Raw genomic sequence first — 57,671 nt, 5'->3', positions numbered from 1 at the left:
TACAGCACAGAAACTCATGCCGACAACGGGGATGCCACGCAAACCGACTTGTTCGTGGTGAGAACCGAAGTCGATGTGGTTGTTACCGAAACCTTCGGTGGTGATAATAACACCGTCGGGGTTGATAGCTTCAACGGTCATACCGAGACGTTTGGATACATAGAATTTTTCGGTGTTTGCTTGGGGAGAACCAACGAGCAATACGCCTACTACGTCGATTTCGTCATCAGCCAATGCTTCGAGTACCAAGGGTTCTCTGAAGTAGTGTCTGGACATTTCTTTAGATGCCGGTCCGATGCAGGTCAATGCGTGAACGCCGCCGTCGAGAATTTCGAGGGGAGAAAGCATGATCGGAAGGTTACCTAAGTCGACGTTGGGGTGTCCGCCTAACCAGCCGCAGGGTTCGACGGGGAGCAATAAGTTGTCGTGCATTGCGCCTTGACCCATGATTTCCTTAATAAGGAGAACTTTTTTACGGCCTTCTTTGCGAACGTGAGAGAATTCTTCGGAGCGAACGGGAGTTGCTTCGAGTTCTTTCAATGCATCGCGGATTTCTTGGTTTAAGTGGTCTGCAGCGTGGTGAGCAGACATGGGTCCACGACGTTCCATGTTGGTCTTTGCTTGAATGGTTACTTCGCATTTAATGAAGGTTTCACCCATGTCCGGGCTACCGGGACGGTTGAATAAAATGTTTCTATCCATTTCACCTTCGGAAGAACCGAATTCACCGATTTGAACGCCACCTTCGTCGGTACCGGTCAGCATCATAATAACGCCGTCGAGTACACGAGTAACGCCGGAACCTAATTCGCCTTCTTCTTTGGTAGCGATCGGTTGAACGTCCATGATGGTTTCGGAGTATTCATCGTAACGATCCGGGGTGATGATGTCGATCTTGAAGTCTTTAACGAGTTCTTGAGAATCGATAACTTCTTGTTCGATACCTTCGCGAATGTAGAGTGTGGTGCCTTCGATTTTGGTTTCGGGACCGCGTTCTACTTTTTCGATGGTGTAGTAGTCTTTTCTTAAGTGACGGATTTCGTGAGTTTCACCTTCAACGAATTCATCTTTTCCAAGTGCTGCGGGAGCTTGAGCGCCTGCTGCTACAGCTGCTGCTTGAGCGCCTGCACCTACGCCGGCACCGCCAACAACGGGGAAGCTGATTTCGATGTTTTCGCCCTTAGCGATTTTTATGTTAGCATAGCCTGCTACGGAAGGTGCTGCTACGGCTGCGGGAGCTTCTGCTACTGCAGGAGCTGCTTGGGGAGCTGCTTCAGCTACTTCTTCTGCGGGTTCTTCGCCGAGGGGTACTTCGGGAAGGTCTTCTACTAAATCTTTCGTTAAGGGGGTTAAAGAATCAACCGTTTCCTTAAGTTTCGCACCAATAACTTGGCCGATAGTGAGGGTTTCGTCGGTGATTTCCAACAAACCTGTGTCTTGAAGGTCGCCGAAAATCGCGGGATCTTCTAAGATAGAAGGTTCTACGAGTTCACCGGCTTCGAATCGGCAACAGGTTACAGCAGGATCATTTAAGTGCTGCATTGCCGTTTCTTTGGTAATAGACATATTCTTCCTCCTTTTTTGCTAATCGAGATACGACGCATCATATCTCTATCGGATCGAACAATTTCCATCCTTTTTTAACGACTGAGTATGATCGGAGCCGACTGACTCATCGTTGTGACATAATTATATCAACAGATGAAAATGAGGTCAAATTTGTCCGCTAATCCCAAAAATTTTTGGAGCATTCGTTTTTCGAAATGAAAAAACGGGAAATGAGGTCGCTTCCTTTTCCCGAGTTTTCCTTTTGTCCCATTTATAACGTTTGTTTCTCAACGTTTGATAGATAATATTTTTTCCCAAAAAAAGCATTTTCTATCTAAGGAGTTTTTATATTGATAACGTCGATAGCCTGGCATTTTTCTCTATATCTTATTAAAATGATCTATAGATAAATAAATAGGCTCTTCGAATCGATCTATTGTATTAAATACTATTCATAAAAAACGCCGAGGGCACAATCGATTTAACCGTAAACCGGGAAAGAGATTTCGATGTTTTCGCCTTTTGCAATTTTAAGGGTTGCATAGCCTGTTACCACAGGTGCCGCTCCTTGAGCTACGGGCACGGTTTCGAATTGGGCTTCGCCTGCAGCTGCCTCTGCTTCTTCCTCTTCTTCTCCTTCTTCGCCGAGAGGTGTTTCGGGAATGTCTTCCAAAAGATCTTTGGTTAAGGGAGTTAAGGAGTCGACGGTTTCTTTAAGTTTTGCGCCGAGTACTTGGCCGATGGTTAAGGTGTCGTCGGTGATTTCGAGGAGACCGGAATCTTCCAAGTCAGCGAAAATGGCCGGGTCTTCCAAAATGGAAGCTTCGACGAGTTCGCCGGCTTCAAAACGACAGCATGTTACGGCCGGATCGTCTTTATGTTGTAATGCGGTTTCTTTTGTAATGGACATAATAACCTCCTAATGATTGTGGAATCGTTCATTCGATTTGAAACAAAGGGCGCGGCAGTTTCCATAACGCCATTTATTCTTACATTAGAATTATATCAACTTTAAATTTTTTGGTCAAATCCATTTCTTAGGATAAATATTTTCTATTCGTAAAGGAGTCGTATTCGAAAACCCTATACTCCCTATTTTTTCACTTTTTTATTCTCTCCCTTGTCGCCGTCTGTATTTAGTCATTATAATGGTCTCTGTCCATTGGCTCTTATTGATTTCGCCTATATGATTTCTTTTCTTATATTATGTATCTATTCGTCAATTTGCTTAGCTTTCTATGTTAAAATATAGATACATTATCTTTACATAGTACGTCAGGATTTTTCACATTGTTTTTTCGCTATTGCTAACCAGGAGGACTTATGGATTTCAAACAAATCAATGCTTTTGTAAATGTGGTGAAGTATAAAAGCTTTTCCCGCGCCGCGGACGCCGCTTTTTTAACACAGCCCACTATTTCCGCCCACGTGATCAGTCTCGAAAAGGAGTTGGGCGTGATTTTGCTTAATCGCAACCGTGGCGAGGCTGTGCTCACTGAAGACGGCAAGAAATTATACAGTTATGCCGTGGAGCTTATGAATATTCGCGACGAAGCCCTCCGGGAAGTTAAGAAAGACATGCGGGAAGATATTGCCGGCGTGCTTTCCATGCAAGTGTCTTCCGTAATCGGAGAATCTTGGCTTCCGAGCCATTTGTTGGAGTTTCGGGAAGAAAATCCCTTCGTCCGCTTTTTTATCGACCAATCGGACAGCGATATTGTTGAAAACAATTTGCTCGCAGGCCAAGGCGACATCGGCTTTTTAGGAAAGAAACCCAACGCCGCTTTGGGGTCGGAAAAAGTCCTCACCGATCCCCTGGTTTTAATCTGTCCGAAAAATGAAAAATACCTGGCCATGTATCATAAAGATAAAACGATCAGCATTAAGGAAATTATCGGCGAGAATTTTATTTGGCGGGAAGAAGGTTCCGCCACCCGTCGTCAATTTGAAAAAGAAGTGGAAAAGCTGGGCTATTCCAGTTATCAATGGGGAATGAGCGCCCTTTTAACCCATATCGAATCCATTAAAAAGTGTGTGGAATACGGCTTGGGCATTTCCGTTATTTCAAAAATATCCGCCTACGAAAATTATGAAGCTCGCAATTATTTAATTTTTAAAATTAAAGAGTTGAATATGAGCCGAGATTTTTATATGGTATGGAATAAGAATACGGTCTTGTCCTTACCGGCACAGGCCTTTAGAAAATACATTCACGACAAGGTGGAATCGAAATGACTATATCAATGAAGGAAAAATCACATTACCTGCGCAGACTCCCCCAGGTTAACGACGTACTGGAGAGTCTGAAGGCGGAAAATATGGACGCCGTGGCGCTGAAAGATGCCGTGCGCGACGCCATCGATTCGGTGCGCCGCGATATTTTGGCGGCGGAGGATGAGGCGCCTTTAGAAGCCCTCGCTTCTTTAGAAGAAATTCAAAATCGCATTTACAGCAACATAAACGATCAAATGACGCCGAATTTGCGCCCGGTGATTAACGCAACCGGCGTCATTTTGCATACGAATTTGGGCCGTTCCCTCTTGAGCCGCAAGGCGTTAGAGCGCGTGGAAAAACTCACCCCCTCTTACGCCAATTTGGAATATGCCATCGACGAAGGCCGCCGGGGAAGTCGCCACGATATTTTAAACGGTCTCGTCCGCGATATTACAGGTGCGGAAGACGCCATGGTGGTGAACAACAATGCATCGGCCGTGCTCCTCGCCATTAGCGCACTTACAAACGGTGGCGACGTAGTCGTGAGCCGCGGAGAACTTGTGGAAATCGGAGGCTCTTTCCGCATCCCCGAAATTATCGAGCTTTCCGGCGCCCGTTTAAAAGAAATCGGCACCACCAATAAAGTACACCCGAGAGATTACGAAAAGGCAGCTTCATCGGAAGAGGCCGACGTGCTGTTAAAAGTCCACACCAGCAATTTTAAAGTGGTGGGCTTCACTCAAGAGGTGGAACTGGAAGAATTAAAAAAAATCGCCGACGCACACGATCTTCCCTTAGTTTACGATTTGGGAAGCGGCCTAATGGATTCCCTTTCCGACGTGGGCATCTACGAACCTACCGTACGGGAAGCCTTGGCATCCGGCGCCGACCTCGTCCTCTTTAGCGGCGACAAACTTTTAGGCGGCCCCCAAGCGGGCATCGCCATCGGCAAAAAGGAATACATCGATCGCATGAAGCGCCATCCTCTGGCGCGGGTAGTGCGCATGGATAAAATGAGTTTTGCCGCCCTCGAAGCCACTTTGGAATCCTATCGCAATCCCAAGGCGGCGCGTAAGGAAATTCCCACCCTCGCCATGATTACCAAACCTCTGGAAGATATTAAAAAAGAAGCGGAGGCTTTGAAATACGAATTGATTCGATTGGGCTATGCTGCAGAGGTCGTAGAAGATAAGAGCCAAATCGGCGGCGGCTCCTGCCCCGGCGAAACCCTGGATACTTACGTCGTAAGCGTGGAGGATAAAAACTGCTCCGCCTCCCAATTGGAACACGCCCTCAGAATGCACGAACCCGCCATTATCGGGCGCATCGCCAAGGATCATTTGCTCTTGGATCCCCGGACGCTGCAAGAAGGCGACGCAAACATCATCGTCGATGCCTTCGATTATATGAGGTGATACTATGAAAAATGTCATCGTCGGCACGGCGGGCCACGTGGATCACGGAAAGACCACCCTCCTAAAAGCCCTTACCGGCGTCGATTTAGATACGCTGAAGGAAGAACAAAAGCGGGGCATTACCATTAACCCCGGCTACAGCACACTGGAAAACGACCGCAATATCGACATCGGCATTATCGACGTGCCCGGCCACGAAAAATTCGTCCACAACATGCTCACAGGCATCGGCGGCGTGGACTTGGTACTCCTTCTCGTCTCTGCGGAAGAAGGCATTATGCCCCAAACGCGGGAACACTTTGAAATCGTCAAAGCCCTCGGTTCCGATAAGGGCATTGTCGTCATTACGAAAACCGACCTCGTGGATCCCGAATTCGTCCCCATGGTGGAAGAAGAAGTAAAGGCAATGGTAAAGGGCAGCTTTTTAGAAGACGCCCCCATGATTCCCGTGTCCGCTTACACCGGCGACAACATCGAAAAATTGCGCACGACCATTTTAGATATGGCGGAAACCATCGACGGGCCTCCGCGTGATAAATCCTTGGCGCGCCTTCCCGTGGACCGGGTCTTTACCATTGCAGGCCACGGCACGGTGGTAACGGGTACGTTGGTAGAAGGCTCCATCGAAAAAGGCGACGTCCTATCCCTCTATCCTTCGTTAAAAGAAACGACGGTAAGAAGCATTCAGGTGCACTCCAAAGAAGCGGACGCCGCCTATGGCGGTCAGCGGGTCGCCCTCAATGTGACCCTGAAAAAAGAAGACATCGCCATCGGCGACGTTCTCGCGCCGCCAAACGCCCTTCCCCTTACGGAGCAGGTGGACGTTTCCATTACCATGTTCCAGTCCACGGAAAAAATCCTGCTGAATTCTTCCCGCGTCCACGTAAATTACGGAAGCGGCGAAGTGATCGCGCGGGTGATCCTCTTCGGAAACGACGAACTCCACCCCGAAGAAAAAGGCTACGGCCAGCTTCGCTTTGAAGAGGCCATTCCACTTCGAAAAGACGATCCCTTCGTCTTGCGCTTTTTCTCCCCGGTGGAATCCATGGCCGGCGGCAAAGTGCTGGAAGTGAAACCGAAACGCCACAAGCGTCGGGATCCCGCCGTCGTCGAAGAGCTCGCCAAAAAAGAAACCGGCGACGATACAACGATCCTCGCCATGGCCCTCGCCGAAAACCGCTACCGCTACGATTCCGACGAAGCCCTCGCCCATCGCTTGGGCTTTACGCCGACTCGCTTCGCCGACGCTTTAGGCGCGCTTCAAAAAGAAGGCGTGGCCATTCCCCTGATCGAAGGCGTCACCGTACACAAGGACACGGTGGACGGCGCATTTTTAAGCGTGCAAAATATTCTCGCCCGCTACCACGAGGATTTTCCCTTGGAAACGGGCATGCCCAAGCAATCCCTGCGCCATCAATTAGCACAGGTGGAACACTTGGACGACGATCGCCTTACCGACGGCTTCATTCAACTTTTCTTCGCCATGCGTAAATTAGTAGACCACGGTCTGCGCGTGGAAGAAACGGGCTTTACCGCCACCTTGACGCCGGAGCAGGAAAAACAATGGGATGCGGCGGAAAAAATCGCTTTAAACGCCGGCTTTGAATTTGCAAACGATGACGATTTCAAACGCGTAGGCAAAAAATACGATCAGATCCTGAAATTTATGACCGAATCGGGCACTCTGGTGACCCTGGCCAACGGCCGCATTCACAAAGATTACTTCGACAAGGCCGTGGCCCTTGCTATGGATATGATCGAAAAAGACGGCGCATTAAAACTCGCCGATTTTAGAAATGCCATCGACACGTCGAGAAAATACGCCGTGGATATTCTGGATAAAATGGACGAAATGGGCTACACCCTCTTTAAAGACGGAGTTCGAGTGAAGGCGTAAACCTTTTACTTGACAAGTACCCCCTCATTTTTATAATGAAAGTAAGATAACTGTTCTTTTATCGGAGGTGCTTTATGGAAATGTGCGCTACAGCTCCTATCGTCGGCTTTCTTGCCCTTATCGTCTTTGCCATTTTGGCTGTCCTCATTCTTCGGAAACTATTCTCTAAAAAATAAAAATGAAAAAATCAAGACGCCCCCGGAGGGCGTTTTTTGTTGCCGTCAACACCTTCGTTTTATAAAAGTTTCCACAAAAAAAGAACCTGACCATAAGATCAGGTTCTTCATTTTTATTTTCTGCCTTCTTTTCGAACTTTCAGTTTCAAAAGGGCAATAGCTTTTCTCGCGTCCATAAGGTCTACATTGTTTTCACCGACGACTTCCGTCTCGATGCCCTGTTCCGATTTATTAATATCGACGAGGGTTGTCATGTATTTATTCTTTACGACGAAGGAAGCTTGTTTTCCTTGGAACGTAACGCCGACAGTGGGGATGCCACGTTTGCCGAGTTCTTCCCAGGTGTTGGCAAAGTCGACGTGGGAGTTGCCCCAGCCGTCTGCCGAAAGGATCACGCCGTCGGTGCGCATGCCTTCAATCCAGGATGCGGCGCGGGTGCCTACAAAGTATTTGTCCGAATTATCTTGGGGTGTGCCGACGAGGACGACACCTTGAAAATCGATGTCCGTGTCTTCACCTAAGAGTTCCACAATGGGATCTCTGAAATGGTGTAAGCTGGTTTCTTTTGTCGATGGACCGATGCCCATAATTTACCCCCAATCTTTGGTTTATAGGGCGTTTTCGTCGAATTTACGGATAAGCGGCATACCCATGGTACGAAGTGCCGTATCCGTAGCGTGGTTTACTTCCAGACCTGCCTTGGGAGCCGATGCCATGACAGTGTTGGAGCAGTCGGTGCAGTGGCCGATAAGAACAGATTCGCAACCTTGTTTTTTGAATGCGAGAACGTGTTCAGCTTGGCCGGGGCAGTTTCCGGGATCTTTACATTTGTAAGTGCCGTTCTTTTGTTCGACGGCATTTTTACATACGCGGTAATCGATAGGTTCTTGACCTAAGGATTGAGCGATTTCATAAAGTCTTTCCTTAGCCGGACCGCAAGCACATTGGATAATGCCCATGGGGCCTTTTGCAGCTTGGAAAGGTTCAGTAGCGGTTACGCCGCCGTATAATTTGTAAATCGAGCTGCCTTCTTTGTTGCGGCGACCGGTGTAGGGTCCGCCGATTAAGATTTCGCCAACGGGTTCGTCGAGACCGCCGAAGTCTTCGATAAGGTCGTCGATCATCATGCCGTAGGGAATGTGAATAACTTCTTTTTGTCCCTTTTCGGTGAATTTCTTAAATTTACCTGCGACGGTAACGTATTTATCGATACAGGGTTTTAAATCCTTAACGGCATGGTGGATGCAGCAAAGGGTTTCGATATTAAATACGACACAGTTTGCTTCAGCAGGAAGCGCGCCCGGGGGAAGCAGTTTGTTGACGGTGTCGCGAACGAGTGCACGTTCTTCACCAACGGGATAAATGTTTCTCAAGGGAAGGATGCGAATATCTTTGATTCCTTTTTCCTTTAAAATGCCGTTGATGTGTTTGATTTCGTCTTTATGTTTAAGCTTAATGCCGATAATACCTTTGGTAGCACCGGTGGATTTCATAGCGATTTGCATACCGCTAATGAGCGCATCGGTTTCTTCCATGATTTGGGTCATGTTGTGATCGAGGATGGGCTCGCATTCTGCGGCGTTACAAAGGATATATCCATCATTGCCTTCGAGCTTGGTGTTCATTTTGACATAAGCGGGGAAGCCTGCGCCGCCCATGCCGAGGATGCCTGCCTTGCGGACGGTTTCAGCATCATCTTTGCCCGGCTCGAGTTTTACGTAATCGTCGTTAACGCTGGGATTGCCTTCCGCTTCGACGATGATGTAATCTTCTTGAACGTCGGTTACAGTACCGGAAACGGAGGTGTGCAAGGGCACACTCAATTTTTCAGGTTCGTAATCGGCAATAACTTGACCGCGTTTAACTTTGTCACCTTTTTTAACACATGTTACCGGCGGTGCGCCGACACCTTGCTTTAGAAAAAACTTGAACTGTCTTCCCATATCTACACTCCTTCATAGATCTTGTATCCCCCGAAACCACAAAAATCTCGGAGAAAATCGTTTTCTGTTGGATTATGGCTATTCAACCTCATTTGAATTATAGCAATCCCCTTTATTTCAGTCAAGGACGCCAAAATTCCCATTTCATAAACTTTTAGTACAATTTCAAGGCTTCCATGCGTTTTCCTACAATGTATTATTTATAAAATAAGTCTATTGTGTTTTTCTATAATTCATAAAAAAATAAACCCATCTTTCGATGAGTTTATTCGTCGTCTAAAGAGAGCATAGGTTTGATCTTGCTGTCGTCAATTTTCTTCATAAAGAAAATGGCGATGATCATGGCCACCAATTCCGCTATGGGATAGGCGAACCACACATAGGCGAGGACGCCGGTTTTTGAAAAGAGGTAGGCCAGAGGGATGATTAAAATCAGTTGACGCACTAAATTGACGATCATACTGAGGGTTCCGTTGCCGAAGGATTGGAAAATCCCGGAGCTGATAACGCTCACTGCCGCGAAAATAAAGGAAATAGACGTGATTCTAAAGGCCGTAACGCCGATGGCTAAAAGTTCCGGCGAGGGATCGAAGAAGCCCATAATTTGCGCCGGGAAGAGTTGGAAAAGTAAAAAGCCTCCCGTCATAAAAATCAGAGCCGCTTTATAGGCGAGCTTAATGACCTCGTAAATTCTGTCGCGATGCCCCGCCCCGTAATTAAAGGCGATAATGGGCACGAGTCCGTTGTTCATACCGAAGATGGGCATAAACACGAAGCTGTTGACCTTGAAGTAAATCCCCAAGGCCACCACGGCGGTGGCGCCGAAGACGGCGAGGATGGCGTTAATGGCAAAGACGGACACGGAGTTGACAGATATCATAATGGCCGAGGGAATTCCGACGGCGAGAATGCCTTTAATGATCTCTCCGTTCACATGGAAATGATCTTGCAGAAGATTCAGCTCTTTGTTCTTCGCAAAATTTAAATAAAGGCCGAAGATAAACGCTAATATTTGGCTCGTTACCGTGGCCACCGCCGCCCCTGCTACGCCCATTTCCGGGAAAAAGCCGATGCCGAAAATAAAGAAGGGATCCAGCACGATGTTCAGCCCCGCGCCGAAAAGTTGCGTATACATACTGTAGACGGCGCGACCGGTGGATTGCAGCAGCCGTTCCATACAAATCTGGCCGCACAGTCCGATGCTGAAAATAAAGCAGATGTTTAAGTAGCGCACGCCGTCTGCAATAATGCCGGGATCGCTCGTCTGCATGGCGATAAGTTTCGGCGCCGACAGCGTACCGAAAACGGCAAATAAAATGCCGACGATCATATTGAGCAGGAGACCGTGTTGGGCACAAAGATTAGCGGCACGATGGTTTTTTTCGCCCAAGTGACGACTTAAAAGAGCATTCATCCCCACCCCGATGCCGATAGAAAACGCATTAATGAGCATTTGCATGGGAAATGCCACGCTCACCGCCGCCAGGGCGCTTTCGCCCACGCGGGAAACCCAAATGCTGTCGACGATATTATAGAGGGCCTGCACGAGCATAGATAAAGCGATGGGGAGCGAAATGCTCGTCAAAAGCTTGGGAATCGGCTCGTAGCCCATTCTATTTTCTTTCATTGGTCACCTCCTGTAAATTTTTGACAAATGAAAAAGGGCACACGCGGCCCTTTTTCTATCTAATCTATGTTATCACTTTTTTATCCTTCGGTCAAATTATTCCACACTCTTCAACGCTTCCACCATGTCGATTTTTTGCAATCTTCCGTGGAACCAAACCATGAGCAACGTGGAAATGACCACGGTAATCACGGCGGGAAGAAGATAATTCATGATTCCGAGAGAGGGATCCAACATGGCGAAATCGGGAACGACGACGCGAATCACCAGGCCATGGAGCCCTTTCCCTACAAAGAAGCCGAGGATAATCCCCACGACGGTAAGGGCGGCCGTCTCTCTGTAAATATAACGGGTCACCTCTTTCGGGTAAAAGCCCAAGACACGGATGGTGGAAATTTCCCGTCGCCTTTCTTCTATATTAATCGTCGTCAACGTGGAGAGCACGACGACGGCGAGAGTGGACGATGCCGCCAATATCACCATGACGATAAAATTAATATGCGATGCCACGTGATCGACCCGCTCCGTCATCGTGTTGGTGTCGATCAGGGCGACGACGGAATCGAAATCTTTGTAGCGGGAGACATCTTTGCCGCCGGTGGCCAGGTAGTCCATATTATCTTCGTACTTTTTGTGGAAGATCTCTTCGTAATCTTTCTTATCCATGTAAAGATAATGGCCTGCATAACCTTCGGCGATGCTCGCCACGGGAATCTTGTATTCTCTGTCGTCTTCATCGTTTACGACGAGGCTATCGCCGGGCTTAATGCCTTTGATTTCGGCGAGCTTTTCCGTAATGACGGCGCCCTTTGTAAGGTCGATAGGTTTGCCGCTCTTGCGATCCCTTAAATTGACGACTTTCCTGAGGGCTGCGCTTTCCTTCGGCACGATCATCATCACACGTTGATCCAGCCCTTTATCGAAAGCCACGTGGAGCGTTTCCATATGACCGGCCACGGCGGTGCGAATATTTTTGTCGTTTTTCAGGGTTTTTAAATATTCTTCGTGATCTTTCCGGTCGATGGCAGGCTCGAAGCGCACCATGTAATCGTAGCGATCGATTTCTTTAAATTGCTTGTTGACCAGCCCGTCGACGGAGGTGCGAATGCCGAATCCCAAAACCAAGAGCGCCACACACCCCATGACGCCGACGACGGTCATGGCCATGCGCTTTTTGTCTCGGAAGAGATTGCGCGCCGTCACTTTTTGGAAGAAACTCAGCCGCTTCCACAGAGGCGTGATCCGCTCCAACAAAATCCGCGTGCCCTTGGCGGGAGGCTTGGGCAAAAGGAGTGTCGCCGTTTTTTGGCGCAGACTTTTCCGCACGCTGATCCAGGCGATGAAGCCTGTCGCCAACATGCCGAGGACCACGGAAAATAAAATGTGCCAGGGGTACCACGCCATGGCGAGGCCCGAAATGGCGGCGCCGCTTAAATAGGCTTCGGCGATGACGCCGCTCAATATAAAGTTCCCCAGTATGCCGCCGGGGATGCCGCCCAATAGCGCGGCCAGAGTGCCGAACATAACATATTTCCACGCGATGGCGCCGTCGGAATAGCCCAAGGCTTTGTACGTGCCGATGAGGATACGTTCTTCATCCACCATGCGGTTCATGACCGTAGATGCCAACAGAAGGGCGATGGCAAAGAGGAACACGGGAAATACCATGGACAGCTGATCGATTCGGTAGCCGTAATCGATAAACGTATAGGTAATGTCTTCCTGATCGATGGGAGTCAGTTCGTAAACGGGCTTTTCAATAATGGTGAGAATATCCTTTGCTCTCGCCACGTCTTCTTCCCCGTCTTTTAAATCCTTTAAGGCGTCGGGTTTTTCCGCGGCGTATTCGGCGCGGGCTTCATCTAAATTCGCTCGGCCTTCGTAAAGTTCCGCCGCCGCGCGATCCAGCTTGGCTTCCCCTTCCGCTCGTTTGCCGTCCAGGGTGTCCTTTCCCTTTCGGTACTCCCTTTCCCCTTCGGTTAATTTAACTTTTGCCGCCGCAATCTCGGCGCTGCCCGCTGCGAGCTCGCGCTTTTTGTTTTTGAGATCCGCTTCCGCCAATGCCAAATCCCGCTTACTCGCGTCCAGTTTTTGAAGGGCCTCTTCACCCTTCGCCTTGACCGCGAGGGCCTTTTTCTTTTGCTCCGCCACTTCCTTTTCCCGAGCGGCCAGTTCCGCCTTGGCGCGGGCGAGTTTTTCCTCTTCCCGTGCTGCCCCGTTTTGTTGTTCCCGCTCCTTTTGATCCAAGGCTTTTTTACGGGCCTCTTTGGCGGCATTTTGCACAGCGATCATGGACGCCAGTTCTCGTCTGCGCTTATTGTCGGCGAGGAGGGTGCTTTGTTTTTTGGCGAGGGCTTCTTTCGCCCTGTCCCCTTCATTTTTCAGGCGATCCGCTTCCTTTTTCGCCTTCAGGTAGCTCGGCGAGCTTAGGGTATTTTCCAACTCGGCCTTTTCCTTTTCTAAAGCCGAGCGTTCACTCCCCTCCCCTAAAGAGGCGAGACGATCGTCTATGGATTTTATTTTTTCGCGAATCGATTCTTCGTCATCGCCTGTCTTTTTCACATTTGCCAAGGCGTCGTCGTAGCGATCCCTTATGGTCGCCACCTCTTTTTGTTCATCCACGGCGCTCTTTCGCAGAGCGGCCTTGCGATTGTCGATGGCGGAAAGTTCGCTTTTAGCATCGGCAATTTCCCGATCCGAATAAGGAAGCTCGGGAATGTTTCGAAGGGCGGGAGCTTCTCCCCGTTCCAAACGAGCCTTCGCCTCTCCGATAGCCTTCTCCTCGTCGAGAATCTTTTTCATGGCCTCGTCCGCCGTTTGAATACCGGCGAGGGCTTCGTCTTTTCCCGCCATGCCGTCGATAATGCCGGCGGCAATGGCATTTTCTCCGTCGAGCAACGCCTTTTCACCGGCGCTTAAACGATTTTCCTGAAACAAAATACTGTTTCGCGCCATGTCCAGCTTCCGCTTGGATTCGCTAAGGGTCGCCTCTCCCCGGGCCATGCCTTTCTTAAAATCGGCCTTACCCTTTAAAAACTCGCGTTCGCCGCGAGCCCAGTTCGCTTCCCCGTCTAAAATGGCATTCCAGCCGTCGTCCAGTTTGCGGTAGCCGTCGCGAATGTCCTCTTCGCCGTCGCGAATGTCGCCGCGAATATCGGTGATTCGCTTTTCCAGTCGCTCTTCCGGGCGATCGCTGAAAATAGCCTTAAAGCCCTCTTTGTGTCGCTCATTTAATCGGGCATAGTCGTCGCTGTAAACGGGCAGGCCCTTTAAATCCTCAAACTGGAACTGAGCCTGTGTAATCGTAGGATCGCGAAAAGCCAAAGGCAATACAAATCCGAAGCCGTCGATGGTGTCGCCTCTCGGTGTCGTACCTTTTTGCTCGTCGTCTAAAAATAAAATACTTCTTGCAAAACCCGTTACCCGATAAGAGTAGCGATTGAACACGGGTTTGGCATCCTTATCGAAGGGATTTTCTTCCCGCTCAAAGTCGATGGTGTCGCCGATGGCATACTTGCCCTTCATTCGGCAATCCAATAAAATTTCATCCACCGCTTTCGGCCCACGACCCTCGGTAATATCAGGAAAACTCATGTGTTTCGGCATAGAGGAAATATAAATCGTCTCGTGATGCCGGCTCGTTAAATAGGCGGTATGGAAATATTCCTTTGCCGCCACCCCGTCTAAAGCGTTAAGCCGCTCCAAATCCTCATCTTCCAAACCTTCCGCCACATCAAGCTTTAGATCGTAATGATTTGCCTCCGCCAGGGTCTTTTGAATGGTGCGGCGCATAATGGGCCCCGTCACCGTCAGCCCCACGAGGACAAACACGCCGATGGCGATCAGCGCCAAAAGCGAGGCGAAGCGCATTTTGTGCCCCGTCATTTCCCGTATAAAATCTTTTTGTCTCGGCGTCATATTACCACTCGATTTCATCTATGGTCTTGGGATGTTCGTTGACGTAAATATCCCGCACCTTGGCGTCGTTAATTTCGATGACCCGATCCGCCGCTTCGGCAATGGCGCGATTGTGGGTAATGACGATCAGCGTCTGATCGTGCTTTCGCGCGCTCGTTTCCAACAGCTTGAGCACGCGCTTGCCGGTTTTAAAATCCAAGGCGCCGGTGGGCTCGTCGCAAAGCAAAAGCTTGGGATTCTTCCCGAGGGCGCGGGCGATGGCCACCCGTTGTTGCTCGCCTCCCGAAAGTTGAGAGGGAAAGTGATTCTTCCGCTCGCCGAGGCCCACCTGATCCAAAACCTCCTCCGCATCCATGGCGTCGTCCACGATGGCATTGGCGAGCTCCACATTTTCCAGCGCCGTTAAATTGGGAATCAAATTATAAAATTGAAACACAAAGCCCACATCGTTGCGGCGATAGGTGGTAAGTTCCTTCTCCGTCATGGCGGCGATATCCTTTCCGTCTACCATCACCTTTCCGGAATCATTCGTGTCCATACCACCTAAAATATTTAAAATCGTCGACTTCCCCGCGCCGGAAGGGCCTACAATGGCGACAAATTCTCCCTCTTCAATGGTAAAAGAGATCCGATCATTGGCCACGGTTTTCGCCGCGCCGCTGCCGTAGGTCTTTGTCGATTCGATAAATTCTACAAAAGCCAAAACATTCCCCTCATTTCCTTCATTCTGTTAAGTCCGTACCCTATTTCCCAGGGAATCATATAACTTAAAAACAGTCTATCACCGCGGAAGATACTTGTCTATTTTTGACTTTTATTTTTCTTGTTTAACGCCTCTAAGTTCAGTACAATCAAGGAAGGAGGCACTATGAAGAAAAAATTTACCATTACAGAAGAAGATTACTTTCACTACCAATGGCATATGTTTAAGGCAAACCCAACGGCGAAACGCACCATGTACATTCAAATGGCCATGCCCATTGTCGTGTTTATCGCCATCGCCATTTTTTATTACGCTACGGGAAAAGAACTGAAGGGATTACTGCCCCTCGGACTCGTCCTCGTCCTTTGGCCCTTTTTGTATCAGTTTTTCTTTAATCGCAGCATGAAGAAAAAACTAAAACAGCTTATTAAAAAAATGAAAAAAGATCTGCCTATCGGCGATCACCACGCCACCATCGACGAAAAAGGCGTCCAAGACGGCGATGTGGAATTTGCCTACGACGACATTCGCTATGTTATGGAAGGCGACGGCGGATTTTATTACATCTTTTACAAAGACGCCCCCTCCGCCTACCTCTTGCCGAAAGACATGGCAGCGGACAATGTAAAGAGCAAAATACAATAAAAAAATAGAAAAAGCAGGCTGACCCTAAGGGCAACCTGCTTTTTTAGTTCAATGCTTTTGAATTCCGAAAGAACGCATGTCGATGATCTCATCTGCCGTACGATTTAAAAATTCCGTATCATGGGAAACGACGATTAAAATTCTTCCATCCTTTGCCAACGACCGCGTTAGTCCCGAAATACTTACCATGTTTTCGTAATCCATTCCACTTGTCGGCTCGTCAAGGCCGATAATTTCCCTATCACTTAATAAAACCGAAGCGATGGCGACCCTTTGCTTTTCGCCGCCGGACAAACTCATGGGATGGCGCTCTTTCTTATCCAAAAGGTTTAAGCGATCCAATATTTGTTCGCGCTTTTCCTCGTCAATCGTCTTTTGCCCGAGCACGACTTCCCCCGCCACAGTATCGCTGAAAAGTTGATGGTTCACATCCTGCATAACCAATGCGGATTGTGCCAGTCGTTTACGCTTTGGCATCTTTACACCTTTAAACTCGATATCATCTTTCGCGCTCTTTTCGATGCCGAGAAGGCTTCTGAGGAATGTGGACTTTCCACAGCCATTGGTGCCGACGATGCCGTAAACTTTTCCTTTTTCGAGGCCAATACCTTCTACGGAAAATCCTTTGACCGATCCCTCAAAAAAGTGCTGTAAACAGTGAATGTTGAGATCGGATCCGTTATGATTCCCTGATTTTTCCTTTAATTCTACAGAGCGTGTCGAACGTAACCCTTGGGTATACAACGCTTTTTCGGAAAGATCCAAAAACGCACTTTTGTTAAAAGTTGTTTTCAGCTTTCCATTCTCCATAAGATATACTCTGTCCACGAGATCCATAAGGTAATAAAGCCGATGTTCGGCAATCACTAATGTAATGCCTTCTCGTTTTAGCACATAAAGCATATCGTGTAAGATTCGGGTCGTCTTTTCATCTAAATTTGACGACGGTTCGTCGAGCAGGATAATGGGCGCACCACTTATATAAGCCGCGGCGATGCTCAACACTTGTTTTTCACCGCCGGATAATTTAAAAATATCACGATCCATTAAATGCCGAATATGGAAAAGAGCGAGCATTTTCTCCAATCGCTCCTTCATTTTTTCGCGACTAAGGCCTATGTTCTCCAAATAAAATACCAGTTCCAAAGTCGTATCCACATTGAAAAAATGGGTCTTTGGATTTTGAAACACGCTGGCTATCATTTGGGACAGATCGGCCATGCTCATTTTTTCGACTGCTCGACCGTCGATCAGTATCTCCCCTTCGAGAGATGCCCCGTCGTAAGAAGAGGCGATGCCGTTAATGGCGCGTAAAATGGAAGATTTACCGGATCCGCTCTTCCCCGTGAGCAAGACGCATTCGCCGTTTGCTACAGAAAATGTAATGTCGTGTAAGCTTTTTTCGGCCTCGCCGTACGTTAGGGATAAATGTTTTATCTCGAGCATAACCAGCCTCCCAATACAAAACCGAATACGCCGAGAAAATACACGAGGTCGACGACGCCCCGTTTCACTTCCCGAAAGCGTGTTTTCTCTCCCTCAATGCCGATTCCCCGCGTTTCCGCCGCCATGGCAATATCGTCGGCAATAGTCGACGATAAAATGAGCAACGGAACACTTACATATTCCCCGTAGCGCAAAGGATTTTTCAACGTTATCCCTCGTATTTTCATCGCCTGCTTAATGTGGTGATGTTCTTCCTTAAAGGAGGGGAAAAAGCGAAACATGACGGCGAAGGGGATGGTAATGGCCCTGGGTACATGAACGGTATCCATGGAGGTTATAATATCGCCTACATCGGATGTTTGAATCAGGTATTTCCCCGCCATAAAGGGCAGGTAAAACATTTTAACCACGACTAAAAGGGCGACAAACATTTTTAAAAATCCGGGAAGGGCCATGGCGCCTTCAAAATTCGGCAGGAAATAAAGAAGAGCGAAAACCAAAAAGCTTTGCACTGCTTCTTTTTTTAATCCTCTCAACCAAAAAAACAAACTGATCCACACCATAACTCCCCACGCAAACAGTCCGATGGGGTGTAATACGGTAAAGCTTACGAGCATGGTAACGATGAATTTCGTAATGGGGTTTGGATTAAATGAAACACTTACCGTTCCATTCATTATGCAATGCCCGCCTTAATGAAGTGTTTTTTAAGCATGGCGCGGCCGATCCACGCGCCGACGATGCCGCCGATAAAAGCTCCTGCATAGACTATGGCCATATGGGGGTAGGTGATAAGTTTTTCAAGGGCTTGAGTATAATCCGATCCCATCATGGCACACATTTCCAAGTATTTTTCCTTTGCCAGAAGCATTTGCATAAGGGATCCGCAAATCCACATGTTAAAAATACCAAAGGCGATGGCGTTATATTTAAAGGAACGATAATTTCCGCCTCGGCGAATAAATTCGGCAATCAACATGATCACCAATGCGTGGACAGGCACCACGTAAGTATGCCCCATGGCAAACATTCCGAGGGGCGTCAACATTCCGAAGATAAAAAGCGCCCAAGGTTTTTGTTCTTTCGCCATAAACAACATGACGATGACGCCGCTGACGATGCCGAGAATGGTCGGGTAGATTAAAAATAAAATAGGGATCATGCCCATCATGCCGACGCCGAACATTACAATAAAATAGATAACGGCAAAGATCCCGATGGTAACGAGATCTTTGATCTTTAATTTTTCATTCTTCATACTTCCTCCTAATATACAAAGGCTTCCGCCATTTCAGATTTTTCTATAAGGTTTCGATAGGTCGGCGAGGTTTTCAGCAGTTCGTCATGTTTGCCTTCCCCTTCGACTTTTCCCTTGTTTAATACGACGATTTTATCCGCTTTTTCCACGCTCTTTAAGCGGTGGGAAATAATGACCACGGTTTTGTTTTGAATCAAGTGGTTCAGGGATTGTTGAATGGCCCGTTCGTTTTCTACATCCAAGCTGGATGCGATTTCGTCGAGAATTAAAATAGGCGCATCTTTTAAGAAGGCGCGGGCAATGGAAAGCCGTTGCCGTTGACCGCCGGAAAGTTCCTGTCCGTTTTCTCCGATGGCCGTATCAAACCCTTCGGGCATGTCGTCGATGAAATCCATGCAATTGGCCATGCGCGCAGCTTCTTTTACTTCCTCATCGGTGGCATCCAAACGCCCGATGCGGATGTTTTCCATGACGCTCGTATTAAACAGCATCACGTCTTGGAAGACGATGGATGTCTTTTTAAAGAGGGAGTCGGTGGAAACATTTTGAATGTCGTAGTCGTCGATGCGTATGGCGCCGGAATCGTAATCGTAAAGGCGGCTCATAAGTTTTAAAAGGGTGCTCTTGCCGCAGCCGCTGGGGCCGACGAGGGCGGTAACGTCCCCTTGGCGAGCGGTGAAGTTCACGCCGTCCAGCACGTTATTGTCCCCGTAGCCGAAGTGAACATCTTCTACATCAATGCTTACGCGTCGAAGATCCACGTCTTTTCCCTTTTGAAGGGGCGCATCTTGAATAGAGGCTATATTTTCGACGCGAGGGGTAATGTAGCGAATTTCCAAAGCCGTTTCGCTGGAAAGATCAATTAAATCTTTAAGCTTCATGGCGGCGAGGACGTAGCCTACGACATAAAGTAAGCTCACTTCTCCTTTGGCGAGGAGCCCGACGCCGACGTAAAGGACGATCCCGAGACTGATAAAGGAAAATAAATTCGACAGGGCCATAACGACTATAGTTAAGCCTTCGGTCTTCATCTGGATCTTTTCGCTTTCGTCCATTTTTTCGTCAAGGTCTTTTTGAACCTCATCCGTTAAATGGTAGCTCCGGATTTCCTGATGGAGTTCAATGGCCTCTTGAAAATCTTCCGCATTGGCCCGCAGCTGATCGAAGAATTTTTTATTACTCTTAATGCCCTCTCCTTTAAACGCGACGAGGATTAAAAGGCGCAGCGTCATGGGAAGGATGACCGCAAGGCCCAGCTTAACATTTCCCGCCAACAGCATGATGCCGAGAATGGGGATAAAGAGGTAGAGCCCGTAAATTTTCGGAATGGCGTGGCTCATGGCGTGTTCGAGAGTATCTACGTCGGACATAATGGATTGTGCCAAGTCGCTTAAATTGCGTTTTGAGAAAAAGGCCAGGGGCAATTTCGCCAAAGTCTTCCCTAAATTTTCACGCAAGTTCGCCGATTCTTTGTAGGTGGCGTTATACATGCGCTCGTATTCGACGAGAAGGGCAATAAATAAGATCACGCAAATGCCGAGAGATAGTGCGAAATAAAGTGTTTGCGAATGGAATGTGCCTTCTAAAATCTGCTGACCCAGCAACATAAGAATCATGACGGGAAACATGGCGATGACGTTGACGATAAAGCTCGCCCACACGGCACGCACCAATCCCTGTGCACCTTCTTCGGTTACATGGAATTTCTTTTTAAAGTGCTCTTTCATCGTTGATCCTCCAATCATTGGCCATGTTATAGCGCAAAAGTTCCCGCTTGTAGTAGCTGTCTTTTGCCATCAGCACGTCGTGGCTTCCCCGCTCGACAACTTTCCCCTTTTCCATGACGAGGATTTCATCTACGTTTCGCACGCTCGTCAAGCGGTGGGCGATCATAATGACGGTCTTGCCTTCCATGAGCTTTTTAAAGGATGCCTGCAATTTGTATTCATTGTCGGCGTCGATGGCGGCGCTTGCTTCGTCCATTACCACGATTTTTGCATCTTTCAACATGGCGCGGGCAATAGCGATTCGTTGTTTTTCTCCACCGGAAAGGTACACGCCTTTGGCGCCGATTAAAGTGTGTATGCCGTTGGGAAGGTTTTCGATAATGTCCATGGAGGCGGCGTCTTTCAGCGCCTTCAATACCTCTTCTTCCGTGGCGCCTTTTTTGGCGACGGCGATATTGTCGAAGATAGAGCCGTTAAAGAGTTTCGGATCTTGGAAAATAAAGGCGATGTTTTCCGCCACGGCTTTTTCCGAATAATCGGATAAAGGCGTTCCGCCGATTAAAATGTCGCCGCCGTCGATTTTATAAAATCCGGAAAGCAATTTGGCGAGGGTGGATTTCCCCGATCCCGACGCGCCGATAAGGGCATAGGTTTTGCCCCCGTCCAAGTTCAGATTGAAATCCTTAAAGACGCTCTTGTCCCCGTAGCCGAAGTCCACATGGGAAAAGGCGATGTCCTCCCCGTCGAATGTTTCCTTCGTTCCGAAGGCGATTTTATCTTTCAGCATGTCGTCGTACATTTTTTCTAAATTGGAAAGTGCGTAGTTGGCGTTAAAAATATACATGCTTGAATACATGATCCGCATGAGGGATGAAAAGGTGACCCCCGAAATAAAGAGGAGCATGATCAGTTCCACGTAGAAAGAACGCATATCGCCTACCCGGTGTAAGTATAATGACAGGGGAACCATGACGATGGCGATGACGCCAATTAAGAGCCATTGAATCGCCGTGTAAGGCAATTTGCAGGATTTGGAATAGGCGTAGGCGTATTTTGCGTAATCGTGAATGGCGTCGTGCAGTGCTTTAAAAGATTGGACGTCGGCGCCGAAAATTTTGACAACTTGAATGCCTCGAATGTATTCCACCGTTTCGGCACTCATACGCTTTAAGGCGTCTTGGTAAATTTGCATAAATTTCGTTTCCCCGCCCATCATGGATTTAAAGAGCAAACCGCCGATAACGATGAGAACGACGAGGACGATGCCCAAACGAATGCTCACGTAAAAACCTAAGATCACACTTAGAATGGGCACGACGAAAGCTTGCCCTAAATCGGGAATCATGTGCGCCACCGATTGGTGGGTTAACCCGGCGTTGTCGTCGATGGTTTTGCGAACGACGCCGCTTGGATTGAGATCGAAAAAGCGGAAACTGGCATTTGTTACGCCGTCGATGCCTTTTTTGCGAAGATTGGTTTCCACATGAAATCCTAATTTATGGGATGCAAGGCCCGATGCAAAATAAAGCAAGCTGCCTACCGTCAAGGTTATCATGGTGCGAATAGAGAGCGCCATGGCATGGGCGACATTGCCTTCTTGAATCAACGCCACCATGACGCAGTAGACGAAATAATAGCCTGCCACGAGACCTACGGCGCTTGCAACGGATAAAAGCAGAGATAAGTAACCATAGCCCTTCGCCTCGGGTACATATGCGAATATTTTTTTATAAATGGCCATAAGACCTCCTTTCTCATGATAATAATTATCACGACATCTTGTAAAAAAACTTAAACCGATTTAGACTGTCGATTTAAGTATGTTTTGGGCAGCAGCGAGAAGAAGTTGGCGATGCTTTTTAAAATTTTCCCGCGCATCTAACAGTTCGCTGCCGAGGATCACCGTGTTGATGAAATCCGTGAGCAAATCGAGCATGTCCTCATTCATCTGCACGCCCCCTTCGATAAATAAAAATGTGTTTAATTCTTCCAGGGTTTGCTCCTTTAATTTTAAAAACAGCTTTTCCAATTTTTCATTGCGACGTTTGGCGAGTAAAAACTGCACGTACACCGGCATATAGGGGTTGTCGTCGAGCATTTTGTCCACGATGCTCTCCGCCACAAATTTCGGATCGATCGGGCCGTCATAGGTTGCCATGGCGCCCTTGATGATGTCGTTCCGGTAGCGAATGCCCTCCACCATTAAATCGTAGAGAATGTCGTCGACGCTTTTGTAGTAATGGTATAGGCCGCCTTTGGAAAGCCCCGTCGCCTCTACAACATCTTCCATGGTGACGTGGCTATAGCCTTTTTCCGTTATGAGTTTTGCCGCCGCAGCTAAGATTTCTCTCTTTCGCGCCTCCGGACTTAAACGCTTTTTGACCATAACCTCTCCTCCCTTTTTCTGTTGCCGACGGTTCCGTCGGTAACAATAATGTACAACGATTTTCATTTTTCGTCAATCCTTTTCCACTGTTTTTCGCCCACAAAAAAAGCAGCTCCTTCGAGCCGCTTTCTTTTTCCTTATTTCAATGCGTTTAAAATCGCTTCTTGTGCCGCTTTCGATGTGGCGGTGGCGCCGCTTACGGTGTCCGCCATTCCCTTTACTTCTTTGGCGTTTTTGCCTACGAATTTATCCAGCATCTTGGCGTCGATGTATGCGTTGTGGCGTTTGGCGCTTTCACCGTCCGGCTTCGTGTTGTCTTTTATGGCGGTAATCTTTCCGTCTTTTACCGTCACATCGGCGATGAAATCATAACCGAAGCTTCCCACCGGTGCTTTGCCCGTGTAGCTTCCGTCTTTTTTACCTTCCCCTTCTTTAATGCCTTCTTTAGCGGTGTAGGTAAATTCCAATGTGCCGTAGCCATAGGTTTCCACTTCGATCTTGTAGCTTACACCTTTCATAAAGACGGGTGCTTTCTTGCGGCCGAAGGTAACGGCTTCGCTAATGCTGCCGTCTTTTAAGAACATGGGGTTCTTTTGGTAATCCCCTTTGGTTCCGTGGTGGCCCACAGGTTCGATGTCCATGGCTTTATCTTTGATCGGTTCGTTACCCTTTAAGGGCGTTACGACAATTTCTTCGATATTTTGTTGGAAGTTGGCGTAATCATTGTCGGAAATAGTGAGTTTGCCGTCTTTATAAGCTAATTTCGCGCCCTTTTCGATGACGAAGAAGGGATATTTCCGCGGACTTCCGTGTCCGCTTTCGAAATCCGGGGAGCGATATTTTCCGCTTTCATCCACAATGTTCACCATGTATTTTCCGGCTTTCAAATCGCCTGCGATCGTAAGATCGAAGCCGTCTTTTGCCGCTTTCCATTGAATCTTGGAGCTGTCAATGACATTTTCGCCATTGTAAATGCCGGCGTTGACGCTGACTAATTTTACCTTAAAATCTTTCGGCAAATTATTTTTAAAGTGAACGGTAACCCCTTGTTTCGTGACCATGGGTTTTTCCGCTACGAGGGTTTCTTTTTCGCTGAGGAATTTCTTCCCTTCTTTTTTATCGAATGCGTTTAAAATCGCTTGTTTGAAAGCCTTACCCGTTTCCGTGGCGCCGGTTAAAGCGTCTACTTCCCCGTGGTTCACTTTAAGCGCTTCGACACCTGCGCGATCCAAGCCTTTTACTTTATCGTAGAATTTTTGCTCTTTTAATTGATTGAAGAAAGGCGCGTTCTTCTTTTCGAAGAAATCTTTCTTCATGCCGGGAGCCAGACCTTTTTCGATGGTTTCGTTGTCTTCCACCGATTGAATCTTTCCGTCTTTACCGACCGTCACTTTCACGCGCACATTGTAAAAGGGCGGGTGAACAAACGGTGCGATGGCGGGATATTGTTGTTGATCTACATTGGCATCGCCGAAGAGCACGCCCTCTTGCACTTGAGGCGCTTCTTCTTTTCCGAAAGCTTGGAAGACGATTTGAGCAAATTCCGCGCGGGTAATGCCGTCTTTCGGGCGAAGGCTGCCGTTGTCTCCGTTGACGATTTTTTGATCCACTAAAAAGTTGACGCCCTTAGCTGCCCAAGGCGCTACATCTTTTCCGTCTTTAAAAGCGTCGAGATGTTGCTTCGCCTCTTTTTCGCCGAGAACGCGGGCGAGAATGGTAAAGGCTTCTTCGCGGGTAATCTTGGCATTAGGCGCCATTTCACTGGCAGAGCGTCCGGAAATAAAGCCGGCCTTTACAGCTTTTGCAATGTCGTCGTAAAACCAGTCCTGTACTTTTACGTCTTTAAATGCACTGATGTCGGCTTTTTCGCTGGTACCTTTGACGCGATTCATAATCGCCGCCATTTGACCACGCGTAAGGGACGCGTTGGGGGCAATATGTACTTCATCCATTCCCTTCAAATAATTTTTATCCAAGCAAAAACGAATAGGGCGATAAGACCAGTGATTTTCCTTGGGCATATCCTCAAAGCCTTGAGCGTGAACGCCGCCGTTTAAGGCGAAGCCGATGGCAAATGCCGCGGCAACTGCCGGTAAGTATTTTAGTTTCTTGTTCATGAAAGACCTCCTTAATAATATTAATTCTCATTATATCGGTCTTTTCCATTTTTGACAACTCTTATCAATTTTATTTTCCCAATAAAAAACGCCGGTTTCCCGGCGAGTTCTTAATCTTCGAGAACGTAGACCACTACGTTTCGTCTGCCAAAGCGTCTGGCTTGGCTATTGGAGTTGTAAAATAAATCGATGCGATTACCCTTAATGGCGCCGCCCGTATCTTCCGCTACGGCGAATCCGTAAGTGGGGAATCCGTCGGCGCTTTCGATGTAAAGTTTCGTGCCTAAGGGAATAACGCGAGGATCTACGGCTACGGCGCCAACTCTCGCCCGCGTTCCGGACGCTGTCCATTTGCCGGCGCTGGGATCGTAAGCCGTGGCGCGCATAACGATTTTCTTCTTATACTTTTTGCCTTGAATGATGTTTTCAGCTTTCTTTGTGCCTACTTCCACAATTTTATTGCGGCTTTCCGCCAACACGCGGGAGCCGATGACGATGCTGCCGCGCTCTTCGCCGTTGACCGTGGTAACGAGGCGGGTTTCTTCCACCAAGCCCTTGGCGCCTTCTTGCACAACTTTTTCCACGCCTTCGTAAAGATCGGGATTTTCTCGCACGACGGTTTCAAAGTCCATGGGTTTTTGGCGAACCACCGTCTCTTCTTTTTCCCGATTAATGCGGAGGATTTCGCCTTTTCCGATGCGGCCGTTTAAAGGCGGCGTCACGGAATCATTTTTGCCCAGCGTAATCTTCAGCTCTTTTAAAATATCCTCTACGCGATCGCTTTTGACGGAACGCACATACTCGTTTTCTCCGTCTTTTACGCGAACCGTCATGCCTTTTTCGATGCGAACCTTGCCGTCTTCGGGGATGGCTTCCGTTGCACTGGGGAAGGGAACGAAGCCTTCGGGAATGTCGATTCCCTTTTCCATAATCACTTCGCCTACCGTTTGGCCGTCGGATTCCACGGTCACGGGGGCTTTTCCCGCTGTTTCAATGAAAAACGTCTTCGCTTCTGCGGAAGAGGGGATTAAAAGGCTGAGTGCCAATGCCGAAAGGGCCAAGGTCTTTTTCATCTATGTCAAACTCCTTTGAGATTCATTGCGATTAAAAGTTACAAAATGTAACCTTTCTTACATTTACTTGGCTATTGTACCAATGGTCTGTTTCAGTCGCAATAAATCCGACGAGTTTGTCATTAATTTGTAATTGTTTTACGTAACAGTTTCCCCACGTCGCGCATGATTTTCGCCGTCATGCCCCAGACGATCTGTTCCTTTTCCTTCGCTTCTTTGTAAAAGAAAATGCGATCTTTAATGTTTCGAAAGGGCGCCACCGTGGTTTGGGGAATTAAATCGTATGGAAAGCCGTCGTCCCTATCTTTTTTAAATTCGATAATGTGTTCCTCCGGCTCCGTATTGAGAAATACCGAAAGGGGCACGGTAAACACATAGGCCACTTCTCCCGGCTCCGGAGAAATATCCTCCACGGCAATGCCTTCAAGGGTGCCGATAAAGACGTGCACCGCCCGATTGTTTCGCGCCACGAGGTAATTTCCTTCGCCGAGAATGTTTAAATGCGCAGGATCGATGCGCAGCTCCTCGATGGTTTCGCGAAAAGCCGCCTCTCTCGGCGTCTCCCCTTCTTCGATGCGGCCGCCGGGAAGGGAAACCTCCCCCGTGTGGCTGGAAAGATGAAGGGATCGCTTTTCAAAGAGCACGTGGGTTTCCCCGTCTACGTCGATTAGCGGACACAACACCGAAAAGCGATGCTCCAAACCGAGAGGTTCCGGCACGTGATGATCCAGTAAGTTTTTAATTTTTTCCCTATTCAATGGCCAACCTCTTTCCCCTAAACAATAAATAGAGCACGCGCTCCACCATCGATTCCACCGGCGGGCGCACGTCTCCCCTTTTCTCCATGGCATCCAGCAAGCCGTCGAGAGTGTATATCTTATCCCGATCCATATGGAGTTGATCGGCGCGGGCTTCTACGAGCCCTAAGAGCAACTCTTTGTAGCTGTATTCTTCGCCGAGATGTAAAGCGTCGGCGAGTTTCGGCCATAGATTGTCGTGGATGCCCCGCTCCGGCGATCCCTTTTCTTCCACTAAATAGCGGAAATCTTCCGTGGCGGCGAAAAATAAATCGTCGAGCCGCTTTAACGCTTCCCTTTCGCTAAAGGGATAGAAAATGTAATCCATGCCGTCGTAGCCCCCTAAAATACGGCGGCCGTGACGGTAGCCGATGTGCATTCTGCGGGAAGCGAGATCGGGATCGAAGTGCATGGTTTCCGCAATAGGTTGGGTCGGCCCGATGACGATGCTGTTTTCGGGAAACACCTCGCCTTTCGGGGGATTGGTCCTCAAAATAATGGGGTCGAGATCCCTCGCCAACACCATTTCGTAGGGAAGATTGTTTCCGATGCCTCCGTCGGCGTAAAACTTCCCGTCGATTTTAACCGGCGCAAAGACGGGATAACAACAGCTCGCCAAAATATAATTTCCGAGACGCCCCTTGGGAATATCTTCCAGGTACAAAAATTTCGTCTTCGCCTCGCTGACGCTGTAGACGACGAGTCCGTAATCTATGGAACTTTTCCGAATAGCCTCTTCGTCGATGTGGCGGTGGATCAGTTCCTTTAAGGGCTCCAGATCCACTCGCCGCATAGCCCGCGCCGTCTTGGCAAGGCTTACGGGATCGATCCCCTTTTTGATTTCTACGAGAGCAGAGGACAGCTCGCCGCCGTTGTCGAAGGAAATCTTCGACCAAATCCTCGCCAGTTCGTCGGTATTTCCCTGCACAATAAAGGCGCCATTTAAGGCGCCGATGGACGTGCCGACGACGAGGCGAATATCGGGCTTCATTTCCTGAACCGCCATATAAGCGCCTAGCTGATAGCTCCCCTTGGCGCCGCCGCCTTCTAAAACTAAACCGTATGCCATTTATTTCTCCAGTTCCGCCGTGCAATGGGGGCAACGTGTGGCTTGAATGTTCATTTCCTCAAAGCAATAAGGGCATTTTTTCGTCGTGGGCGCCGCCGCTTCTTCGTGAACGAAACGACTCTTCAACTTGCCGATTTGCTTTATCGCCATAAAGATGACGAAGGCGATAATGAGAAAGTCGATAACGTTTTGAATAAAATTACCGTAGGCCAAAATAGGCGCGCCACTTTCCGCCGCTTCCACGGGATTACTGTAGGTCTTGCCGTCCAGTGCCAAGTACATTTTCGTAAGATCGATGCCGCCAAGGATGAGGCCGATCAAGGGCATTACTATATCATTCACGAGAGAGGTTACGATTTTTCCGAAGGCACCGCCGACGATAACCCCGACGGCCATGTCCAAGACATTGCCCCTTGCGATAAAATCTTTAAATTCGCTCAGTGTTTTTTTCATTTTATTCCTTTCCGTGTACTCACGATTTTCTCGTGCTATACTAAAGCTAAGGAGGTGCATCTTGAGAAAATCTTGGGATAGTTACTTTATGGAAATTACAGAAATCGTCGCCAGTCGTTCCACTTGCGATCGCGCCCTCGTAGGCTGCGTCCTCGTCAATCGAGATCACCGCATCGTCTCCACGGGCTACAACGGCTCCGTCGCCGGCAATCCCCATTGCGACGATGTAGGCCACACTATGCGCGACGGCCACTGCATCGCCACCATTCACGCGGAGATGAACGCCATTTTATATTGCGCCAAAGAAGGCATTTCCACAAAGGGTACTATTTGCTATGTTACCCATTTCCCCTGCTTAAACTGCACAAAAGCACTTATTCAGGCGGGAATTAGCGAAATCGTCTACAAGAATGATTATCGAGTGGACGATTACGCCGTGAGCCTTTTTGAAAAAAATAATATACCCATTCGCAAATTCGATTAGAATTCAGCTTCTTTCGCCAGGGTATCCGCCCGCTCGTTGCCTTCCACACCGGTGTGGGCCTCTACTTTTACGAAGTGAACCTTTAATCGATCCTTTATGGAATCATAGAACGCTTTATAGTCTATGGTTCCTTTTTTATTGCACTTCCATTCTCCCTTCGCCCAGTGTTCGATGCCGGCGTAATCGTAATGGAGAATGAGGGCGTCGTGTCCCGTTTCAATGGCCCGCTCCATGGCGACACGGGCGCCTAAAATTTCCCCCGCCACGTTGCGCATACTCGCCATATCTCCCTGAAAACGGCAGCTATCTTCCCAGATCACCTCGTCCTCATCGTAAAGGGCAACGCCGTAGCTGTAGCTCTTGTCCTCGTCGCGATAGGAGCCGTCTACATAGGCGATAAGGCCTTCGGGAGTTTCCTCTTCTTTGGATGCTCCCATAAAGGCTTCCGCATCTTCTCTTCGCTTAAAGGATTTATAAATGGCGCCTTTAAATCCGTGAACTTGGGATTTGCAACTTTCCCAATCCGTATAAATGCCGGGCGTTTTGCCTGCCCGTACGGCGTAAAATTTACTCATCGTCTCTCCCATTGATGGCGCACTTCTTCGAGGGAACGTGTGCGCTCCAGGGCGATCTTCCGCAAATCCTCGTATTCCGGACTCGCCTTTTCAGCCCCGTTCCACGTGGCGATTTTCGTGCGAATGTCGCCCCATTCCGTCTCCGTCTCTTCCACTCTTCGCGGCAATTCGATTTTTTCCAGGGGAATCTTTTTAATGCCTAAAGTCGTCGTATGGGTAAAGAGCACGTCGCAAACATCGCGGCTCTTTTCCCCGTCGGTTAAAACGTCCAGACGGTACCCCGGGCGATTCTTTTTCATGTAAATAGGCGTGTAGCTTACATCCCGCGCCCCGGCGTCAAAAAGCCGTTCCATGCAGAAGCCGAGTGCTTCCCCGGTCATGTCGTCTAAATTGCAGCTGTACCACACCGGGTTCGTGGCCTCTTCCGTTTCCAGGAAGAAAATACGAAGCACATTGGGCACCACACCGTTTCGCGTTCCCGCGCCGTAAGCCACTTTCAGCACCCGGCCTTCGGGGCGAGGTTTGTAGCACGCGCCGATGCCCTTTAAAATAGCGGCGCCCGTAGGCGTGGTGAGTTCCACTTTGGCATCGGGACCCCCTAAGGGAGCATCGAGAGACGCTAAAAGATAGGCAGTGGCCGGTGCGGGCACGGGATATTCTCCGTGGGCGCAATGCACCGTGCCGCCGCCGGGATTGACGGCGCCGACATAAATCGCATCCACGTCGGCGAGTACCGTAAAATAAGCCGCTCCTAATACGTCGACGACGGAATCCAACTCCCCTACTTCGTGGAAGTGAACGGTGTCGGGGTCTTTTCCGTGAACCTTGGCTTCCGCTTCGGCGAGGGGACGGTAAATGGATTTCGCAAGGGCTTTTACCTCGTCGGAGAAATCGCAGGAGTCGATAAGAGCGTGAACTGCCTTTAAATCTCGGTGATGATGGGCATGATCGTGGGAGTGTTCATGATCGTGGGAGTGTTCATGATCGTGGGAATGTTCATGATCGTGGGCATGTGAATGACTGTGGTCGTGAGAATGTGAGTGATGATGCTCGTGGACGCCATCGGTTTCTGAGAGTTTTTCCTCTTCGCCGATTAAATTAAAATAGGTGGCGGAAATACCCGCCTTGTCCCGCTTTTCCACGATGACGTCATGGGGATGAATCCCCAGAGGGTGCAAGCCCTTTAAAAAGGGCTCGATTTTGTAGCCGCCGTCCAACATGGCGCCGATAAACATATTGCCGCTAATGCCGCTGAAAGGATCGATAAATAACGCTCTCATTTTACCTCCAAGCTTTCATCCTGAGATCCCGATCGAAAACCTAAAACATCCAAAGTGGTGTAAAGAATGCCCAGTTCCTTAAAATAATCACTCACCGTTTCCCGATGAAGGGACATAAATTTCGTGAAGTCCTCTACGGGCAATTCGATGCGCGCCAAATTGCCGTGAAGGCGCATGCGGCACACTAAATAGCCTAATTCGTGAAGGAAAATTTCCCCCTTTTCCACAATGTTCAGATTCTCGTGCGTCAGGGGCGTGCCGTAGGGAATGCGCGTCGCCAAACAGGAATTGGACGGCTTGTTCCACGTGGGCAAATCGTAGCGGGATTTGGAAATCTTCCGCACATCCTCTTTGCCGAGCCCCGCTTCCCTAATGGGGCTTACAATATTCAGCTCCCCTAAAGCCTTGAGCCCCGGGCGATACTCGCCGAGATCGTCGCAGTTGGTGCCGTCCATGACGGTGGAAAATCCGGCTTCCTTTGCGTGCTCGCGAATCGTTTGAAAAGCTGCGCGCTTGCAATAATAACAGCGATCCTTCGTATTTTCGGCGATGCGCGGATCGCTGTCCAGGCCGACCGAAACTACTTTTACCTTCCAGCCCAGCATTTCCGCCATAACGTAGGCATCGAACTTTTCCCGTTTCGGGTGGAGATCATTTTCCACATAAATCCCCAAAACATTGTCCGCGCCTAAAATTTCCGAGGCGGCAGCCATTAAAAAAGAAGAATCCACGCCGCCGGAATAGGCGATGGCGACGGAACCGTAGGGCTCGATGATGGCTCTCAGTTTTTCAAACATTTCCGTTTCAGACATAGTAACTCCTTATATAAAAAATGACCCTTTCGGGCCATTTTCCTTTTCGATTACTCAGCTAAATAAGCTTGTACTGCCGTAATAATAGCAAGTTGGTAAACTTCTTCACGGTTGCAACCGCGGGAAAGGTCGTTCACCGGCATATTGAGGCCTTGAAGAACGGGGCCGATAGCTTCGAAACCGCCGAGACGTTGGGCGATTTTGTAGCCGATATTGCCCGCTTCCAAACTCGGGAAAATAAAGGAGTTGGCTTGGCCTGCAACGTCGGAACCCGGCGCTTTTTTCTTGCCGACTTCGGGAACGAAAGCGGCGTCGAATTGTAATTCACCGTCGATTTTAATTTCCGGATGTTCGTCCTTCACGATTTGAGTAGCGTCGGCTACCATGGTAACCGTGTCGCTCTTAGCGGAACCCTTAGTGGAGAAAGAAAGCATGGCGATCTTGGGATCGACGCCGAATTGCTTAGCCGATACGTGGGTAGCGACGGCAACTTCCGCCATGGTTTGCGTATCCATGGAAGTGTTGATAGCGCAGTCTGCCATAAAGTAGCGTTCGTCTTCGCGGATTAAAATAAACAGACCGGATACACGGCTAATGCCCGGTTTCGTCTTAATGATTTGAAGAGCGGGAAGAACGGTTTCGCCCGTGGTGTGTTCCGCGCCGGAAACCATACCGTCGGCATAACCGGCATAGACCATCATAGTGCCTAAATAGTTGGGGTCTTTAAGTTTTTCAACGGCGCCGGCTTCGTCGATTTTGCCCTTGCGGCGTTCGACAAATTTTTGAACGAGTTCATCTTCGTGTTCGCAATTGCCCGGTTCTACGATGTCTAAACCTTGAAGTTCCAAACCTTCTTTTTTTGCCACTTCTTCAACGGCAGCCTTTTCGCCGATGACGATAGGCTTAATCAAACCGTCTTTAGCGTGTTTTACCGCTGCCCAAAGAACGCGTGGGTCGCTGCCTTCGGGGAAGACGATTCTCATTTGATTGCCTTTAAGGCGTTCACTCATTTCTTGAATAAAATCCATATTGATTTCCTTTCTCCTCATTGTACAATTTTAAAATCCATTCCATGAAGTAACATCCACAGTTACTCTAAATATACCACATCAACAAGATCGTGACAAAATCGGTAAAATCTTGTCAAAAAGAAAAGGGCATAAAAAAATCTGCCTCCATGGGCAGATTCCTTTGGTCGGAGTGAAAGGATTTGAACCTTCGACCTCATGCTCCCGAAGCATGCGCGCTACCAAACTGCGCTACACCCCGCTATGAAATTGTATAAAGTGGTCGGGGTGAAAGGATTTGAACCTTCGACCCCATGGTCCCAAACCATGTGCGCTACCAAACTGCGCCACACCCCGTAGCAACTTACCCTATCATTATACAGGTGCTGAACCCAATTTACAAGTCCTTTCTTTCTACCCCGGCTCGGCACCCCGACATTAAAAAGGGCTCCGGACTATTCGTTGGGAGTAACCTCTCAATAGCTGTTTTTGTCCAAAAGATAGCACCTGTTTTCCCTAAAGCCTAAAATTAAAGCACTACAAAATAATACAGGAGGTCAAGCAAGTGCAAGGTAATCTTACCCTATTCCTATTAGAAAAACAAAAGGGAGCCTGGCCTTCACTAGACTCCCCACTCGTTGACCTAATACCTTTTTGTTGATGTATTTTTTCCTTTTCCGTAGCCCGACCATCACGAGGGCCTGAAAGAAACGCTCCTTCATAAAGCCCGCGACGCTCCCTTTGCCCCCCCGATTGAATCAATCGGGGGCTTTAGTTTGTCTAAGATTCAATTTCCCGATTTAAAAGGCCTTGATCAATGTAGGACCTAATTTGGAAAGAAACAGTGAGCAAAAAACGCGTTTGGCTGTTGCCCAAATCCACCTGACAAAGCTCGGTAATGCGATGAAGGCGATAGCTGACCGTGTTTCGATGGAGGTAAAGCCGCTTGGCTGTTTTTTGGACAGATGCTTCCGACTCTAAGTAAACCTCAAGGGTGCGGTAAAGCTGGCTTTGGTTATTTTTATCGTAGCTAAGGAGAATTTCCAGACTGGGATGAAGGTAATTTTCCCAAGAAAAATCCTTCTCACTTCGTCGTTGAAATTCTTGTAACAGGGCCAGAAAAAAGACTTGCTCGTAGGAGTTGACCGGCTCGGGGGTTGGCGTTTCTAAAGCCATTTGCCCTTGCCGAAAATAGTCGGATACTCGGTTTAAATCCTCAAACCCATGGCTGAGGCCGACAAACAACTGTTGTTCCGATGCCAGATCCTCCAATTTTTTCAATGTTTGAGGAAAGGAAGGTTTTTCTTTGGCATAGGAAAGAAAGAGAACGGCTTGGTCTTGAATTTGGGCCAAGGGAGCGGAAGGAAAGTACCGCCGAATCTTTGCCATAGGCGGCGCGATTTTCTCTTCTTTCCCACGCGCCTTTAAAACGGCTATTCGGTGGATCTCTCCCTTTGCAAGTAATTCGTTTGAATGGGCCAGATCTTCAGGATTCGCCCCCACTAAGAGACGATAAAATGCCTGATCCACCGGTCGCCCCTCCGGCGATGTGGCGCGAAGGAGTCGAGGCAGGATTTCTTCTAAAAGCCGGCTGATCTTCGGTAGATTTTCATAATGCACCGCGGAAAGCGGGGAAGATTCTTCGATAAGGATGATGGCGCCCCAATACCGGCCATTAAAAAAAATCTTGCTGTAAATCTTCGGACTGGGCGTATGCTGACAAATCTCTCCAATGTACGCTTCTCTGCTTCGCTGTCCCAGCCGGAAAGGAGGCGAGGCCTCGCTTGCCTTAATCAAGGGATACAAGCAGTAGCCTCGCTGAATGATTCGAGCCCAAAGGGCCTCCTTAACCGGCGGGCAATTGGAGCTTGCGACGACGCGATAATCGGCATCGATAAGAATCAAGGGATTATCTAAGCGCAGGGCAAGGGCATTGATAAAGCTTTCAAAGTCCTTCGCCTGATGCGCCAGATCTTTAAATTCTTGATAAAGATCGGGCACTTCCCTTTCTCGAAGGGCCTGTAAGGTCAAATTATACACAGAAAAAAGCCGGTCCTCGGGAAACCTGGCAAAGCAATGCCGCTCTCCCTTGATGTCAGCCCCACCAAAAAGAAAGCCCTGAAGAGGCGGATCCTCTCCAAAATCATAGGCAAAGTAAAGAATGTCTTCCTCGCAAATGTCTTCACTGCCATCCAACAGACGTACCTCGCGAATGGCGGGAGCCTTTTGAGTGGACAGGTCTTGGACAGCAACGTGTTTTTTTAAAATTTCAATAAGCTCGCTAAAGTACATAAGAAGCCCCTCCAATAACAGCGTTCTTTTATTTTGGTGCATTTTGCACAAATGGTCAAGCTTTTTTTGTCCGTCACGTCCATTGTTGCCCTTCCTGTCACCACCGTATACTAATGGCACGGAGGTATTGTTACAAATAAGACGAATAAAAGGAGGATCATTATGGATCAAGTTGAAAAGCTACTTGCAATCGAGGAAATCAAGCAATGTAAAGCAAGGTACTGGCGAGCTGTCGATACCAAAAATTTCGAGCTTCTGAGAACCGTACTGGCAGATGATATTGTATTTGACCTTTCCGACTCTACCCGAGACCCGATTAAGGGCCAACACCCGGACATTCCGGCAAAGCTGGAGCCCTCGAGATCCTGTGAGCAAATTATTCAAAACTCTAAAAAGCTTATGGGCCCGGCAACGCAGAGCGCCCATATGGGACATATTCCTGAAATTGAACTTACATCAGAAACGACGGCAAAAGCCTATTTCCCCTTTGAGGATAAAGTCATTGCCCACGGCTTTGCCGCCTTCACAGGCTACGGCTATTACACCGACACATTCGAAAAAATTGATGGCTGCTGGAAGGTCAAAACCAGCAAGATTCACCGTTTCCGCGTCATTTTTGACGATATAAACGACTAGGAGGTCACCATGTATACCCATTTGTTTTCAAGAGGAAAAATCGGAAGATTGGAGATAAGAAATCGCGTCGTCATGCCCGGTATGCTGACGCTTTTGGCCGATTCCTACGGCCGAGTCGACGAAGCCCTGGTGAAATATTACGAGGAGAGAGCGAAGGGCGGCATCGGTCTGATTATCGCGGAATATGCCAACATCGACTTTGAAACCGGTCGAGCTGCACCGAGCCAATTGACTATGCTGGATGTAAATTCCGCCCTGTCCATTCAAAAAATCGCCAGAGTCGTTCATCGCCACGGCGCCAAATTTTTTGCCCAGCTCGCCCATGCCGGACAGGGAGCCAATCCCCTCTTATTGGAAGGTAAAGACCCCATTGGCCCTTCGGAATCGACCACCCCTGACGGCCGTCGTGTGCGGGCCATGACCGTCGAGGAAATACAAGCACTCATCGATCGATTTGTTCAAGGGGCTGTTTATGCACAAATCGGAGAAGCGGACGGGGTCGAGATTCACGCCGCCCACATCTACCTTTTATCTACATTCTTAAGTCCTCACTTAAATCGCCGCGAGGATGCCTACGGCGGAAGCCACGAAAATCGTGCCCGTGTCATTTGCGAAATCATCCGCGGAATTAAAGAAAAATGCGGGAAGAATTTTCCCGTCAGTGTCCGCATCAACGGCTCGGATTTTGTCGAGGGAGGCACCACCTTGGAGGATGCCGTCATCACGGCGAAGCTCCTCGAAGCGGCCGGAGCCGACGCTTTAAACATTTCCAACTCGACCTTCGGCGCCGAAAAGCCCGTCATCGAACCGGTTTTTTACGGCCAAGGCTGGAAAAAACATTTGGCAAAAACCATTAAAGCCGCTGTTCAGATTCCCGTTATTGCCGTAAACACCATTAAAACGCCGGACTTCGCGGAATCCCTCCTCGAAGAGGGCGTCAGTGACTTTGTCGGCCTGGCAAGACAGTCTCTGGCAGATCCTTATTGGTGTAAAAAAGCCATGGCAGGGGAAGAGGAGCTCATCCATCACTGCATTTCCTGCTTGTATTGCGCCGACTGTGAAAGCAAGCTTAAAGCCGTCTCCTGCGCCGTCAATCCGAAAACCGGCAGAGAATCTGAGCTTGAGCCTTTAAAAATCGACGGCCAAGGACGACAAGTAGTCGTTGTCGGCGGTGGCGTCGCCGGCATGGAAGCCGCCTCTGTTTTAGGTCAACGGGGCTTTAAGGTCACTTTGTTTGAACAAAAGGACCATTTAGGTGGTGATACCTTCTTAGCGGGACAACCACCCATGAAGGATTGGACCCATCAATTGCCCGAGGTTCTGAAAAGAGAATGTGACAAATACGGTGTCACGATCCATTTAAATCATGCGCCGACTGTCGACGAAATTAAGTCTTTAAATCCCTATGCCGTCTTCGTCGCAACCGGTGCGGATCCGGTTATTCCTAAAAAAATTCCGGGCATCGAATCCGATCATATTTACACCGTAGGCCAAATTTTAGATCAAGAGGTTACACTTTCCGGAAAGAAAATCGTCGTGATCGGCGGCGGCTTATCGGGGCTGGATGTGGCTTCTTTCCTGGCAGAGGACAATGAAGTCCAGGTTGTGGAAATGCAAAAAGCCATTGGCATCGGCGTCCTTCCCACCTACATTAAGCCGGAGCTGGACCACTTAAAGGAAAAAAATGTGATCCTTAACACGTCCTCCGCACTTCAATCGATTCAAGAAAAATCAGTCACCATCGAAGATTTACAAACAGGAAAAGTCTTTGATTTAGAAGCCGATGCCGTCATCCTTTCCTTAGGTGTCCGCCCCAATGATGAGAAAATCCAAAGGATTCAAGACAGCTTCGAAAACGTTCGTGTCATCGGCAGTGCCGTAGCAACCACCGGCCGCATCGGTCAAGCCATGCGTGACGGCTTCGATGCCGCCTACGCCCTGGATTAGAAAGGAAACAGCCATGGAAAAGAATATGCCGCAAAAAATTCATTATGCCTGGATTATTTTAATTGCCTGTTGTCTGATGAGTATTGCAGGGATCAGTATTTTCGGAAGCTGTATGGGAATTTTTATGACACCGGTAGCTGAAAGTCTCGGCGTGGCAAAAAGCTCCTTTACCCTTGCCACGGCCACCCTTTCCGGATTAGTCACCGGTCTTTTAAGCCCCTTAGCCGTCAAGCTCATCCAAAGAAAAAAAGTCAACCTTCTGGCAGGGGGAAGCTTTACCCTCATGGCCCTCTCCCTGGTTCTTATGTCCCGCGCCACGGGGCTCACAACCATGGCCCTGGCCTTTGTGATGGCCGGAATAGGAGCCAGTGTCGTTTTTTACGTCTTAACCCCTATCTTAATTGGCAATTGGTTTAAAGAAAAAATGGCCTTCGCCTTGGGGATTGCCCTCGGTTTTTCCGGAATCGGCGGCATGATTCTAAGCCCCTTGGGTGCAGCCTGCATCGCTAAATTCGGGTGGAGAAGCGCCTACCTCTTTTATGCCCTTTTAGTATTTGTCCTCGGCGTCTTGCCCGCTTTATTCCTCATTAAAAAAAGCCCGAAAGAGATGAACCTTCATCCTTACGGCTACAAAGAGGAAAAGGAAGCAGCCGATGCCCCATCTGTAAAAAATCAAGAGCTGACTGGTATGACCAAGTCCCAAGCACTCCACTCCGCAAGCTTTTACTATGTCCTGTTGGCAGCAGCCCTTATGATGATTTTAACTTGCTTTACCTATCATATGCCATCCTACGCACCGTCGGTGGGATTAAGCCCTGTCTTTGGTGCCTCGATGATCTCCTATGTCATGTTGACCAATACACTAAGTAAATTTGTGTTAGGCGGTGCCTGCGATCGCTTCGGAATCGCCAAAATCACATGCCTCGTTTTGACTCTCGTCGGCGTCGGCTTTATTCTCCTATACCTTGCCGGCGCGAATCCCTTGCTCAATGGTCTGGGCGCCATTCTTTTCGGTTTCATCGTTCCGACGACCAGTATGTTTCTTCCGTTAATTGTTCGAGGTGTTTTCGGCAACAGAAATTACGGCGAAATTTATTCCTATGTCGTCCTTGTTACCACGGTGGCCTCGTCCTTGGGCGTCACCCTAATTGAGGTTTTACGCAGCCTCACCGGAGGCTATGGCAAGCCCTTCCTAATGGCCGTTGTGCTGGTCCTCGTAACCATTGCGTTAATCGGCTTGGCCTTTTCGAAAGCAAGAGCACAGGAAAAATAATCCTTCATACCGCTAAAAATTTCCTTTTCCGTTCGACACTTTAATTGACCTTAGCCGAAAACCCCAACATCCAAATCGGATGGAGGGGTTTTTTCATACTCAAAAGCCTCTAGGCTAATAAATAAGACTCTAAAATAGCCATTGAGGATGCACACCTCAATGGCTATTAAAACTCTTTTATTACCGAAAAGCACGGCTTTCCAGCGTCTATAGGCTTTTGCCCAGCTTGTCCGCCGTCTTCATGGCGGCGACCACATCCTCGGCAGTCACCTCAAAGGGCATGTTGACCATGGTGTCGCCTTCGGCACACGCCAGCTCGGCCGCTTCAAGAAGCTTTTCGTCACTTACATTGCCCATGCCCATGTCTTCAAACGTCGTCGGCAGACCCAAGGCCTTGCAGAATTCCATGATCTCATAAATATCCTCGAGGTCGTCATTTTCCAGCACCATTTGGCAAAGAACGCCAAATGCCACCTTTTCACCGTGCAACAGATCATGGGTTTCTTCGATCACCGTAAGGCCGTTATGAATAGCATGGGCTGCCGCCAAGCCGCTTGATTCAAAGCCTACACCGGATAAATAGGTATTCGCTTCAATAATATTTTCAAGGGCTTTTGTCACAACCTTATTTTCCACTGCCACTTTTGCCTTCAAGCCGTCTTCTAAAAGCGTGTCCAGGCACAGGGTGGCAAGGGCGATGGAGGCCTTTGTGGAATGGCCGCCTGCCATGGTCACGGCATCGGATTTTTCACAGGCCATGGCTTCATAGTAGGTGGCAAGGGCATCGCCGATACCGGCAACGAGAAGCTTCACCGGTGCATTGGCAATAACATCCGTGTCCATAATGACCATATCCGGATTTTTATTAAGGGGCAGATAATAATCGAATTCGTGATCTTCCGTATAAACCACCGATAATCTTGAGCAAGGTGCGTCGGAGGATGCTGCCGTGGGCACGATGACCATGGGAATCTTGCTGTAAAAAGCAATGGCCTTGGTCGTATCCAGCGTCTTTCCGCCGCCGATGCCGAAAATGACATCCGCATCGCCTAATTGCTCTTGGTGCCTTTTAATTTCAACATCGGAGCATTCTCCGCCGAAAAGAACGATGGTGCAGGCCATATCATTGTCCTTAAATGACTTCTCGATATCCGCTTTATACTTACGGTTGGCAGAATTTCCCGTGATGATGTAGGCATTTTTTGCTCCGATTCCCTTGCAATAGTCGGCCAATCTCTTAATAGCGCCCTTTTCTTGTATATAAGAACCCGGCGAACAGATGACTTTGCTCATTGACACTCCTCTTTTCCATATTCTTTTGCCGGAAACTTTGACTAATTTCAAACGTACTTCATCATGATAACACCTCTGCCCCACTTATTCAATTCACATCCGTTGACTCTTATCAGACACATTCTTCGCACAAAAAAAGACAGCCAAGCTGCAATTAACAGCCTTGCTGTCTTTATTCTGGCGAACCCGATTGGATTCGAACCAACGATCTTTGCCTTCGGAGGGCAACGTTCTATCCAGCTGAACTACGGGTTCATACCGATCTATTTTAGCAATAGTCCCTCGGAGTGTCAAGCTGCGCTCTCCATGGTGCGGAAGATATCCGCCATAAGGTCTTTATATTTTAGTATGGGGTTCGGGTGTTTAATGTCTTCTTTTACGAAGACGTCGGCGCGGCCGATTTCTTTTCCCTTTAACACGTAGCGCACACGGCCCACCGGTTCTTTTTTGGAATGGGGCGCGGTAATATCGTAGAAATCGACATAGCGCTTAATATCATCGCCATCACGCTTCAAATAAAGCAAATCTTTCCCGGCGTAAACCGGCGATTGATTGGGGGAGGCGTCTTTTAATTTCAATGTGCCCACTTCTTCATCTTTTTTGCAAAGGTAGACGGAGCGGTATTCCAGGGCACGCTTTGAAAGTTTTAAGGCGGCAGCGTAGCGATCCATGTCGTTTTCCGCCCCCATGTAGACGCCGATAAAGCGCGTATAGCGGGTGTGGCCTTGGCCTGCTTGCGCCCCCGTCGCAATAAAGCAGCGGCCTGCGATGCCGGTGTAGCCCGTTTTTAGCCCGTCGATAGGTGCCAAAATTCCCAGTAACGGATTGGTGCTATAGGCTAAGTATTGTCTTTGAGGCTCGTCGATTTTTTCTCTCGACGTTACTTTTAAAATGTAGGGGAAGTCTTTTAAGAGTTTTCTCGAAAGTTCGAACATTTCCCGCGCCGTGGCCTGATTGTAGTCATTTTTTCCGTAATCGGTTAAGCCGTGGCAGTTGGTGAAGTGGGCATGGGTCAACCCCAGTTCTTTCGCCTTTTCGTTCATTCGCGCTACAAATGCCTCTTGGCTTCCCGCAATGTGTATGGCGAGGGAAATCATGGCGTCGTTTCCCGACACGATCATGCCGGCGTGAATGAGTTCTTCCACGGTGTACACTTCGCCCTCTTTTGTTTTGTAAGTACTTCCGTTCATGGAAGCGGCTTCGTGGCCAATGGTGACCTGGTCTTTCATGCTGATTTCGCCTTTGTCCACGGCGTCGAGAATACAGTACATGGCCATGAGTTTCGACGTGGACGCCAGTCCCACCACTTCATCGGCATTATGCTCGGCGTAAATTTTTCCCGTTTCGTAATCGCCGAGAACGTAGCTTTTTAAAAGGGCGGCTTCCGGCTTTGCCATGGCCTCGTCGAAGGCTTTTTTCTCCGTGGCAGTCATGGGCAATACGCCTTTTGCCGTATGAATTTTTTCTTTTTGGTCTCTCGGCTCTTCCACTTTTGGCGGCGGAGCATTTTCTCCCTCGCCGTTTGGAGCCGGCGGCGCCGCCCCCATAAGGAGGAGCGACGCCATCAATAGGGCAATACTTCGTTTTAGTAACTTCATCCAAACTCCTATTTCAGCTTGTCTTTTAAAATAATATCTACGATGCGCTCGGCGGCTTTGCCGTCGCCGTAAGGATTGACGGCTTGAGCCATGGACTCGTAAGCATTTTGATCGTCGAGCAGGGTTTTAAGGGCGCTGTAAAGTTTTTCTTCGTCGGTGCCTACGAGCTTTGCGGTTTTCGCTTCTACCCCTTCCCAGCGTTCCGTTTCTTCCCGCGCCACGAGAACGGGCACGCCGAAATGAGGCGCTTCTTCTTGAATGCCGCCGCTGTCGGTGACGACGATGTTGCTTCTCGCCATGAGATTGGAGAAGGGAAGATAATCCATGGGCTCGATGCGATGTACGTTTTTCGCGCCGCCGAAAGCTTCTTCGGCGATGGCGCGCACTTTCGGATTAAGGTGCATGGGGAAAACCACTTCCACGTCGTCGTATGCGTCGGCGATGCGGCGCACGGCGCGAAACACGCGCTCCATAGGCTCCCCTAAGTTTTCTCTTCGGTGGCAGGTCAGGAGGATTACCCGTTTGTTATCGAAGTCGATGGCGTTTAACGAAGGCTCGTCGAAGACGAAATCTTTCCGCTCCGTGTAGGCCAATGCGTCGATGACGGTGTTTCCCGTAATGTAAATTTTCTCGTCGTCATAGCCTTCTTTTAAGAGGTTTTGCCGATTGGATTCCGTCGGCGCAAAATGGTATTCGGCGAGGACGCCGGTCAGTTTGCGATTGGCCTCTTCGGGATAGGGGGAGTAAAGATTATGGCTTCTGAGCCCGGCTTCCACGTGGCCGATGGGAATCCGATGATAAAAAGCGGAAAGGGCGGCGGCGAACACCGTCGAGGTATCCCCTTGCACCAATAAAAGATCGGGCTTCAGCTCGTTCAATACATCTTCCAGGCCGCGAAGGCTTCTCACGGCGATGTCCGTCAAGCTTTGACCGGGGGTAAAGATATCCAAATCCACATCCGGTTTTATGTCGAAAATAGCGAGGACCTGATCCAGCATTTCCCGGTGTTGACCGGTGACGGCGACGTAGCTTTCGATTTCTTTTCGCTTTTTCAGTTCCAAGACGATAGGCGCCATTTTAATGGCTTCGGGCCGTGTGCCGAATACGGAAAGTACTTTCAATTTTCTTCCTCTCTCTCATTTAAAAATCCAAGCATTAAGGCGAGAATGCCGACGGCGGCTAAAATAATCAAGGCGGCGATTAAGCCGTTTTTTTCGTGCATGGTGCTTACGATGTTACCGATGATGCCGAAAATAACACTGACGCTGTAAAGGGCGAGAACCGTTTGCTTTTGGTTAAAGCCGTGGCGCAAAAGGCGATGGTGTAAATGGCCTTTGTCCGCCTGGGTCACGCTCTTACCCGAAAGTTTTCTCCGGATCATGGCGAAGGTGGTGTCGAAGACGGGCACTGCCAAAATCAACACGGGAATAAACACGGTAATGAGCGCCACGGATTTCATAACGCCTTGTATGGACAAAAAGCTCAGAGTAAATCCTAAAAAGAGCGCTCCCGTATCCCCCATAAATATTTTGGCGGGATTAAAGTTAAAGGGCAAAAAGCCGATGCAGCTACCTGCCAAAATGGCAGCGAACATGCTCATTTCCCCGTGATCCAAGCGGTGCGCCACAAACATTAAGCTAATGGAAGCAATGGCGCTGATGCCGCAGGCGAGGCCGTCGAGCCCGTCGATTAAGTTAATGGTGTTGGTAATGCCCACGACCCAAAAAATCGTAATGGGGATGGCGAGCCACTGTAAATTGACGAGAAGATTAGTGCCGTAAAAGGGATTGGTGAAAAAGCTGATTTTCACACCACCGGCGATTAATATAACCGCCGCCACAATTTGGATGCCGAATTTATAGCGCGGCGGCATATCGTATTTGTCGTCGTAAAGGCCGGAAAAAGCGATAAGGGATGCGCCGATCATGTAGACGATGTTTTCCCTGTCCAAGGGCAAAAACACGAGGACGCCGAGCATGGCGGCGAAGTAAATGGCAAGGCCTCCGCTCAGGGGAATGGCTTTTTTATGCACGCGCCTTTCGTCTTTTGGAACATCCATAAAGCCCGCGCTCATGGCCCACTTTCTCACCGGCGGCGTGGCGAGAAAACTGATGATCGCCGCTATAAAAAACGGTAATATCATGGTCTTCATAAATTACTTCGTCCCGAAAATTCTATCTCCCGCATCGCCGAGACCCGGCACGATGTATGCGTTGTCGTCGAGTTTTTCGTCGATACACGATACGTAAATGTCTACATCGGGATGAGCTTTTTGAAGGGCTTCCATTCCTTCAGGAGCCGCAAGTAAACAGAGGGCGCGAATGTGGCTTGCTCCTCTTTCTTTGACAAAATCGATAGCCGCCGCTAAAGAACCGCCCGTAGCGAGCATGGGATCGACGATAATGACTTCCCGTTCGGAAACGTCTTTCGGGAGTTTGCAGTAATATTCAACCGGTTGAAGGGTTTCCGGATCGCGGTAAAGACCGATATGACCTACGCGGGCGCCGGGAACTAAGTTTAATAGCCCATCGACCATGCCGAGTCCCGCTCTTAAAACGGGAACGATAACGGGTTTTTTACCCGCCATTTCTTTGCCCGTGGCCGTTCCCATAGGCGTTTGAATGACTTTATCTTGAATGGGCAAATCTCTCGTCAATTCGTGACCCATGAGCATGGTAATTTCCGTCAACAATTGGCGAAAATCTTTACTCGATGTGTTTACGTCTCTCAGGAGCGTCAATTTGTGTTGAATTAAAGGGTGATCGGTTACAGTTACTTTTCCCATACTTCCTCCTCAATAGCTTCCACGCGGCGAATATGTCGGCCGCCTTCAAATGGTTCTTCTAAAAATACATCGGCGATTTCCTTTGTCATGTCGCCGCCGATGGTACGCGCGCCCATGGAAATCATGTTGGCGTCGTTGTGGCGGCGGCAAAGGGCGGCGGAATAGGGCTCGGACACCATGGCGCAGCGAATGCCCTTTACTTTATTGGCGGCGATGCCGATGCCGATGCCGGATCCGCAGATCACAATGCCCCGCTCGCATTCTCCGCTCGCTACCAGTTGCGCCGCTTTTTTACCGAATTCGGGATAATCCACCGATTCCGTAGAATCCGTGCCCACGTCGACGACGGTGTGGCCTTTTTCTTCCAAATACGCTTTTAGCGCTTCCTTTCTGCGAAAGCCGCCGTGATCGGCGCCCATGGCGATTTTCATAGCTCTCCCTCCTCGAATTTACGCTCGATTTCTTTCATCAAACTATTTTTCGTAAAGCGGTAAATGGTCATGTCAGCACCGAAGGGATCGATCACGTCTTTTTCGGCGAATGGCTCGATTTTATCGCTGTAAGCCGGCCAGCCGCGCTTTAAATTCGCCGCCATGGTGTGGGTCATGACGTAAATTTTATCCGCCCATTCCAAATCTTTTTCGGTAAGGGTTTTGGCTCTATGAAAACTTCCATTAATGCCCTCTTCCGCCAACACTTTCAACGCGCCATGGCTCATGCCCTCGCCGTCGTGAGCCGCCATGCCGCGGCTTCTGACGGTGTAGCCGAGATTGCGCTTGTCCGCTTCCACTTCCGTCAACACTTTTGCCATGGGGCTGCGGCATGTGTTGCCCGTGCAAATGTAGAGAATGTTCACAGTCCTAAAACCACCTTTCCGCCGCAAGCCTTTAAGAGACGGTTCATAATGCCGACGCCGAGGCCGCGAAAATCGAAGCCTTCTACGAAGATGACGTCGATGTCTTCTTCGTCGCATCGCCTTAAACTGTCGAAAAGATCGTGGGCGATTGATTCAAGTTCTTCCCGAGAGCCCATGTCGATTAAAAGATCCATTCCTTCATAGGCCTCTTTCGTTTCCGTCGTACATAAAACCGCCGTGCGTTTCGACGGCTCCGTTTCCTTGATGCGCCGATTAATTTCTTTGGCGATGTTTCGCAAATCGCCGGCGAAAAGCGTGGCGTCACCTTTCGGCGCGTAATGTCTGTATTTTTGTCCCGGACTTTTGGGAACCTCGTGATTGGAGGCGTCGATGGTCGTCTGGTCGATGCCCACTTCCCCGATAATCGCCTCTAAATCTTCTTTCGTGACGCCGCCCGGGCGATAAATCACCGGCGGATCTACCGTAACGTCCAGCACCGTGGATTCGATGCCCACATGGCTGTCGCCGGAATCGACGATCATGGGTACCTTCCCCTTCATATCTTCCAAGACATGGGAAAGGCGCGTAGGCGACGGCCTGCCTGATGTATTGGCACTCGGCGCCGCGACGGGAATGGCCGCTTCTTTTAGAATTTCGTGGGCGATGGGGTGTGACGGCATGCGAATGGCCACCGTGTCCGCCCCTGCCGTAATACTGTCGGGCACCATGTCCGAACGCTCGAAAATCAGCGTCAAAGGCCCCGGCCAAAACATATCCATGCAGTCCTTTCCCTTGGGCGGAATCACTTTGACGAGATCCAGCACCTGCTCGGGATCGGCAATGTGAAGAATCAGGGGATTATCCTTGGGGCGCCCCTTGACGGCAAAAATTTTATCTACCGCCTCGTCGTTTAAACCGTCGGCACCTAAACCGTAAACCGTTTCCGTGGGAAAGATGACCAATTCGCCGGCGCGTAAAAGATCCGCCGCCTCTTTAATCTTTTCCCGTTCATCGATTGTATCTATGTGTAAAACTTTCGTTTCCATGGATTCCTCCTCAACTGTTCATTATAACACATGGCAGCCACTGCTTCGGAGGAATCGGGGAATTAGAGTTCCTCTAAAAAGGCCAGCGACAACTCCATCATATTGGTGGTCACTACGTGGGATGTCATTTCCATGCATTCGTAGACCAAAGGCTTCGTTCCCTTGTGAAGGGGGCGAATGGCCTCGTAATAGTTTTTTTGGTACACGGGGTTCACTGATTGATCCGCTTCTCCGTTGAGCATCAAAATGGCTTTTTCCACGTGATCTTCCACGTGACGGATGGGATTCAGTTCTTCGATTTTTTCCTTATACGGCCCTTTGGCCATGGCTTGCCAATCCCCCATGCCGTTGAGCGCCATTACCCCCGTTACATCGCCTTTAGACAAAAGCCCCATGGCGGTAAAACCGCCGAGGGAATGGCCGCAGACAATCCGCTTATAGTTGGGAAAAACATCGTCTAAGTACTTTGCCACGACCTCGTATTCCTCGATATTTTGTAAAAGCACTTGGGGCAGCTTGTTCATATCGCGATCGTAATCGTAGCTTCCCCTGGAATCGTGAAGGCTTTCTTCCACGATGAGAACGGGATAGCCTGCCGCCGCCCAAATGCTTGCGCGGAAACGGGAAGAGGTTACGCTGCTTCCCCAGCCGTGGTAATAAATGAGGACAATGTCTTTTTTAATGGTCGCAGGCTCGATTAAAAGGGCGGGAATAGTTCCCGCACAAACCGCCTTTTCTTTTACATTGAAATACATCTTATCTCCAATCTATGGGCGCCACGCCCCGTTTCCTTAAGTAATCGTTGGTTTTTGAAAAGCATTTACAACCGAAAAATCCACGATAAGCCGATAACGGCGACGGATGAGGAGATTCTAAAATCAAATGCTCTTTATTATGAATCAGCCGCTTCTTTCCCCGGGCGTGGGCGCCCCAAAGTATAAAGACCACGGGCTCTTTTTTATTTCCGATACATTGGATAACCTTATCCGTAAAAATTTCCCAGCCTATTTTGCCGTGGCTCAGGGGCTGCCCGGAACGCACGGTAAGGGTGGTGTTTAACAGCAACACGCCCTGTTTTGCCCAGGGCGTCAAATCGCCGTCTTCCCGTTTAATGCCCATATCTTCTTCCAGTTCTTTGTAAATGTTTACGAGGGAAGGTGGCAGTTTCATGCCCTTAGGCACGGAAAAGGAAAGGCCTTGAGCCTGGCCTTCGCCGTGATAGGGATCCTGTCCGAGGATCACCACTTTCGTGTCACCGAAGGAGGTGAGCCGCATGGCGCGGAAAATATTTTGCGCTTCGGGAAAAATGCGTTGGTGCGCGTATTCCTTCAGGAGCAAACGGCGCAGATCCAAATAATAGTCTTTTCCCATTTCCTCCGCCATAATGGCGTCCCAATCGTTACCGAATTGCATAAGCCCCCCTTAAAGTGAAAACAGTTCCGTCAGGAAACGCTTCGGTTTCCGCCGCACAAATAAATGAAGATCTCCTGCGCTTTCCGGCAAGAGGAAGAGAATCAGGCGATCTCCCGCTTTTAAGACGGTCTTGCCCTTGGCGAGAATACTTTCTCCTCCGCGGTCGATGCCGCCGATTAAAAAGCCCACGGAAAGATTTAATTCTTCAATGGTTTTATCGCAGGCAAAGGCGTCGTCTTTTAAGACGATTTCGTAAATATCCAAATTTCCCGGGAAAAGGTGAAGGGAAATATCCGGATGGCCGAATAAATTATGTTTGATGCGCTGGGAAACCAATAGTTCCCCGGAAAAAATGCCCCCGTTGTGGCTTACGTCCACAATGCCCATAAACCGCTCGTCTCGCAAACAAAGGGCCACATTTTCCATATGGGCATTGCGCGCCGCCGTAGCCGCCAAAAAATTATTGGCGTCGCTTGAGGATGCGGCGATAAAACCGTCGAAAGATTCCACGTCGACATTTTCCAAAATATCCATTATGGGCTTGTTTTTAGGAATGGTGACGCTGCCTCGGCGCTTCACGTTGCCGATGGTCACCGTGTCCACATTGCGATCGGACAGAAAGGATTCGATACACGCCGCGCCGCGACTGTCGCCGTAAATTAAAAACTTTTGCGTATCCTCTTCGTCGAAGAGCAATACGCGAACGTGGCGTCGTCTGAATCGGCGAATGGCATCCATGCTCCCGATCATGCGGAGCACGTCGTTGGCTTCGAGAACCGTGTTGCCGTCGGGAACGATGATCCGCCCGTCGCGGCGAATGACCACGAGAACCAAATCTTCAAAGGGCCCGATATCTCGAACGCGCCGACCGACAAATCCCGGGTGATCGCCGATATCCCATTTGATGAGAGCGAAACCGAAGTTTTCGAAAACCTCGGTTTGCATGCCCTCTTCGGCGTAGAAAAAGCGATGGACGCGCTCGGCTAAATATTTTCCGTAATCATAGACGTAATCGATGCCGAAGCGCTCTTTTTCCCGCTCTAAAAGTTCGCCGAGGCCGGGGTCGTAGGCTACAAAATGTACGGGTACGTTCATGGCACTAATATGCCCGGCGAGGGCTAAAGCCCCCGGCGTGCGATCGCAAAAGACGACGGCGTCGGTTTTGAATTCGTCGTCGTCTAAAAAATCCCGAACGTCGTCGAAAAATTCCACGGGGAACTCTCGATATTCATCAAAACGCCCCGCTCCTCTTTCAATTCGAAATTCAACGTCGTGGCCTTCCCGCTCCAACGTCTGGGCGAGCAGGCGACTGCCCGGTTCCGTTCCGATAATGGTAATATGCATAGTCTCTCCTAATCCATTAACTGATTGCCGTGTCCCATGGTGAATAATCCGAGGACGGTGAAAAATTCCAAGCGCCCCAGCAGCATAAGGGCAGAAAAGATAAGTTTATAGCCCGCGCCGAAGCTTGAAAATGTGTTGGTGGGCCCGACGCCTGCAAATCCCGGCCCGACATTGGAAAGGCAGGTAAGGGATCCCGAAAAGGCCGTCAGAAAGTCTACGCCGGATAAACTCACGATCACCGTGGCGACGGCGAGAATCATAAAGTACACCACGGAAAAGGCGACGATGCCGAGAATGACACGATCCTCTACGATTTTTCCGTTGACGCGAATGGGTATGACGGCGTTGGGGTGAATGGATTTAAAAATCTCCCGCTTGACGATTTTCCAAAGGACGAGGATGCGAATAATTTTCATACCCCCTGCCGTGGAGCCGGCGCAGGATCCGAAGAAGTAAAGGCCGAGTAGAATACATTTTGAAAAGCCCGGCCAAAAATCGTAATCCATGGAGGCGAAGCCCGATGTGGAAATAATACTCGTCACCTGAAAGGCCGCCTCGCGGAATCCGAGGCCGATTTTCATCCCCGTGCCGAAAATTAAATCCACGGCGATGAGGACGATGGCGGAGATGACGATTCTTAAATACAATCGGTACTCCTCGTCTAAAAACATATCCCGCCAATGGCCGGTAGCCAGTCGAGAATATAAACTGAAGTTCGTGCCGCACATCACCATGAAAATGGACATGGTGACGAGTACCGGCGTATTATTCGTGTACTGTCCCGCCGAGGCCACGTGGGAAGAAAATCCTCCGGTGCCGACGACCCCTAAGGTATGGATGACGGAATCGAAGGCGGTCATGCCGAATAGCTTTAACAACACAAAGAGGACGACGGTAATCAATAAGTAAATTTTGTAAAGAGTGACGGCGGTGTTTTTCATTCTGGGTTCCACTTTACCTGCCACAGGCCCGGGCGTTTCCGCTTTAAAAATGCGGAAGCCATTGGTGCCCGCTCTCGGCAAAAGAGCTAGGGTAAACACGAGAATCCCCATGCCGCCGATCCAGTGAGTCATGCTGCGCCAAAGCACCAAGCTTTTATCCACAATTTCGATATTGTCGATCACCGAGGCTCCCGTCGTGGTAAAGCCCGATACGATTTCAAAAATAGCGTCGATATAGGTGGGCGTCGCTCCACCGAGATAGAGTGGAACGGCACCGAAAATAGATGCGATAAACCATCCCGCAGCGACGATGAAAAGCCCGTCGCGGCCGCGAAGGTGTTCGTCTTTTTTCGGCACTAAAAACAGCGCCACCCCCGCCAGGGCGCAAAGACCGATGGCGATTAAAAACGCCATGACGCTCCCTTCCCCGTTGACTTTGGCATAAATCAAAGGCGGCAACATAAAAGCCCCTTCCACGGCGAGCAGCAAGCCTAAAACATCAAATGCCGCGCCAAAATTCATTGAAGAATCCTCCTCGATTGGTGTAGAAATAATTTTTCATGGTTCGCACATTTTTATGTTTGCAGAACACGATAATGCGATCCCCTTGTTGCAGTTTCGATTGGCCGCTTGGAATAATGACATCCTGCCCTCTTACGATGGCGGCGATTAAAATCCCCTTGGGCAGCGAAAGATCCATTAAGGGCGTATTTAAAATTTTCAAATTATCGTTTAATTTAATTTCGGCGATTTCCGTATCCCCGTCGTACATTAAGTTAATGGCCAGGGCGTCTTTTCCGCGAATGAGCTTTAAAATAATCGATGCCGTAATAAAACTGGGATTGAACGTGGCGTCGAGATTTAATTTGTCCAACACATTAATAAAGTTTACACGGGAAATTTTCGCTACGGATTTCGTAATGCCCTCTTCTTTCATGGAAAGGGCCATTAAAATATTCGTCTCGTCGATGCCCGTAGCGCCGACAAAGGCGTCGTAAGAGTGGATCACTTCCTCTTCCAGCACGTTGAAATCCGTGCCGTCGCCGTGAATAACCACCGCTTCGGGATGGCGCTCTTTCAATGCTATCGCCTTGTCGTGATCTTTTTCGATGACGAGGACGTCGATTCTGTCTTTCAATAAGAGGCCGCAGAGATAATCGCCGAGCTTGCCGCCCCCTAAAATCATGACGCTCTTCGTCGGCTTCACCGCCTGCACATTGGAATGAAGGCGATCAAATTCGTCGATGCTCTTTCGCGCGCCGATGACGAGGATCACGTCATTTTTCTTCAACATGGTACTGCCGTTGGGAATAAAGGTGTAGCCCTTTCGAGAAACGGCGGCGATAAGGAGATTATGGAGATTGTTTAAATCCATGAGTTTTTTATTGACGAACTCCTGCTCCTGCCCTACGTTAAATTCCACGAGTTTTACCTTTCCCCCGGCGAACTCGTCGCTCATCAGAGAGTATTTTTTCAGCAAATACTTTTCGATGGCGGTGGCGGCGGCATGTTCGGGATTGATGACGTAGTCGATATCCAATTCTTCCTTAATAAGGCGAATTTGGGAATGGTATTCCGGATTACGAATACGGGCGATGGCGCGCTTACACCCCATTTTTTTGGCGATACTCGTTACCAACACATTGGATTCGTCGCTGGTGACCGTGCCGATAATCATATCGTATTTCTCGATATTCAGTTCTTTTAAAATATTAAAATCCAACGCATTGCCCGTAATGGTCAAAACGTCCAACTCGTTATTTACCTTTTGAATCACTCGGGGATCATTATCGAGCACCGTGATCTCTACATTTTCCTCCACGAGGGAACGGGCGAGTCGCATGCCCAATTTCCCCCCGCCTACAACCAATGCGCGCATGGTATTCTCCTTACTAATCCTCTTGATTTTTCGCTCTTTCTTCTTTCGCCTTCTTCAATTTTTCCGGGGTAATATCGTTGCCCTCTTCGTCTACGACCTTCGTATTTAAAAGCTGTTCGCGAAAGCCCTTTCTGAATTCCTTTAAATAGGCCTTGCGCAATCTGTCTCTCTCTTCCATTTCCTCCGGCGTCAATTCCCGTTCTTTTGCCAATTTCGCCAGCTCATTTATGCGCGGTAAGTAATCTATCATTATAAAACTCCTTTATCTGCTTTGTTGAATTTTCTTTACATTATAGTACAATGAAAAGGAAGGATGTGACAGCATGATACGATGTAGTTTACAAGCTATCTCGCGGATTCCCTCCGTCGTCGATTATACATTTTACGACGAAAGCGGTCTTAAACTTTTGGAAACTAAAGGCGACGTCATCCAAACGGGGATCGCCTCCGCCTTTCGCGAACTTCCCATTATACCCTATACTCTATCACTAATCGATGCCGATGGAAACGAGCGTTTTTCCCTAAAAAAGAAAACCCTCGTCACCCAAACTGCACCGGCATTTACTTTAGATTGTCCCCAGGGCTCTGTGGATTTTTTAGAAGACAAAGAGCGCTTCAGTTTGCCCAATACGTCCTTTTATTATAAAGGCGTACGCTACGATTTAACAGGCTTTGTCCGCGCCCGAACCTTTTACATAAAGTGCGGCGACGACGTCTTGGCGACTTTTAGGGGAAAACTCATTCCAGGCGGAAAAGAATACGCCATGGAGATTTCCTCCGACGCCCTTCCCCTCGCCGTTTATTTAGGCGCCGCCATCGTATTGGACGTATACTTTCACAGCTATTAAACCAGCCCGCCCTCAGCACATGCTCGGCAGCCGCGAGGGCGTTTTTTATCGCCATTTTCACATCATATTTTGAAAAATGAGGTTATAATGAATCATAAACTAAATTGCAAAGGCAATGTTCTTCTCGGAAACAATATTACCTGCGGCGACAACGTGGTGCTGGACGCAAAAGACGGCACCATTTGCGTAGGCGATGGTGTCGTCTTCGGAAATAATATTCACATTATCGGCGGCAAAGAAAATAAAACCGCCATCGGCCACTACGCCCATGTAGGAAATGACGTTACCGTCACCATGGCCTCTATTGGAGATTACAGCACGCTGAAAAAAGGCGTCGTCGTCGATCCCTTCGTCTACACCGGCGATTACAGTATCTTGGAAGAGAATGCCCACATGCCGCAACATGCCAAGCTTCCCTCCCGCGCCGTGGGCGAAGGCGATCCCTTTTCCATTACAAGAGGTCTTAGTGCCGAAGAACTGGCAAAAGCCAAAGGGCGCCTTAAGGGCGAAGATCTTTAAAAAAAGTGCGCATAAGCTCGCTGCATTCCCCTTGGAGAACGCCTCGACGCACCGTGACGCTGTGATTAAAGGCGCGAAAGGCCGCAAGGTTGACCACCGATCCCGCCGCGCCGAACCGCGGGTTTTCCGCGCCAATGACCAGGCGATCGATGCGGCCGTTTAAAATCGCCCCCATGCACATGGGGCAAGGCTCCACCGTCACGTAAAGGGTTCCGCCGATGCGCCTGCCCTTTTTCTTCGCCGCCTCGTCCAGGGCCATGATTTCCGCGTGAGCCAAAGGAGAATCCAAGGATTCAATTTCATTGTGTCCGCGGCCGATAATCTCGCCCTCATCGACGATCACACAGCCGATAGGCACCTCGCCCATGGCAGCGGATACTTTCGCCTCGTCCAGAGCCTGTGCCATAAAAAACGAATCTCGATCCATAACTACCTCCTCACTCTATCCTACCACGTGAGGCGGAAAAAATAGAAGCCCTAACACAACCCATTTCCCGGAAAGGAGTACCATGAACATTTACATTTCATTCGATATGGAAGGCATCGCCGGCATCGATCGCTTCAGCGACGAAATCAAACAAACCAAACGCTACAGCGACGCCATACACGCCCACGTTCGCGCCGTCATCGAAGGCATTCAACAATCGAGCCGCAACGACGATGTGGAACACATTACCATCGTAGACAGCCACGCAGAAGGCAAAAATTTAGATTACCTGCTCCTTTCGGAAATGGATCCCCGCATCGAACTCATTAGCGGCTATCCCCGAAAAGATTTTATGATGACCGCCCTCGAAGGCCACGACATCGTCTTTTTCTTAGGCTATCACGCCGGCAGCGGCCATCACCACGGCAACATGAACCACAGCTATTCCACCTATTTCCATCGCATTACCGTCAACGACATTAAAGTGTCAGAAGCATTGGTCAATCAAATCGTCGCCAAAGATTACCGCATTCCCGTAGGCCTGGTCATCGGCGACAGCGGGCTTTACGGCCAATTGGTTTTAGAAGGCTATATGCCCAATGTAGATTACGTCATTACAAAGGAAAGCTTAGGCCACAACGCCGTGCGCCACAAAAACTTTGCCGAACTTCGCCGGGAAATTATAGAAAAAGTGGGAAATGTCCTGTCAAAAGATTTTAAAACCCTTCCCCTCGGCGACATTTACGCGCCCTACCGCGTGGTCGTGGAAACCAATCGCACACTCCACGCCGACAAAGTGGAAATCGTGCCGGGCATTTCCCGCCTGGACGGCTACCGCGTAGGCTTTACGGCGCAAACGGGATTGGAACTCATCAACACACTTATGACACTGGAAGCCATGTGCCGCGTCTAGGGCACAAAACAGAAAGGAACGCTATGAAAGCCATCGCATTTGATTTTGACGGAACCCTTATCGATTCCATGGGCATGTGGCGCCGCTTGGGCCGCGACTTTGTGGAATCCAAAGGGAAAGAATACACCGACGCCATTCACGACAAAGTGACCACCATGAGTTTAAATCAATCCAGCGCTTTTTTTAAAAAAGAACTGGAACTCCCGGAATCAGTGGAGGAGATTTTTAACGAAATGGGCGACATTTTAAAGAACGGCTACTCCCACACCCTGCCCTTAAAAGAAGGGGCCATGGATCTCGTCAAGCGCGCCTATAAACGGGCGCCTATCGTCCTCGCCACCGCCACCAACGAAGAATTTTTAGGCCCGGCCTTGGAGCGATTTGGCTTAAATCCCTATTTCCAATTTATCCAAACCTGTAACGGCGTGGGTATCGAAAAAAGTGACGCGAGATTTTACGATATTCTCGCCAAAAAACTCGGCGAAAAACCGGAGGACATCCTCTTCTTCGACGACGCCCATTACGCCGTCGTAGCGGCAAAAGCATACGGCCTTTACACCATCGGCGTAAAAGACGATTCCAACGCCCCCTATTGGGACGACATCGTCGACACCGCCGACGAAGTAGTGGATAGCCTCCTTCATGTGGATTTGGAGCGATATTTTTGATCCGCTACGCACTAAAAGTGACGCCCCTACTTTTTGTCGTCGCCTTTTTAAGCTTTTCACTCCTTCGCACGCAAATCTTCGGTAAGTACAAAAAAAAGAGCAACCGCCGTCGCGAGCGATTACTCTTACTCTTTGCCACCTATTCCCTTTGGCTTCTCTTCTTTTTACTCGTCAACAACCGCATGCTGGAATCCTGGGGCGTGCCCTTGGGCGTGGATACGGAAAGCAGCGATTGGCAACTGAACCTCGTGCCCTTTAAAACATTGCAACTCTTTATCCATTACGGCTCCCCGTCGAGCATTTTCCTAAACATCTTCGGTAATATTTTAATCGCCATCCCCTTGGGTTTTTTAACGCCGGTTCTCTTCGAAAAAATGAAACAGCCGGGCTATTTATTTTTAGCCTACGGCATCATCTTCGTCGCCATCGAAGCCGTGCAATACCGCATTGGCAGAAGCGCCGACATCGACGACTGGCTCCTGAACATGGCGGGCATCGCCATCGGCTACATCCTTTCAAAACACCAAACACTTTTTCATCCCAAACGCTACAGACGATAGCACCGAAAAGGTGCTATTTTTTGTGCCCAACTTGCGAGGCATCGAGGGCTTTTCTATAATAAAGACAAGGAGGTCGCCATGCGAACCATATCTACCAAAGTGCGCGTTTCAAAAGCCAACGACGTGCAAATCGCCGACGCCTACCTGGCGCAAAACGAAACAGGCTTCGCCCTCGTCATCGACATCATCAACAACACTTACCAATCCATACACTATTTAAAATTAGACGTACTCTTTATCAACGCCTTCGGCAAATTCATTTTCGACGAAACCGTCTTTCAACACGGCTTTGAAAACCTGAACCTGAAGCCCAAATCCCTATCCTTTCTTCCCTACTGGATGCTCGACGAACGCCACCACACGGCGAGAGGCGTGCGCATCCGTATATCCGAAGTGCATTTCGACGACGGCACGCGAAAATACTACGATCGCACCAAAGAATACTACCAAACCGTGCCCATTATAACGAAAGAAAAAAAGGACGAACTGAAAAAACTCTTCGGTCCCGATTTTTATACCTACGGCGGCCGCTACCCCGAACTTTGGCGCTGCATTTGCGGCTTCGTTAACAGCCACGACGACGAAAACTGCCGCTACTGCAAACGCTCGAGGGATTTCGTGCTTTCCGCCGTGACCGAACGGCAAGTCAACAAAAAACTCTTCCAGCTCTACATCGACAGAGATCGGGAAAAAGCCGAGCAAGCCACCATCACCGAACAGACCATGCCCATTCGCCCCTTAGACGAAATCGACTTGGAACGAAGCGAAGAAAAAAAAGAACACACCCTTTCCAAGAAAAAGCGTATTCTTCTATTCGCCATCATATCCGTGAGCATTATCGCCCTAAGCGCCGTCGCCTTTAAAGCATACGACGGCGTCACCGTGCGCCGCCATTACGAAGAAGCGCAAAATTATATTGCCGCCGGCGATTACGACAGCGCATCCGCCATTTACGACACTCTGCCGCCCATTGTGGAAAACAAAGACATGGCGCTGAAAATCGAAGAACTCGACGGCTTAAAAGCTTCCGCCAATCATTACCGCCAAGGGCTGGAACTTCACCGCGCGGGAAACCTGCTCGGCGCTTACGCCCACTACCGAAAAGTCGTGGAAGGCGATCGCCAAAACTATTTAAACGCCGCCGCCATGATGGGCAGCATCGAAAACGCCACCCTTCGCCAAGGAGCCACACTCATCGCCGAAGGCAAACGGGACGAGGCAAAAACCCTGTTGGAAACCCTCTGCGAACTTAACCCCGAAAACAAAGAACTTCGCCGAGAAAGCGAAGCACTTGTTACCAAGTAGGTTCTTCGGGAATTAAAAGAGCGCAAATAATGTAAATCAAAAGACCGCTGCCGCCGCCCAACGCGAACAGCACCCATAAAATACGCACTAAGTTCGAATCAATGCCGAAATACTCGGCAATGCCGCCGCAGACCCCGGCAATCTTACGATCAGTAATACTTCTGGTTAATTGCTTATTCATCATAACCTCCTAAAAAATGCTAAGTACATTATACCCTTTCGGGAAAGGGGAGAGAACAAAAAAAAATAAAATCTGTATTCTCGCAAAATAATTGTTTTTGAATCGGTTTTACACAACCCGAAAACCATGTCGCGGGGAAGAGAGAAAGGGCTCAGAGGCAAAGGCCGCGTTTTCCTCTTCCCCGCGCGCCCCATCTCCCTTTCCGGCCGGCACTATAACGAAAAATGCCTACGGCATTTTCCTGATTATTGTCTGGCGCTAGAAGAAGTTACGCTCTAGCGAGAAATAAAATGTCACGCTCACCTTGTGACGGCAAAATACATCGCCTGAAACAAAACGTCACTATCCGCGACACAGCCCAATAGGAATTAAACGGC

General features: G+C 49.1%; 53 protein-coding genes and 3 tRNA genes (1 of these 56 running past the window's edge). 14 read left to right on the top strand and 42 right to left on the bottom strand.

Annotated elements, in window-relative coordinates; all coding sequences use genetic code 11:
- On the bottom strand, positions 1-1,566 hold the 5' portion of the coding sequence (gene prdA, locus HMPREF1863_RS02355; protein WP_068367047.1) for a D-proline reductase (dithiol) proprotein PrdA. Its footprint begins 330 nt before the window's first position; the window shows 1,566 of its 1,896 coding nt (coding positions 1-1,566); the start codon lies at positions 1,564-1,566; its stop codon lies off the left edge, out of view.
- A gap of 463 nt (positions 1,567-2,029) precedes the next feature.
- Entirely contained in the window at positions 2,030-2,458 is a 429-nt protein-coding gene (locus tag HMPREF1863_RS02350; protein WP_068367046.1) for a hypothetical protein, read from the bottom strand.
- Between the two features lie 413 nt (positions 2,459-2,871).
- On the opposite strand from HMPREF1863_RS02350, the gene HMPREF1863_RS02345 reads away from it, so the two are divergent.
- The 3 genes from HMPREF1863_RS02345 to selB are packed head-to-tail and all read left to right on the top strand — an operon-like array spanning position 2,872 to position 7,074.
- Entirely contained in the window at positions 2,872-3,783 is a 912-nt protein-coding gene (locus HMPREF1863_RS02345) for a selenium metabolism-associated LysR family transcriptional regulator (RefSeq protein WP_068367045.1), read from the top strand.
- A complete protein-coding gene (selA, locus tag HMPREF1863_RS02340; RefSeq protein ID WP_198142699.1) occupies positions 3,780-5,177 on the top strand; it encodes an L-seryl-tRNA(Sec) selenium transferase in 1,398 nt (465 codons plus the stop codon). Before HMPREF1863_RS02345 ends, selA begins: the two co-directional genes overlap by 4 nt.
- Before the next feature lie 4 nt (positions 5,178-5,181).
- Complete coding sequence (gene selB / locus HMPREF1863_RS02335; RefSeq protein ID WP_068367042.1) at positions 5,182-7,074, top strand: selenocysteine-specific translation elongation factor; 1,893 nt, start codon at positions 5,182-5,184, stop codon at positions 7,072-7,074.
- Positions 7,075-7,363: 289 nt separating this feature from the next.
- Here the strand turns inward: selB and HMPREF1863_RS02330 are convergent, their stop codons facing one another.
- The 5 genes from HMPREF1863_RS02330 to HMPREF1863_RS02310 form a co-directional block, all read right to left on the bottom strand.
- Positions 7,364-7,837 (bottom strand): glycine/sarcosine/betaine reductase component B subunit, encoded by a 474-nt coding sequence (locus HMPREF1863_RS02330; RefSeq protein WP_068367041.1) that lies wholly within the window; start codon positions 7,835-7,837, stop codon positions 7,364-7,366.
- A 21-nt stretch (positions 7,838-7,858) separates the two neighbouring features.
- Entirely contained in the window at positions 7,859-9,193 is a 1,335-nt protein-coding gene (gene prdC, locus HMPREF1863_RS02325) for a proline reductase-associated electron transfer protein PrdC (protein ID WP_068367040.1), read from the bottom strand.
- A 265-nt stretch (positions 9,194-9,458) separates the two neighbouring features.
- Positions 9,459-10,820 carry an MATE family efflux transporter gene (locus HMPREF1863_RS02320; RefSeq protein WP_068367038.1) on the bottom strand — a complete coding sequence of 454 codons (1,362 nt, stop codon included), beginning with the start codon at positions 10,818-10,820 and terminating at the stop codon, positions 9,459-9,461.
- Between the two features lie 96 nt (positions 10,821-10,916).
- On the bottom strand, positions 10,917-14,756 hold the full coding sequence (locus HMPREF1863_RS02315) for an FtsX-like permease family protein (protein ID WP_157065066.1): 3,840 nt from the start codon (positions 14,754-14,756) through the stop codon (positions 10,917-10,919).
- Positions 14,740-15,441 (bottom strand): ABC transporter ATP-binding protein, encoded by a 702-nt coding sequence (locus tag HMPREF1863_RS02310; protein WP_068367032.1) that lies wholly within the window; start codon positions 15,439-15,441, stop codon positions 14,740-14,742. The genes HMPREF1863_RS02315 and HMPREF1863_RS02310 overlap by 17 nt, the downstream gene beginning before the upstream one ends.
- A gap of 165 nt (positions 15,442-15,606) precedes the next feature.
- Here HMPREF1863_RS02310 and HMPREF1863_RS02305 point away from each other — a divergent pair, with 165 nt between their 5' ends.
- Entirely contained in the window at positions 15,607-16,086 is a 480-nt protein-coding gene (locus HMPREF1863_RS02305; RefSeq protein ID WP_068367031.1) for a hypothetical protein, read from the top strand.
- 48 nt (positions 16,087-16,134) lie between these two features.
- Here HMPREF1863_RS02305 and HMPREF1863_RS02300 read toward each other — a convergent pair whose 3' ends face one another.
- From HMPREF1863_RS02300 to mscL, 11 genes are all read right to left on the bottom strand, one after another.
- The gene (locus HMPREF1863_RS02300; RefSeq protein WP_068367030.1) at positions 16,135-17,532 is read right to left on the bottom strand and encodes an ABC transporter ATP-binding protein; all 1,398 of its coding nucleotides are present in this window, start codon (positions 17,530-17,532) and stop codon (positions 16,135-16,137) included.
- A complete protein-coding gene (locus tag HMPREF1863_RS02295) occupies positions 17,520-18,209 on the bottom strand; it encodes an energy-coupling factor transporter transmembrane component T (RefSeq protein WP_068367029.1) in 690 nt (229 codons plus the stop codon). Before HMPREF1863_RS02295 ends, HMPREF1863_RS02300 begins: the two co-directional genes overlap by 13 nt.
- Positions 18,209-18,790, bottom strand: coding sequence for an MptD family putative ECF transporter S component (locus HMPREF1863_RS02290; protein ID WP_068367028.1), 582 nt, complete (start codon positions 18,788-18,790; stop codon positions 18,209-18,211). Before HMPREF1863_RS02290 ends, HMPREF1863_RS02295 begins: the two co-directional genes overlap by 1 nt.
- 8 nt (positions 18,791-18,798) lie before the next feature.
- Entirely contained in the window at positions 18,799-20,517 is a 1,719-nt protein-coding gene (locus HMPREF1863_RS02285; RefSeq protein ID WP_068367027.1) for an ABC transporter ATP-binding protein, read from the bottom strand.
- Entirely contained in the window at positions 20,501-22,258 is a 1,758-nt protein-coding gene (locus HMPREF1863_RS02280; protein ID WP_068367025.1) for an ABC transporter ATP-binding protein, read from the bottom strand. The genes HMPREF1863_RS02285 and HMPREF1863_RS02280 overlap by 17 nt, the downstream gene beginning before the upstream one ends.
- 60 nt (positions 22,259-22,318) lie before the next feature.
- The gene (locus HMPREF1863_RS02275; RefSeq protein ID WP_068367023.1) at positions 22,319-22,903 is read right to left on the bottom strand and encodes a TetR/AcrR family transcriptional regulator; all 585 of its coding nucleotides are present in this window, start codon (positions 22,901-22,903) and stop codon (positions 22,319-22,321) included.
- A 137-nt stretch (positions 22,904-23,040) separates the two neighbouring features.
- On the bottom strand, positions 23,041-25,020 hold the full coding sequence (locus tag HMPREF1863_RS02270) for an S-layer homology domain-containing protein (protein WP_068367021.1): 1,980 nt from the start codon (positions 25,018-25,020) through the stop codon (positions 23,041-23,043).
- 110 nt (positions 25,021-25,130) lie between these two features.
- Positions 25,131-26,093: a 3D domain-containing protein gene (locus HMPREF1863_RS02265; RefSeq protein WP_068367020.1), complete on the bottom strand. Its 963-nt coding sequence runs from the start codon at positions 26,091-26,093 to the stop codon at positions 25,131-25,133.
- A gap of 122 nt (positions 26,094-26,215) precedes the next feature.
- Entirely contained in the window at positions 26,216-26,851 is a 636-nt protein-coding gene (locus HMPREF1863_RS02260) for an NUDIX hydrolase (protein WP_068367019.1), read from the bottom strand.
- On the bottom strand, positions 26,844-27,959 hold the full coding sequence (locus HMPREF1863_RS02255; protein WP_068367018.1) for a patatin-like phospholipase family protein: 1,116 nt from the start codon (positions 27,957-27,959) through the stop codon (positions 26,844-26,846). Before HMPREF1863_RS02255 ends, HMPREF1863_RS02260 begins: the two co-directional genes overlap by 8 nt.
- A complete protein-coding gene (mscL, locus tag HMPREF1863_RS02250; protein WP_068367017.1) occupies positions 27,960-28,412 on the bottom strand; it encodes a large-conductance mechanosensitive channel protein MscL in 453 nt (150 codons plus the stop codon).
- A 61-nt stretch (positions 28,413-28,473) separates the two neighbouring features.
- Between mscL and HMPREF1863_RS02245 the strand changes: the two genes are divergently transcribed.
- Positions 28,474-28,896: a deoxycytidylate deaminase gene (locus tag HMPREF1863_RS02245; protein ID WP_068367016.1), complete on the top strand. Its 423-nt coding sequence runs from the start codon at positions 28,474-28,476 to the stop codon at positions 28,894-28,896.
- Here HMPREF1863_RS02245 and HMPREF1863_RS02240 read toward each other — a convergent pair.
- The 7 genes from HMPREF1863_RS02240 to HMPREF1863_RS02210 form a co-directional block, all read right to left on the bottom strand.
- Positions 28,893-29,471, bottom strand: coding sequence for a ribonuclease H1 domain-containing protein (locus tag HMPREF1863_RS02240; RefSeq protein WP_068367015.1), 579 nt, complete (start codon positions 29,469-29,471; stop codon positions 28,893-28,895). The genes HMPREF1863_RS02245 and HMPREF1863_RS02240 overlap by 4 nt on opposite strands.
- Entirely contained in the window at positions 29,468-30,751 is a 1,284-nt protein-coding gene (gene larC, locus HMPREF1863_RS02235) for a nickel pincer cofactor biosynthesis protein LarC (RefSeq protein WP_068367014.1), read from the bottom strand. Before larC ends, HMPREF1863_RS02240 begins: the two co-directional genes overlap by 4 nt.
- The gene (gene larE / locus HMPREF1863_RS02230) at positions 30,748-31,563 is read right to left on the bottom strand and encodes an ATP-dependent sacrificial sulfur transferase LarE (protein ID WP_068367013.1); all 816 of its coding nucleotides are present in this window, start codon (positions 31,561-31,563) and stop codon (positions 30,748-30,750) included. The genes larC and larE overlap by 4 nt, the downstream gene beginning before the upstream one ends.
- 50 nt (positions 31,564-31,613) lie before the next feature.
- The gene (gene pta, locus HMPREF1863_RS02225; RefSeq protein WP_068367012.1) at positions 31,614-32,591 is read right to left on the bottom strand and encodes a phosphate acetyltransferase; all 978 of its coding nucleotides are present in this window, start codon (positions 32,589-32,591) and stop codon (positions 31,614-31,616) included.
- A 164-nt stretch (positions 32,592-32,755) separates the two neighbouring features.
- Positions 32,756-32,832: transfer RNA gene (locus HMPREF1863_RS02220), tRNA-Pro, on the bottom strand.
- 18 nt (positions 32,833-32,850) lie between these two features.
- Positions 32,851-32,927: transfer RNA gene (locus HMPREF1863_RS02215), tRNA-Pro, on the bottom strand.
- A 423-nt stretch (positions 32,928-33,350) separates the two neighbouring features.
- Positions 33,351-35,033 carry a PucR family transcriptional regulator gene (locus HMPREF1863_RS02210; protein ID WP_157065064.1) on the bottom strand — a complete coding sequence of 561 codons (1,683 nt, stop codon included), beginning with the start codon at positions 35,031-35,033 and terminating at the stop codon, positions 33,351-33,353.
- Here HMPREF1863_RS02210 and HMPREF1863_RS02205 point away from each other — a divergent pair.
- From HMPREF1863_RS02205 to HMPREF1863_RS02195, 3 genes are read left to right on the top strand one after another with little or no spacing between them, the layout of a single operon-like run.
- The gene (locus tag HMPREF1863_RS02205; RefSeq protein WP_068367009.1) at positions 35,025-35,498 is read left to right on the top strand and encodes a nuclear transport factor 2 family protein; all 474 of its coding nucleotides are present in this window, start codon (positions 35,025-35,027) and stop codon (positions 35,496-35,498) included. The two genes, HMPREF1863_RS02210 and HMPREF1863_RS02205, sit on opposite strands and share 9 nt — an antisense overlap.
- Before the next feature lie 9 nt (positions 35,499-35,507).
- Positions 35,508-37,445 (top strand): oxidoreductase, encoded by a 1,938-nt coding sequence (locus tag HMPREF1863_RS02200; protein ID WP_068367007.1) that lies wholly within the window; start codon positions 35,508-35,510, stop codon positions 37,443-37,445.
- A 13-nt stretch (positions 37,446-37,458) separates the two neighbouring features.
- Positions 37,459-38,718 carry an MFS transporter gene (locus tag HMPREF1863_RS02195; RefSeq protein WP_068367005.1) on the top strand — a complete coding sequence of 420 codons (1,260 nt, stop codon included), beginning with the start codon at positions 37,459-37,461 and terminating at the stop codon, positions 38,716-38,718.
- A 207-nt stretch (positions 38,719-38,925) separates the two neighbouring features.
- Here the strand turns inward: HMPREF1863_RS02195 and HMPREF1863_RS02190 are convergent, their stop codons facing one another.
- The 15 genes from HMPREF1863_RS02190 to HMPREF1863_RS02120 all read right to left on the bottom strand — a co-directional run bounded on the left by HMPREF1863_RS02190 (position 38,926) and on the right by HMPREF1863_RS02120 (position 52,123).
- Positions 38,926-40,011 (bottom strand): glycerol dehydrogenase, encoded by a 1,086-nt coding sequence (locus HMPREF1863_RS02190; RefSeq protein WP_068367003.1) that lies wholly within the window; start codon positions 40,009-40,011, stop codon positions 38,926-38,928.
- A 178-nt stretch (positions 40,012-40,189) separates the two neighbouring features.
- Positions 40,190-40,266, bottom strand: a tRNA-Arg gene (locus HMPREF1863_RS02185).
- 35 nt (positions 40,267-40,301) lie between these two features.
- Positions 40,302-41,609, bottom strand: coding sequence for a D-alanyl-D-alanine carboxypeptidase family protein (locus tag HMPREF1863_RS02180; protein WP_068367000.1), 1,308 nt, complete (start codon positions 41,607-41,609; stop codon positions 40,302-40,304).
- Positions 41,610-41,617: 8 nt separating this feature from the next.
- Complete coding sequence (wecB, locus tag HMPREF1863_RS02175) at positions 41,618-42,730, bottom strand: non-hydrolyzing UDP-N-acetylglucosamine 2-epimerase (protein WP_068366998.1); 1,113 nt, start codon at positions 42,728-42,730, stop codon at positions 41,618-41,620.
- Positions 42,727-43,761 carry a glycosyltransferase family 4 protein gene (locus HMPREF1863_RS02170; protein WP_068366996.1) on the bottom strand — a complete coding sequence of 345 codons (1,035 nt, stop codon included), beginning with the start codon at positions 43,759-43,761 and terminating at the stop codon, positions 42,727-42,729. The genes wecB and HMPREF1863_RS02170 overlap by 4 nt, the downstream gene beginning before the upstream one ends.
- Positions 43,762-43,764: 3 nt before the next feature.
- Positions 43,765-44,394: a uracil phosphoribosyltransferase gene (upp, locus tag HMPREF1863_RS02165; RefSeq protein WP_068366994.1), complete on the bottom strand. Its 630-nt coding sequence runs from the start codon at positions 44,392-44,394 to the stop codon at positions 43,765-43,767.
- Complete coding sequence (gene rpiB / locus HMPREF1863_RS02160) at positions 44,382-44,825, bottom strand: ribose 5-phosphate isomerase B (RefSeq protein WP_068366992.1); 444 nt, start codon at positions 44,823-44,825, stop codon at positions 44,382-44,384. Before rpiB ends, upp begins: the two co-directional genes overlap by 13 nt.
- Positions 44,822-45,250 (bottom strand): arsenate reductase/protein-tyrosine-phosphatase family protein, encoded by a 429-nt coding sequence (locus tag HMPREF1863_RS02155; protein WP_068366990.1) that lies wholly within the window; start codon positions 45,248-45,250, stop codon positions 44,822-44,824. The genes rpiB and HMPREF1863_RS02155 overlap by 4 nt, the downstream gene beginning before the upstream one ends.
- Positions 45,247-46,296, bottom strand: a complete 1,050-nt coding sequence (locus HMPREF1863_RS02150; protein WP_068366989.1) for an L-threonylcarbamoyladenylate synthase — start codon at positions 46,294-46,296, stop codon at positions 45,247-45,249. The genes HMPREF1863_RS02155 and HMPREF1863_RS02150 overlap by 4 nt, the downstream gene beginning before the upstream one ends.
- A gap of 62 nt (positions 46,297-46,358) precedes the next feature.
- Complete coding sequence (locus tag HMPREF1863_RS02145) at positions 46,359-47,051, bottom strand: alpha/beta hydrolase family protein (RefSeq protein WP_068366987.1); 693 nt, start codon at positions 47,049-47,051, stop codon at positions 46,359-46,361.
- A gap of 1 nt (position 47,052) precedes the next feature.
- Positions 47,053-47,709, bottom strand: a complete 657-nt coding sequence (ung, locus tag HMPREF1863_RS02140) for a uracil-DNA glycosylase (RefSeq protein ID WP_068366985.1) — start codon at positions 47,707-47,709, stop codon at positions 47,053-47,055.
- Positions 47,710-47,718: 9 nt separating this feature from the next.
- Complete coding sequence (locus HMPREF1863_RS02135) at positions 47,719-49,053, bottom strand: TrkA C-terminal domain-containing protein (protein ID WP_068366983.1); 1,335 nt, start codon at positions 49,051-49,053, stop codon at positions 47,719-47,721.
- Between the two features lie 8 nt (positions 49,054-49,061).
- Positions 49,062-50,516 carry a TrkH family potassium uptake protein gene (locus HMPREF1863_RS02130; protein WP_068366982.1) on the bottom strand — a complete coding sequence of 485 codons (1,455 nt, stop codon included), beginning with the start codon at positions 50,514-50,516 and terminating at the stop codon, positions 49,062-49,064.
- Positions 50,494-51,873, bottom strand: coding sequence for a Trk system potassium transporter TrkA (trkA, locus tag HMPREF1863_RS02125; RefSeq protein ID WP_068366980.1), 1,380 nt, complete (start codon positions 51,871-51,873; stop codon positions 50,494-50,496). Before trkA ends, HMPREF1863_RS02130 begins: the two co-directional genes overlap by 23 nt.
- A 13-nt stretch (positions 51,874-51,886) precedes the next feature.
- A complete protein-coding gene (locus tag HMPREF1863_RS02120) occupies positions 51,887-52,123 on the bottom strand; it encodes a DUF896 domain-containing protein (protein ID WP_068366978.1) in 237 nt (78 codons plus the stop codon).
- A 73-nt stretch (positions 52,124-52,196) separates the two neighbouring features.
- Here HMPREF1863_RS02120 and HMPREF1863_RS02115 point away from each other — a divergent pair, with 73 nt between their 5' ends.
- Positions 52,197-52,721, top strand: a complete 525-nt coding sequence (locus tag HMPREF1863_RS02115; protein ID WP_068366976.1) for an LURP-one-related/scramblase family protein — start codon at positions 52,197-52,199, stop codon at positions 52,719-52,721.
- A gap of 87 nt (positions 52,722-52,808) precedes the next feature.
- Positions 52,809-53,240, top strand: a complete 432-nt coding sequence (locus HMPREF1863_RS02110) for an LbetaH domain-containing protein (protein WP_068366973.1) — start codon at positions 52,809-52,811, stop codon at positions 53,238-53,240.
- Here the strand turns inward: HMPREF1863_RS02110 and HMPREF1863_RS02105 are convergent.
- Positions 53,221-53,667: a nucleoside deaminase gene (locus tag HMPREF1863_RS02105; RefSeq protein WP_068366971.1), complete on the bottom strand. Its 447-nt coding sequence runs from the start codon at positions 53,665-53,667 to the stop codon at positions 53,221-53,223. The two genes, HMPREF1863_RS02110 and HMPREF1863_RS02105, sit on opposite strands and share 20 nt — an antisense overlap.
- A gap of 82 nt (positions 53,668-53,749) precedes the next feature.
- Between HMPREF1863_RS02105 and HMPREF1863_RS02100 the strand changes: the two genes are divergently transcribed.
- The 4 genes from HMPREF1863_RS02100 (at position 53,750) to HMPREF1863_RS02085 (ending at position 57,113) form a co-directional block, all read left to right on the top strand.
- Positions 53,750-54,580, top strand: a complete 831-nt coding sequence (locus HMPREF1863_RS02100) for a M55 family metallopeptidase (protein ID WP_068366969.1) — start codon at positions 53,750-53,752, stop codon at positions 54,578-54,580.
- Between the two features lie 23 nt (positions 54,581-54,603).
- A complete protein-coding gene (locus HMPREF1863_RS02095) occupies positions 54,604-55,248 on the top strand; it encodes an HAD family hydrolase (RefSeq protein WP_068366967.1) in 645 nt (214 codons plus the stop codon).
- Positions 55,245-55,808: a VanZ family protein gene (locus HMPREF1863_RS02090; RefSeq protein WP_068366964.1), complete on the top strand. Its 564-nt coding sequence runs from the start codon at positions 55,245-55,247 to the stop codon at positions 55,806-55,808. The genes HMPREF1863_RS02095 and HMPREF1863_RS02090 overlap by 4 nt, the downstream gene beginning before the upstream one ends.
- Before the next feature lie 78 nt (positions 55,809-55,886).
- A complete protein-coding gene (locus tag HMPREF1863_RS02085) occupies positions 55,887-57,113 on the top strand; it encodes a hypothetical protein (RefSeq protein ID WP_068366962.1) in 1,227 nt (408 codons plus the stop codon).
- On the opposite strand, the gene HMPREF1863_RS02080 is transcribed toward HMPREF1863_RS02085, so the two are convergent.
- Complete coding sequence (locus HMPREF1863_RS02080) at positions 57,103-57,294, bottom strand: PspC domain-containing protein (RefSeq protein ID WP_068366959.1); 192 nt, start codon at positions 57,292-57,294, stop codon at positions 57,103-57,105. The genes HMPREF1863_RS02085 and HMPREF1863_RS02080 overlap by 11 nt on opposite strands.
- Between the last annotated feature and the right edge of the window lie 377 nt (positions 57,295-57,671).

The sequence above is a fragment of the Aedoeadaptatus coxii genome (genome assembly GCF_001553115.1).
GTDB classification, from domain to species: Bacteria; Bacillota; Clostridia; order Tissierellales; family Peptoniphilaceae; genus Aedoeadaptatus; species Aedoeadaptatus coxii.
The sequence above is the reverse complement of the archived record's forward strand: the minus strand, read 5'-3'. Positions and strand labels throughout refer to the sequence as shown.

Coding starts and splice junctions, on each gene's coding strand:
- prdC (WP_068367040.1), bottom strand. CDS start 9,193: ATGGGAAGACAGTTCAAGTTTTTTCTAAAGCAAGGTGTCGGCGCACCG.
- trkA (WP_068366980.1), bottom strand. CDS start 51,873: ATGCGCGCATTGGTTGTAGGCGGGGGGAAATTGGGCATGCGACTCGCC.
- HMPREF1863_RS02180 (WP_068367000.1), bottom strand. CDS start 41,609: ATGAAGTTACTAAAACGAAGTATTGCCCTATTGATGGCGTCGCTCCTC.
- HMPREF1863_RS02190 (WP_068367003.1), bottom strand. CDS start 40,011: ATGAGCAAAGTCATCTGTTCGCCGGGTTCTTATATACAAGAAAAGGGC.
- selB (WP_068367042.1), top strand. CDS start 5,182: ATGAAAAATGTCATCGTCGGCACGGCGGGCCACGTGGATCACGGAAAG.
- pta (WP_068367012.1), bottom strand. CDS start 32,591: ATGGATTTTATTCAAGAAATGAGTGAACGCCTTAAAGGCAATCAAATG.
- HMPREF1863_RS02285 (WP_068367027.1), bottom strand. CDS start 20,517: ATGAAAGAGCACTTTAAAAAGAAATTCCATGTAACCGAAGAAGGTGCA.
- HMPREF1863_RS02320 (WP_068367038.1), bottom strand. CDS start 10,820: ATGAAAGAAAATAGAATGGGCTACGAGCCGATTCCCAAGCTTTTGACG.
- HMPREF1863_RS02350 (WP_068367046.1), bottom strand. CDS start 2,458: ATGTCCATTACAAAAGAAACCGCATTACAACATAAAGACGATCCGGCC.
- HMPREF1863_RS02105 (WP_068366971.1), bottom strand. CDS start 53,667: ATGGATCGAGATTCGTTTTTTATGGCACAGGCTCTGGACGAGGCGAAA.
- rpiB (WP_068366992.1), bottom strand. CDS start 44,825: ATGAAAATCGCCATGGGCGCCGATCACGGCGGCTTTCGCAGAAAGGAA.
- HMPREF1863_RS02295 (WP_068367029.1), bottom strand. CDS start 18,209: ATGAATGGAACGGTAAGTGTTTCATTTAATCCAAACCCCATTACGAAA.
- HMPREF1863_RS02135 (WP_068366983.1), bottom strand. CDS start 49,053: ATGCATATTACCATTATCGGAACGGAACCGGGCAGTCGCCTGCTCGCC.
- HMPREF1863_RS02195 (WP_068367005.1), top strand. CDS start 37,459: ATGGAAAAGAATATGCCGCAAAAAATTCATTATGCCTGGATTATTTTA.
- HMPREF1863_RS02150 (WP_068366989.1), bottom strand. CDS start 46,296: ATGGAAACGAAAGTTTTACACATAGATACAATCGATGAACGGGAAAAG.
- HMPREF1863_RS02115 (WP_068366976.1), top strand. CDS start 52,197: ATGATACGATGTAGTTTACAAGCTATCTCGCGGATTCCCTCCGTCGTC.
- HMPREF1863_RS02300 (WP_068367030.1), bottom strand. CDS start 17,532: ATGCTCGAGATAAAACATTTATCCCTAACGTACGGCGAGGCCGAAAAA.
- HMPREF1863_RS02080 (WP_068366959.1), bottom strand. CDS start 57,294: ATGAATAAGCAATTAACCAGAAGTATTACTGATCGTAAGATTGCCGGG.
- HMPREF1863_RS02275 (WP_068367023.1), bottom strand. CDS start 22,903: ATGGTCAAAAAGCGTTTAAGTCCGGAGGCGCGAAAGAGAGAAATCTTA.
- HMPREF1863_RS02330 (WP_068367041.1), bottom strand. CDS start 7,837: ATGGGCATCGGTCCATCGACAAAAGAAACCAGCTTACACCATTTCAGA.
- HMPREF1863_RS02345 (WP_068367045.1), top strand. CDS start 2,872: ATGGATTTCAAACAAATCAATGCTTTTGTAAATGTGGTGAAGTATAAA.
- HMPREF1863_RS02110 (WP_068366973.1), top strand. CDS start 52,809: ATGAATCATAAACTAAATTGCAAAGGCAATGTTCTTCTCGGAAACAAT.
- larC (WP_068367014.1), bottom strand. CDS start 30,751: ATGAGAGCGTTATTTATCGATCCTTTCAGCGGCATTAGCGGCAATATG.
- HMPREF1863_RS02095 (WP_068366967.1), top strand. CDS start 54,604: ATGAAAGCCATCGCATTTGATTTTGACGGAACCCTTATCGATTCCATG.
- HMPREF1863_RS02130 (WP_068366982.1), bottom strand. CDS start 50,516: ATGAATTTTGGCGCGGCATTTGATGTTTTAGGCTTGCTGCTCGCCGTG.
- HMPREF1863_RS02085 (WP_068366962.1), top strand. CDS start 55,887: ATGCGAACCATATCTACCAAAGTGCGCGTTTCAAAAGCCAACGACGTG.
- HMPREF1863_RS02100 (WP_068366969.1), top strand. CDS start 53,750: ATGAACATTTACATTTCATTCGATATGGAAGGCATCGCCGGCATCGAT.
- HMPREF1863_RS02120 (WP_068366978.1), bottom strand. CDS start 52,123: ATGATAGATTACTTACCGCGCATAAATGAGCTGGCGAAATTGGCAAAA.
- HMPREF1863_RS02315 (WP_157065066.1), bottom strand. CDS start 14,756: ATGAAATCGAGTGGTAATATGACGCCGAGACAAAAAGATTTTATACGG.
- HMPREF1863_RS02280 (WP_068367025.1), bottom strand. CDS start 22,258: ATGGCCATTTATAAAAAAATATTCGCATATGTACCCGAGGCGAAGGGC.
- HMPREF1863_RS02255 (WP_068367018.1), bottom strand. CDS start 27,959: ATGGCATACGGTTTAGTTTTAGAAGGCGGCGGCGCCAAGGGGAGCTAT.
- larE (WP_068367013.1), bottom strand. CDS start 31,563: ATGTCTGAAACGGAAATGTTTGAAAAACTGAGAGCCATCATCGAGCCC.
- HMPREF1863_RS02270 (WP_068367021.1), bottom strand. CDS start 25,020: ATGAACAAGAAACTAAAATACTTACCGGCAGTTGCCGCGGCATTTGCC.
- HMPREF1863_RS02305 (WP_068367031.1), top strand. CDS start 15,607: ATGAAGAAAAAATTTACCATTACAGAAGAAGATTACTTTCACTACCAA.
- HMPREF1863_RS02290 (WP_068367028.1), bottom strand. CDS start 18,790: ATGAAGAATGAAAAATTAAAGATCAAAGATCTCGTTACCATCGGGATC.
- HMPREF1863_RS02170 (WP_068366996.1), bottom strand. CDS start 43,761: ATGAAGACCATGATATTACCGTTTTTTATAGCGGCGATCATCAGTTTT.
- HMPREF1863_RS02265 (WP_068367020.1), bottom strand. CDS start 26,093: ATGAAAAAGACCTTGGCCCTTTCGGCATTGGCACTCAGCCTTTTAATC.
- ung (WP_068366985.1), bottom strand. CDS start 47,709: ATGCAATTCGGTAACGATTGGGACGCCATTATGGCGGAGGAAATGGGA.
- upp (WP_068366994.1), bottom strand. CDS start 44,394: ATGGGAAAAGTAACTGTAACCGATCACCCTTTAATTCAACACAAATTG.
- selA (WP_198142699.1), top strand. CDS start 3,780: ATGACTATATCAATGAAGGAAAAATCACATTACCTGCGCAGACTCCCC.
- HMPREF1863_RS02205 (WP_068367009.1), top strand. CDS start 35,025: ATGGATCAAGTTGAAAAGCTACTTGCAATCGAGGAAATCAAGCAATGT.
- HMPREF1863_RS02240 (WP_068367015.1), bottom strand. CDS start 29,471: ATGAGTAAATTTTACGCCGTACGGGCAGGCAAAACGCCCGGCATTTAT.
- HMPREF1863_RS02200 (WP_068367007.1), top strand. CDS start 35,508: ATGTATACCCATTTGTTTTCAAGAGGAAAAATCGGAAGATTGGAGATA.
- HMPREF1863_RS02145 (WP_068366987.1), bottom strand. CDS start 47,051: ATGTATTTCAATGTAAAAGAAAAGGCGGTTTGTGCGGGAACTATTCCC.
- mscL (WP_068367017.1), bottom strand. CDS start 28,412: ATGAAAAAAACACTGAGCGAATTTAAAGATTTTATCGCAAGGGGCAAT.